Annotated in this window: 50 protein-coding genes and 1 pseudogene (1 of these 51 running past the window's edge); 30 read left to right on the plus strand and 21 right to left on the minus strand. The window is 57.4% G+C overall.

From position 1 onward, the window contains the following. A partial coding sequence (locus GSQ93_RS19520; protein WP_301952072.1) for a transposase DNA-binding-containing protein occupies positions 1–752 on the minus strand: 752 nt, incomplete at its 3' end. 309 nt (positions 753–1061) lie between these two features. On the opposite strand from GSQ93_RS19520, the gene GSQ93_RS19525 reads away from it, so the two are divergent. Further along, complete coding sequence (locus GSQ93_RS19525) at positions 1062–1820, plus strand: hypothetical protein (protein ID WP_216857637.1); 759 nt, start codon at positions 1062–1064, stop codon at positions 1818–1820. Here the strand turns inward: GSQ93_RS19525 and GSQ93_RS19530 are convergent. The 3 genes from GSQ93_RS19530 to GSQ93_RS19540 all read right to left on the minus strand — a co-directional run bounded on the left by GSQ93_RS19530 (position 1789) and on the right by GSQ93_RS19540 (position 8384). Continuing rightward, a complete protein-coding gene (locus GSQ93_RS19530) occupies positions 1789–2130 on the minus strand; it encodes a DUF4148 domain-containing protein (RefSeq protein ID WP_158937302.1) in 342 nt (113 codons plus the stop codon). The two genes, GSQ93_RS19525 and GSQ93_RS19530, sit on opposite strands and share 32 nt — an antisense overlap. A 327-nt stretch (positions 2131–2457) precedes the next feature. Then, a complete protein-coding gene (locus GSQ93_RS19535) occupies positions 2458–7602 on the minus strand; it encodes an AAA family ATPase (protein WP_158937303.1) in 5145 nt (1714 codons plus the stop codon). 116 nt (positions 7603–7718) lie between these two features. Next, positions 7719–8384, minus strand: coding sequence for a response regulator transcription factor (locus GSQ93_RS19540; RefSeq protein WP_158937304.1), 666 nt, complete (start codon positions 8382–8384; stop codon positions 7719–7721). Positions 8385–8928: 544 nt separating this feature from the next. Between GSQ93_RS19540 and GSQ93_RS19545 the strand changes: the two genes are divergently transcribed. After that, positions 8929–9375, plus strand: coding sequence for a hypothetical protein (locus GSQ93_RS19545; protein WP_158937305.1), 447 nt, complete (start codon positions 8929–8931; stop codon positions 9373–9375). Positions 9376–10198: 823 nt separating this feature from the next. Here the strand turns inward: GSQ93_RS19545 and GSQ93_RS19550 are convergent. Next, positions 10199–11185, minus strand: coding sequence for a LysR family transcriptional regulator (locus GSQ93_RS19550; RefSeq protein WP_158937306.1), 987 nt, complete (start codon positions 11183–11185; stop codon positions 10199–10201). Positions 11186–11232: 47 nt separating this feature from the next. Beyond that, positions 11233–11361: a hypothetical protein gene (locus tag GSQ93_RS38535; RefSeq protein WP_301952073.1), complete on the minus strand. Its 129-nt coding sequence runs from the start codon at positions 11359–11361 to the stop codon at positions 11233–11235. Between the two features lie 316 nt (positions 11362–11677). Here GSQ93_RS38535 and GSQ93_RS19555 point away from each other — a divergent pair, with 316 nt between their 5' ends. The 5 genes from GSQ93_RS19555 to GSQ93_RS19575 all read left to right on the plus strand — a co-directional run bounded on the left by GSQ93_RS19555 (position 11678) and on the right by GSQ93_RS19575 (position 16885). Continuing rightward, positions 11678–13552: a serine hydrolase gene (locus tag GSQ93_RS19555; RefSeq protein ID WP_216857638.1), complete on the plus strand. Its 1875-nt coding sequence runs from the start codon at positions 11678–11680 to the stop codon at positions 13550–13552. A gap of 196 nt (positions 13553–13748) precedes the next feature. Beyond that, positions 13749–14441: a transcriptional initiation protein Tat gene (locus GSQ93_RS19560; RefSeq protein WP_158937307.1), complete on the plus strand. Its 693-nt coding sequence runs from the start codon at positions 13749–13751 to the stop codon at positions 14439–14441. A 96-nt stretch (positions 14442–14537) separates the two neighbouring features. Next, positions 14538–15524, plus strand: coding sequence for a zinc-dependent alcohol dehydrogenase family protein (locus GSQ93_RS19565; RefSeq protein WP_158937308.1), 987 nt, complete (start codon positions 14538–14540; stop codon positions 15522–15524). A gap of 79 nt (positions 15525–15603) precedes the next feature. Then, entirely contained in the window at positions 15604–16614 is a 1011-nt protein-coding gene (locus GSQ93_RS19570; protein WP_158937309.1) for a threo-3-hydroxy-L-aspartate ammonia-lyase, read from the plus strand. Beyond that, a complete protein-coding gene (locus GSQ93_RS19575) occupies positions 16565–16885 on the plus strand; it encodes a hypothetical protein (RefSeq protein WP_158937310.1) in 321 nt (106 codons plus the stop codon). Before GSQ93_RS19570 ends, GSQ93_RS19575 begins: the two co-directional genes overlap by 50 nt. A gap of 155 nt (positions 16886–17040) precedes the next feature. On the opposite strand, the gene GSQ93_RS38160 is transcribed toward GSQ93_RS19575, so the two are convergent. The 10 genes from GSQ93_RS38160 to GSQ93_RS19620 form a co-directional block, all read right to left on the minus strand. After that, positions 17041–17460 carry an MBL fold metallo-hydrolase gene (locus tag GSQ93_RS38160; protein WP_254073945.1) on the minus strand — a complete coding sequence of 140 codons (420 nt, stop codon included), beginning with the start codon at positions 17458–17460 and terminating at the stop codon, positions 17041–17043. Then, positions 17418–17732, minus strand: a complete 315-nt coding sequence (locus GSQ93_RS38165) for an MBL fold metallo-hydrolase (RefSeq protein ID WP_254073946.1) — start codon at positions 17730–17732, stop codon at positions 17418–17420. The genes GSQ93_RS38160 and GSQ93_RS38165 overlap by 43 nt, the downstream gene beginning before the upstream one ends. A 13-nt stretch (positions 17733–17745) precedes the next feature. Further along, the gene (cynS, locus tag GSQ93_RS19585; RefSeq protein ID WP_158937311.1) at positions 17746–18195 is read right to left on the minus strand and encodes a cyanase; all 450 of its coding nucleotides are present in this window, start codon (positions 18193–18195) and stop codon (positions 17746–17748) included. A gap of 30 nt (positions 18196–18225) precedes the next feature. After that, positions 18226–19149 (minus strand): ABC transporter ATP-binding protein, encoded by a 924-nt coding sequence (locus GSQ93_RS19590; RefSeq protein ID WP_158937312.1) that lies wholly within the window; start codon positions 19147–19149, stop codon positions 18226–18228. Then, positions 19139–20029 (minus strand): nitrate ABC transporter permease, encoded by an 891-nt coding sequence (gene ntrB, locus GSQ93_RS19595; RefSeq protein ID WP_158937488.1) that lies wholly within the window; start codon positions 20027–20029, stop codon positions 19139–19141. Before ntrB ends, GSQ93_RS19590 begins: the two co-directional genes overlap by 11 nt. A 22-nt stretch (positions 20030–20051) precedes the next feature. Next, a complete protein-coding gene (locus tag GSQ93_RS19600; protein ID WP_158937313.1) occupies positions 20052–21431 on the minus strand; it encodes a CmpA/NrtA family ABC transporter substrate-binding protein in 1380 nt (459 codons plus the stop codon). Between the two features lie 38 nt (positions 21432–21469). Next, on the minus strand, positions 21470–22813 hold the full coding sequence (locus GSQ93_RS19605) for an FAD-dependent oxidoreductase (RefSeq protein ID WP_158937314.1): 1344 nt from the start codon (positions 22811–22813) through the stop codon (positions 21470–21472). Continuing rightward, positions 22810–23949: an acyl-CoA dehydrogenase family protein gene (locus GSQ93_RS19610; protein ID WP_158937315.1), complete on the minus strand. Its 1140-nt coding sequence runs from the start codon at positions 23947–23949 to the stop codon at positions 22810–22812. Before GSQ93_RS19610 ends, GSQ93_RS19605 begins: the two co-directional genes overlap by 4 nt. A gap of 70 nt (positions 23950–24019) precedes the next feature. Continuing rightward, positions 24020–24505 carry an OsmC family protein gene (locus tag GSQ93_RS19615; RefSeq protein ID WP_158937489.1) on the minus strand — a complete coding sequence of 162 codons (486 nt, stop codon included), beginning with the start codon at positions 24503–24505 and terminating at the stop codon, positions 24020–24022. Between the two features lie 288 nt (positions 24506–24793). Continuing rightward, the gene (locus GSQ93_RS19620) at positions 24794–26377 is read right to left on the minus strand and encodes a sigma 54-interacting transcriptional regulator (RefSeq protein WP_254073947.1); all 1584 of its coding nucleotides are present in this window, start codon (positions 26375–26377) and stop codon (positions 24794–24796) included. Positions 26378–26665: 288 nt separating this feature from the next. On the opposite strand from GSQ93_RS19620, the gene GSQ93_RS19625 reads away from it, so the two are divergent. The 3 genes from GSQ93_RS19625 to rclC all read left to right on the plus strand — a co-directional run bounded on the left by GSQ93_RS19625 (position 26666) and on the right by rclC (position 29124). Next, positions 26666–27583 (plus strand): AraC family transcriptional regulator, encoded by a 918-nt coding sequence (locus GSQ93_RS19625; RefSeq protein WP_158937316.1) that lies wholly within the window; start codon positions 26666–26668, stop codon positions 27581–27583. Between the two features lie 378 nt (positions 27584–27961). Continuing rightward, positions 27962–28321 carry a hypothetical protein gene (locus GSQ93_RS38175; RefSeq protein WP_254073948.1) on the plus strand — a complete coding sequence of 120 codons (360 nt, stop codon included), beginning with the start codon at positions 27962–27964 and terminating at the stop codon, positions 28319–28321. A 179-nt stretch (positions 28322–28500) separates the two neighbouring features. Beyond that, complete coding sequence (rclC, locus tag GSQ93_RS19635; RefSeq protein WP_158937317.1) at positions 28501–29124, plus strand: reactive chlorine resistance membrane protein RclC; 624 nt, start codon at positions 28501–28503, stop codon at positions 29122–29124. An 83-nt stretch (positions 29125–29207) separates the two neighbouring features. Here the strand turns inward: rclC and GSQ93_RS19640 are convergent, their stop codons facing one another. Further along, positions 29208–30122, minus strand: coding sequence for a DMT family transporter (locus GSQ93_RS19640; RefSeq protein WP_158937318.1), 915 nt, complete (start codon positions 30120–30122; stop codon positions 29208–29210). A 612-nt stretch (positions 30123–30734) separates the two neighbouring features. On the opposite strand from GSQ93_RS19640, the gene GSQ93_RS19645 reads away from it, so the two are divergent. Further along, entirely contained in the window at positions 30735–31637 is a 903-nt protein-coding gene (locus tag GSQ93_RS19645) for an AraC family transcriptional regulator (protein WP_158937319.1), read from the plus strand. A 443-nt stretch (positions 31638–32080) separates the two neighbouring features. Here GSQ93_RS19645 and GSQ93_RS19650 read toward each other — a convergent pair whose 3' ends face one another. Then, a complete protein-coding gene (locus GSQ93_RS19650) occupies positions 32081–32704 on the minus strand; it encodes a LysE family translocator (RefSeq protein WP_158937320.1) in 624 nt (207 codons plus the stop codon). A 614-nt stretch (positions 32705–33318) separates the two neighbouring features. Here GSQ93_RS19650 and GSQ93_RS19655 point away from each other — a divergent pair. The 10 genes and pseudogenes from GSQ93_RS19655 to GSQ93_RS19700 all read left to right on the plus strand — a co-directional run. After that, positions 33319–33828: a cupin domain-containing protein gene (locus GSQ93_RS19655; protein WP_158937321.1), complete on the plus strand. Its 510-nt coding sequence runs from the start codon at positions 33319–33321 to the stop codon at positions 33826–33828. An 831-nt stretch (positions 33829–34659) separates the two neighbouring features. After that, a complete protein-coding gene (locus tag GSQ93_RS19660; RefSeq protein ID WP_158937322.1) occupies positions 34660–36282 on the plus strand; it encodes a GMC family oxidoreductase in 1623 nt (540 codons plus the stop codon). A gap of 133 nt (positions 36283–36415) precedes the next feature. Beyond that, positions 36416–37069 carry a peroxiredoxin-like family protein gene (locus GSQ93_RS19665; RefSeq protein ID WP_158937323.1) on the plus strand — a complete coding sequence of 218 codons (654 nt, stop codon included), beginning with the start codon at positions 36416–36418 and terminating at the stop codon, positions 37067–37069. Further along, positions 37066–37569 (plus strand): universal stress protein, encoded by a 504-nt coding sequence (locus GSQ93_RS19670; RefSeq protein WP_158937324.1) that lies wholly within the window; start codon positions 37066–37068, stop codon positions 37567–37569. Before GSQ93_RS19665 ends, GSQ93_RS19670 begins: the two co-directional genes overlap by 4 nt. A gap of 324 nt (positions 37570–37893) precedes the next feature. Beyond that, complete coding sequence (locus tag GSQ93_RS19675; protein WP_158937325.1) at positions 37894–38673, plus strand: alpha/beta fold hydrolase; 780 nt, start codon at positions 37894–37896, stop codon at positions 38671–38673. Positions 38674–38764: 91 nt separating this feature from the next. After that, positions 38765–39646, plus strand: a complete 882-nt coding sequence (locus GSQ93_RS19680; protein ID WP_158937326.1) for a LysR family transcriptional regulator — start codon at positions 38765–38767, stop codon at positions 39644–39646. A gap of 205 nt (positions 39647–39851) precedes the next feature. Continuing rightward, positions 39852–40247, plus strand: coding sequence for a transposase (locus tag GSQ93_RS19685; protein WP_158937327.1), 396 nt, complete (start codon positions 39852–39854; stop codon positions 40245–40247). Beyond that, positions 40244–40579, plus strand: a complete 336-nt coding sequence (gene tnpB / locus GSQ93_RS19690) for an IS66 family insertion sequence element accessory protein TnpB (RefSeq protein ID WP_158937328.1) — start codon at positions 40244–40246, stop codon at positions 40577–40579. Before GSQ93_RS19685 ends, tnpB begins: the two co-directional genes overlap by 4 nt. Before the next feature lie 57 nt (positions 40580–40636). Beyond that, positions 40637–42169 carry an IS66 family transposase gene (locus GSQ93_RS19695; protein WP_158937329.1) on the plus strand — a complete coding sequence of 511 codons (1533 nt, stop codon included), beginning with the start codon at positions 40637–40639 and terminating at the stop codon, positions 42167–42169. Then, positions 42170–43325, plus strand: a pseudogene (locus tag GSQ93_RS19700) (IS3 family transposase); the annotation flags it as partial. Positions 43326–43699: 374 nt separating this feature from the next. On the opposite strand, the gene GSQ93_RS19705 reads toward GSQ93_RS19700, so the two are convergent. The 3 genes from GSQ93_RS19705 to GSQ93_RS19715 form a co-directional block, all read right to left on the minus strand. Further along, positions 43700–44446 carry an SDR family NAD(P)-dependent oxidoreductase gene (locus GSQ93_RS19705; RefSeq protein WP_158937330.1) on the minus strand — a complete coding sequence of 249 codons (747 nt, stop codon included), beginning with the start codon at positions 44444–44446 and terminating at the stop codon, positions 43700–43702. Positions 44447–44508: 62 nt separating this feature from the next. Then, positions 44509–45468 (minus strand): IS5 family transposase, encoded by a 960-nt coding sequence (locus tag GSQ93_RS19710; RefSeq protein ID WP_158937331.1) that lies wholly within the window; start codon positions 45466–45468, stop codon positions 44509–44511. 1025 nt (positions 45469–46493) lie between these two features. After that, positions 46494–46907: a Zn-ribbon domain-containing OB-fold protein gene (locus GSQ93_RS19715; RefSeq protein WP_158937332.1), complete on the minus strand. Its 414-nt coding sequence runs from the start codon at positions 46905–46907 to the stop codon at positions 46494–46496. A 749-nt stretch (positions 46908–47656) separates the two neighbouring features. Between GSQ93_RS19715 and GSQ93_RS19720 the strand changes: the two genes are divergently transcribed. From GSQ93_RS19720 to GSQ93_RS19760, 9 genes are all read left to right on the plus strand, one after another. Beyond that, positions 47657–48823, plus strand: coding sequence for a porin (locus tag GSQ93_RS19720; RefSeq protein WP_254073949.1), 1167 nt, complete (start codon positions 47657–47659; stop codon positions 48821–48823). 104 nt (positions 48824–48927) lie between these two features. Continuing rightward, complete coding sequence (locus GSQ93_RS19725; protein WP_158937333.1) at positions 48928–50040, plus strand: alcohol dehydrogenase catalytic domain-containing protein; 1113 nt, start codon at positions 48928–48930, stop codon at positions 50038–50040. Positions 50041–50102: 62 nt separating this feature from the next. Further along, positions 50103–51446, plus strand: coding sequence for an MFS transporter (locus tag GSQ93_RS19730; protein ID WP_158937334.1), 1344 nt, complete (start codon positions 50103–50105; stop codon positions 51444–51446). Between the two features lie 68 nt (positions 51447–51514). Next, a complete protein-coding gene (locus GSQ93_RS19735) occupies positions 51515–52486 on the plus strand; it encodes a LysR family transcriptional regulator (protein ID WP_158937335.1) in 972 nt (323 codons plus the stop codon). Between the two features lie 153 nt (positions 52487–52639). Then, complete coding sequence (locus GSQ93_RS19740) at positions 52640–53092, plus strand: Zn-ribbon domain-containing OB-fold protein (protein WP_158937336.1); 453 nt, start codon at positions 52640–52642, stop codon at positions 53090–53092. Continuing rightward, the gene (locus tag GSQ93_RS19745) at positions 53089–54282 is read left to right on the plus strand and encodes a hypothetical protein (RefSeq protein WP_158937337.1); all 1194 of its coding nucleotides are present in this window, start codon (positions 53089–53091) and stop codon (positions 54280–54282) included. The genes GSQ93_RS19740 and GSQ93_RS19745 overlap by 4 nt, the downstream gene beginning before the upstream one ends. A gap of 78 nt (positions 54283–54360) precedes the next feature. Beyond that, positions 54361–55236, plus strand: coding sequence for an SMP-30/gluconolactonase/LRE family protein (locus GSQ93_RS19750; protein ID WP_158937338.1), 876 nt, complete (start codon positions 54361–54363; stop codon positions 55234–55236). A 69-nt stretch (positions 55237–55305) separates the two neighbouring features. Next, complete coding sequence (locus tag GSQ93_RS19755) at positions 55306–56994, plus strand: acyl-CoA dehydrogenase family protein (RefSeq protein WP_158937339.1); 1689 nt, start codon at positions 55306–55308, stop codon at positions 56992–56994. Next, positions 56987–57671: the 5' portion of a CoA transferase gene (locus GSQ93_RS19760; protein ID WP_158937340.1), read on the plus strand. Its footprint extends 548 nt past the window's final position; the window shows 685 of its 1233 coding nt (coding positions 1–685); its start codon is at positions 56987–56989; its stop codon lies off the right edge, out of view. The genes GSQ93_RS19755 and GSQ93_RS19760 overlap by 8 nt, the downstream gene beginning before the upstream one ends.

Genomic DNA, 57671 nt, shown 5'->3' on the forward strand with positions numbered 1-57671 from the left:
ACTTCACGCGCCTTCTGTCCGCTGCGCCCGGGCAGCACGAAGCTGATGTGGCCGAGCACCTTACTGGCGTGCACCGTCTCCCACAAACTTGCTTCGCCCTTGAGCGCGCGATTGTGTTGCGAGCGCATCAGCCAGTCCGCCGGTTGACCCAGTTCCTGCGCACGCTGCATGAGCGCGGCGATGTCGCCTTCACGATCGGCCACATACACCAGTCGCGCGTCAGGAAGGGCCCGTGCCTGTTCGGCCACGATCTCATAGCTTTCGATCCACCGCGCACTTTCCTTAACGCCGCCACGCCTGCCGTTTGCATCGCGTGGTTCGCGCGCCCACATCCATGCGTTCATCACACCCAGCGGCTCCCGGTCCGGTGTCACCGCATAGGTCGCGTGAAGATACATGCCTACCTGTGCTTCATAACAGAGCGGGCCAGCCCCTTCGATATCCTGACCGTTAAAGTTCAGCTCTGTCGTATCGGCAATGCACAGCACCACCGGCAACTGCCCCATGCGTGCCGTGGTACGGTCCCAATGCGGCTGCATCATGTCGCGCCAGTCGATGTGCTCATTGCCCAGAAAGCGATATGCAGCGATCGTCTCTGACCAGCCTTCGCACGCGCCCGGAATGCTGGCCGTGGGCCGGCTGGCGAACCGTTTGAGCAGTTCCTTCGCGCGCCGGTCTCGCCGTGGATCACCCAAATCCAGCGTCTCAAATTCCTCGTCCACCCATGCTCCTGCGTCGTCTCGGATCTTCATGCTGAAAATCCGAGAGTAAACGCGAAATCCGCACAGTTAACAACCCCCTTGTGGCTACTTTTTTACTCCACCATCGTTGCCGCAAGTGTCGAGTTGTGTATAAAGAGATGGGCTTAAGTGGGCAACGATTCGCATTTGGTGTAGAAAGAACTTGAGACGAATGAACGGGGATCTAAGCCGCTGGAGCATGGGCGTTTGTACAGGTCCTCGTTAATCTGCAACTGACAAGTGCCGTGTTTTATCAGTCACCAGCAGAAGGCTCATCCACTCAAACGTTCCGATGCACACAATCCCATGCGATTAACTCACTTGCTTATTGGCGCGCTTCTGATGTCGTCAGGCTTCGCCTACGCCGAGGACCACGCATCGATTACGCTGCCATTCGAGACCCATGCTGCTTATTTTTCGAGGGAAGTAGCGTCGTCATCTGTGGTCGATCCACAGGTGTTCGTGCTCGACAAGAACGCCCCTGCAGAGCGTCATTGGCAGAACATCGAACATGTTGCCGGTGAGCGTAATGCGAATCCGGACGATGCGCCGGGCAGCGATATTTACAATACGACGGGTTCGCCGCTGGGCATGACCCTGGGGGAATGGTTCCACGCTGGTGGCAACGTGAAATTGGAACCGCGCGTCGACGGACGGGAAGACGTCAAGGTGGCACTGCACGGGCTAAAGCCGGGCGGCCGTTTTAGCCTATTCGAAACCCACTTTGATCAAAAGCCTTTTGGATTTACGCCGCTTGACGGCAGCGGAACCGAGAACTATTTTTCAGCGGATGACCAGGGATTGGCAAGCGTCACACTGACCGCGCCGGAACAGATGACACACGCGAATGCTGTACTCGTTGTGTACCACTCTGATAACGTGACGCACGGGAAGGAGCGAGGGTCGCTTGGCGAGACTGCGCATCATCAATTGATCCGCGCGCTTGCCTTGAGCCAGGTGTGGGCAAGTGCTGCCCAGTGCGGCTGCGCGTGGGTGACTTTGCAGCCTGCCGGAATCTGCCATCCTGGCCGGCTGCATGGTTTCTTCTTCAACTGCCGAAATACGTCGAACAAAAGCTGACACGGCCCACGCAAGAGCTGGCGATTGTGCGGCCTGCGCGCTGCCCTGAGTCGGAGCGGTTTTCGGAACCTCCCACGCTGCCTGTAGCCACAGTTGCAGATTCAGTACTCACTTTCGCTTCGGCTGCCTGAATATCAGCGGGGTAGTTTGTCTCATTGCCGGTCGACGGTGTATAACCGGCCTTTTCCAACTGAATCAGTTCTGCGCGGACCTGGGCGCGTGTGATCATGCTGCCGGATTGTTGTGCGAACCCGCTCAACGGGACGAGAAGGATACTGGCTGCGAGGACAACGGAAGTGAACGACTTCATGGCAACTCCTTAAGCGCGGTCGGCGCGATTGATTGCCGGGGTGAACCGGCGAGGCGGAGCACGACGTCAAAACGGCGAATGCCTGACACCTGGTTTTGCGATCCGTGTGTCGGCGTTTGCGTTTTGCCGTGCTGTAACCATCGTAGAGGGGCCATGAGGCCGATGCTATTCTCCGAACGTCTGGTGGCGCCCGGCTATTCGGTGAGGGACCTGATACCAAGGTCTGGGTAGGTGCCCCAAAGCTTTCGTGCCCGGGCATGTTGACAGGGACGCGTCATGCCAGAGTTCTTGCATGTTTTCAGTCTACGAACAGGCGCCCACTTGCCGTTACGAGTCGCTGCTCGCTTTCACGGGACCCGCGGCCGGGAGGGTGAAACTGAAGACGGTCCCGAACGGCTCGCTTGTTTCGACCGATAGCTGTCCGTGGTGCGCCTCGATGATCGAGTTGCTGATAGAGAGCCCCATGCCCATGCCGGACGCCTTGGTGGTCACGAACGGCTCGAATATTCGATGTGCCACTTCCGCGTCAAGGCCGGGACCGGTGTCCGTCACGCTGACGCGTATGCGCTTGTCGTTCATTGCTGCGCAGGACAACTTCAGCAGACGTTGTCGATCGTTGATCGTCGCCATGGCTTCAGTTGCATTGACCACCAAGTTCAGCACGACCTGCTGTACCTGAACGCGGTCGCCTTTGACAAGCAAATCGGTCTCAGACTGGTTGATCACATCCACGTCGTGGTCTTGTATCTGGCCGCGCAACATGGCAAGGACTTCGAACACAGCCGTGCTGAGATCGAAGACGGCAATGACCGGTTCGGATTGCTTGGCCATCGCTCGCAGGCCCTGGATCACCTTGGACGCGCGGATACTGTCGGCGACCACATTGCTGATCATGTCCTTCGCTTCGGCAATGTTAGGGGCGTCACGGTTAAGCCAGCGCAATGCGGCGCCCGAAGATGTTTGGATCGCCATCAATGGCTGGCTGACTTCATGGACGATTGATGCGACCAGCTCTCCCATGGTGGTGAGCCGCGTCACCCGGGCGAGATTCGCCAACGCATCTCTAAGTGCCTCTTCAGCCTCGGCTCTCGCGCGGTTTTGTTCAATCAGGTCCTCGTAGAGACGCGCATTTTCAAGCGAGATCGCGGCTTGTCCTCCCAGCAGGGTGAGTACGGCGATCTTGTCCGCGGTGAACGCGCCAACAGCCAGGTCGTTCTCCATGTAAAGCACGCCGACCAGTTTTGTCTGTTTGATCAGCGGCGTGCAAACGATGGAACGCGAGCGATTGCGCCTGACGTATTCATCGCGGACAAATGGGCCGCTTTCGAACGCGTTATCAAGGACAATATGCCTGCCTGTGCGCACGACAGCGTGCACCACGGAGACCGCCAAATCCGCCGGCGACATTTCCGACGTGGCCATCCTGACGTCAATGCCCTCCGGCCGGACATGAGCTTCGGCTTCTATTCTCAGCGACGTCCCATGCGAGAGTGCCAGAATGCAGCGCTGGGCCCCGGCGTGCTGCACGACTGTCGTCACTAGCGTTTCGATCAAATTGATCAGGACGATTTCACTTGCAAGCGCGCCGGACGCCTTGATGATTGCCGCAATATCGAGTTGCTGATATGAAAATTCATCAGCATGCCTTAGTGCAGCTGGAGTTTGCGTTTCACGCAGCAGTCCATGGCGGTTGTTCAGGTCGTCGACCTTGGCGCGGGCTCCCCACTGCGCATACGCATTGCGCGCGGCGCGCAGGTGCGTGCGGGCGTTCTGTTCAAGACCGAGATCGGCACAAAATGCCGCCGCCAGTTCGTTGGCGAGCGCTTCAACCTGGAGGAACCGGTTGGATTCGGCGTGTTGAATGGCTTCGTCAAAATACTGCCGCGCGAGCGTGAAGTTGCCATCGAGTTGCGCGATCAGCGCACCCACCAGCGCGTGACGGCCGGCGAAGTTGGCCGGACACGATTCAGCCAGCACTGATAGTTCCGAGAAGTGATCATTCAAGCTCGCGGCGTGAGCAGTTCCCGTTTCGGAGCCGGTGTCCGCGGCGGCGCAGGCGGCTGCGCGGTTCAGTGCGCTGTAGAAGTGAAAGTCGATGACTTCAAGAATGCTCTTCGATGCACGCAGCGACAGCGTGCACATCTGCTCGGCCTCCAGCGCCACGGCAATCTCACCGAAAATACAAGCAGCCTGGAGTCTGTAACTCCATTGCGAGAACGCGACGCTGGTGGTGTTATGCGGCGACACGCTGATCAGGTCGCTGTTGAACGCGCCTGCCGACACGGTACCGTCGTCGTCAAGCTTGATTCCTGTTTCGCGCAACGCATTGACCAGATCGAGTTGCGTGCCCAACACATTCAGGTAGAGCGCAAACTTGGAAGCACGCGCAATGGCGACGCCTTTTTCGGCCTCGCGGTAAACATCTTCGAGCGGCGCACCGGCGAGCATCAGGAGACTTGAAACATTCCTGGCGCTGGATACGTCGAAGACCAGATTGCCGATTTCCGCCGATATTTTATAGGCCCGCTCAGCGTACGGCGCGCCTTCTCCCAGCGGCCGGAACCAGGGAATGACCAAGGTGCCGAAGCGCATGTATATGCGTGATGCATAGCGCGATGGACCGCAGCGGTCGACCAGTTGCACGGCGAGTTTGCCGAACTCGTATCCTTTGCAATAGTCGTGGTAACGCACGCCAAACACGAAATTCAGGAATACGAATCCAAACGCGGAAGAATCGCAGAGACCGTGTTCCACGCTCAAGTTGCCGACGTGGAGCAGGATCATGTCGACCAGGTTGGCATCGATGAAAAGCGCCGGCGGAATTAAGTCTGCCAGCACGTCGATCGCGCTATGCCATAGCGGGTCGCTGATCATGGGGATTGCGCCCAGGTCTGCAATCGAGCGTTCGCCGATACGCTCCAAAAAACGCGCGAAAGACTGGTCCACCTGCGCGTCGGTCGGCTTGAATTCCAACTCAAGTCCCAGTCGATGCAGGAAGTCGAGCCCGGCCTCGATCCCCAGGTCTGGCCGGTTCTGTGCGGTGTGTAGACCCGTTGCCAGACGGGTCATCTCGGCTCTGAGCGGCATGCTGATGTCAAGTGCCGCCAATGCGGCGAGGCGCTGCTTGGCAGGCTCCAGCTTGCCAATGAGGCATTCGCAATCGGCGCGCCAGAATTCGATCCACTGTATTGCGTCGCCGTCCGGTTCGGTACGCAGGAACTCTGCTGCCGCGACGAGGTACGTCAATGCCGAAGCGTAGGCGGTCGCGTTCTTCGCGCGTTTAGCCGCAACGACATTCAGGCTCGCGAATCGCCGTCGTTCAGGTTCGGAGCTCACGGCGTCACTACCCAGATCGATCTGGCTGACGATCTCGTAGATATCCTCGCACGTGTCATCGTCCACGATGCGAGCGACCATGCGCCGCCCGATATCGAGGTGCATGGCGACGCGTTCGGCATGGTCCATGGAACCGTAGGCGGCCTCGCGAAACCGGTCGTGGCGAAATTGGTATGCGTCCCCATTGCGATAGACGAGGTCGGACGCCGACGCTTCGCCAAACGCGGCATCAAGCTGCGTCGGCGAGCAATCCATCGCCTTTGCCAATGCCGGGACTGCGGCTACGCTGCCGAGGCAGGAGAAATGCCGCAGCGCATCTTGCGTGGCAGGATTGAGGCGATCGAAGCGACGCAACATCAGGTCGACCACATTGTCCGTATACGCCTTCGCTCGAATCCGGTCGATGTCGCGCACCTGCAGCGTCGACTGGTGCTCGAATTCGATCAACCCCTCTTGGGCGAGTTCGATCGCAAATTGCGTGACAAAAAACGGATTGCCGCCGGTCTTCGTCTTGACCAGATCGACGACCGGACCCGCCTGTTCAAGCGAACATCCAAGCGTGCTGGCTACGAGCAGCGCGGTGTCGTCTCTGTTGAGCGGGGAGAGTTGAAGACGACTACAGGCCGGGCCTTGCGTGAGTTGCAGCAACGGATGGTCTGAGCGGACTTCGTTGCTGCGATACGCGCCGATCAGCATCAAGTAGGGCGCGTCGGCTAGGTTGTTCAAATATGCGAACGCGCTGATCGTGCCTTCGTCGGCCCAGTGAAGATCATCGAAAAAAAGTATTAGCGGGCACTCTGGCGTGCAGAACGCCTTGATCAGATCTGCTGCGGCTTTGAGGAATTGAGCGCGATCTACGGGAAGCCCTGCATCCTCCGTGGAGAGCTGGTTACCCAGAACGAGTTTCAGGTCAGGGACCATGGTCCACAGCGCTCTGGCCTTGTTTCCAAGCGCGTCGAGCAGACGGCGCTGTGACGCGAAAAATGTTTCTTCATCCTGTCCAAGAATCGGGCGGACCAGTTGCTCGATAATCTGGAGCAGTGCCGTGTAAGGCGTTGCACTGTTGACCTGCTCGCAGGTGCCCACCGCGAAAAGGTGCGGCGACGTAACACGCTGACTGATCCACTGATTCACAAGGGAAGACTTACCTGCGCCCGAATAGCCGCACACCAGGATCATCTCTGCCGGCTTACCCGCGGCGCAGCGCTCAAATGCAGCGTGCAGCACCTTCGTCTCGTCCTCGCGTCCATACAACCGCGGCGAGACCCGCTGACGCCCGGGGAGCGCGGGCATGTCCAGTGGAAACAGCGCAACCCGGTCACCGGCGGGCCGGGCTGCCGAACACCGCTCGAGATCCGCAACAAGACTTGCAGCAGACTGGTATCGCTCCTCCGGATCTTTCGCGAGCAGCTTCATCACGATCATTTCGACCTGCCGCGGAATCCCGCGCACCAGCTCGGACGGCAAAGCAGGGGAGCGCGCGAGATGCGCATGGACGAGAGCCAAACGGTCGCTGCCACTGATGGGCAGCGAGTGCGTCAACATTTCGTAGAACGTACAGCCGAGCGAGTACAGATCCGCGCGCTTGTCGACGGGACAGTTCATCTGGCCGCAGAGCTCCGGGGCCATATATTCCAGCGTGCCGTAGTTCGAATGGTGCAGGGCGCCCTGACGATGTTCCGGGGTGTCGCGAAACGCACAACCAAAACCCGTCAGGCGCACGCTGCTGTCTTCGCGTATTTCGAGGATATTGTCAGGATTGAGGTCGCAGTGAACGATCCCGCGCTCATGCACCGCGTTCAGCGCCTTTCCGATCCCAATCGCAAGCGGAAAGAAGCGGTCCATTGACATGGGTACATCGCATAACTTGCGCAACAAGTCCCCGCCTGGATCATCCAGCATGAGCAACGGCTGACCGTTGTAGTGCAGAAGCGCAGTTGGGCGAAGCACCCACTGCGTTGGCAATTCCGCGCGAAGTTCATATTCGTGATGCAGCCGGCGGGACGCCTCGCTGTCGGTATTTAATTCGTCCAGCTTTACGAACAGAGCGGGTTCCGAATTTGTGCAAGTGCCTCGATACAGCTTGAGTTTCGACGATCTCAGCAATACGAGGGAGTAGTCTGACAGGTCTGTCATGGTGGCCGTGACACGCGTATTGGTTGTTTTGACCGGCGTTGTCTGTGCCCGCGCTTATTGCTAAGCCATGCTGACTATTCCGGCTTACTGCATTGTTCTGTGTTATGACCTAAGCGTTATTGCGTGCGCAGAGGCTCAACTCCCAGGGACTGTGTTTTGCGGATCAGATCGGCCACCGAACGGGCCGCCATCTTTTTCATGGCCTGGCCACGGTGCATCTTCACCGTCACTTCCGAAATGCTCATCTCAGAAGCAATCTGTTTATTAAGAAGACCGGCCAGAACGAAGCCCACTACCTCGCGCTCGCGAGGAGTGAGTGATTCGTAGGACATGCGCAGTGATGAAATCGAGTGCGCTGCTTGCAATCTCTTTCGGTCCTTTGCCAGTGCATGGTCAACCGCATCCAGCAAATCCTGGTCTCGAAATGGTTTTGAAAGGAAGTCCTGGGCGCCGGCCTTCATCGCTTTTACCGTCATGGCAATATCACCGTGACCGGTAATGAATACCACCGGCATGTACAGGTTGCTGCGTGTCATTGAATCCTGAAACTCAAGACCGTTCTCACCGCGCAGACGCACGTCAAGGATCAGGCAGCTGGGACCCGCAGGCTTCGTGCGGGCCAGGAATTCCTGCGATGACGCAAACGTTTCGACTGCGAGATCCACCGACCGCAGCAAGCCGCTGAGCGCCCGCCGCGCCGATTCGTCGTCGTCAATAACATAGACGATTGCAGCAGGTTCATGCGCAGCGGTTTTGCTCGAGCCTGATTGTTGTGTATTCATCTGACCGCTCCTTGGTCCGAGAGGGTGCGCTCGGGCCGACCGTCTCACGCGCGGTTTGCGTGAATCGGTTCAACCCGCAAAAACAGTTTGCGTGATGTCCAAAGGTGAACGGGTCGTGCTCTGGGATTCTTAGCCGCTGCAGCAAGCCCCACTTGGTCATGGTGTCCGCCTCGACATGAATTTGCGAGCGCTCCGCGATCAGCTGATACTTTTAAACTAAGGTGGCTGCTACCAGCACAATTGTACGATATAAAAAGTTCAGTCGGTCTACAAGCTTGCCGCTTGCGTACAGTTGTTATGAGAATCGCTTGCAGCTCCATCACCATCACTTCCCGGGAGCTATACATAGGTGTGGCACCACCATCCTCGCATCGGGTATAGGGCATCTGTTGGTCTAATGGGCGAACCGTTTGTCTCGACGTATCGTTGTCTCGCGGTACACAGTGCGCTCTTCAGCAGGTAGTCGTGAATGTTTGTCGTTTCACGAGACGGTGCATGGAGCGTGTTTTTTTAGTCGTAGCAGCGCTGACCTCGAGTTCACTTCATGAGACCCGGCCCACGTTTTCCGATGCAGCAAGCCACATCCAATTACGACGACCGCTTCACGATCATGGACTACGTCCCGCGCTCAGCCGCCCTTGCCGCCGGTCAGGAGCAAGCAATGTTCACGTTAGCGTTTCTGGCATGTGGTGTATCCCTGCTGACGGCGCCTCTCGAACTCACTTTCTCGCCCGGTTACGCACCCCTCGTGATCGCGCTGCTGAGCAAATGCGTTTTCGTGTTGCTCGGCATTGTCATGATTAATTGCGGCCGTCCGGCGCATTTGCTCTTTGCCTTCTCGTGCTGCATTGGCGTTCTGTTCTCTTGTATTCGCGTATTTGGCGGAGCTGGACTACTTGGCCCTGAGATTGCGGTGCTATGCATTGACACAATGATCAAACTGACGTACGCCATCGCATTCGGTCGTGCGTCCTTCGGCCATTCGTACTAATTTATCAATGCTTAAGGGCAGATACCGGGATGCAAGACGCCCTGCCAGGGGTCAATGTTAACGGGGCATATCTTCTTGACCCGAATAATGAGATGGTAGTAGCAGTCTGCCTAAGGGTAAGCCGGGCTCCGGCTGCTTCCGAGAGATCTTCGCATTGCCTTGAATCCTGTGTAGGCGATTCACCCAACTGCGGTTACACGCACGTCACCGTCACCAGATATCCCCAATCGCTCCGCGACACAAACGTACGTGGGACGTGTCATCCACCAACGGGGCACGGACTTACGCGCCTGCTGCCTGATCATCACCATATCTGAGCTCGACAGTACGGCATGGCGCGGCAGTACTTCGTCCCACGCACCGATTTGAACATGCCCACGCGCGATAACCCGGTGACTCTTGAATCGCGTTATCGCACCGCTGACCGTGCGCTCGGCTTGCAGATGGAAGTGTGCGGCGTATCCCCTGTAAGCAGGCCTCCCGAGACCGCGTTGAGATGTTCAATATCAACCGCGGATATGACGTCGACCGAAGCTAAGAGCGCCGCCGAAAGATGCATGCACCGGTCAACGCGCATCCGGCCCCGGGCCTGCCGTCGTAGACAAGCAGGTTTTGTCAAACATGTTGACGAATCGATGTCTAAATTTACGTGCCAGTCCGGTCGCGTTGCCACTGCAACGCACTTGATGTGCCTCAGGAGGCTGGCAAACATAGCGAAATCTGTGCGCCGGGACACCAATCAAAACATTGGATACCTGGGCTTAATCGTACTGCTAAACAGATTTCCGTTGCACCTGGAAGCAGACCCTGGAGGTCTTAGCCGTCAAGAATCGAGAGCTAGCAGCAGTGAAATGTCGTCCATCTGCGTGGGCCGACTGCATGCAACCTTCATGGGGATAGCTCGGTCGACATTTCGCCGATCACGAAGATCGAAATTCTCGCTAACGTGTGAAATCAGGCTACGAACCCTTTCGGGGACAAACTGACGCGAACGGTAGCTGATCGCGATCGGGACCGACTCTGAGTGCCAAGCGTCAAACAGCGGAAAAAGCTGACCCGCGTCCACGTAAGGCTTCGCTGCATCCGGCGGGAGCAATGCTATTCCTATGCCCTGGATGGCGGCCATGGCTATTGCCTGCGGACTGCTGGAGCGGAACCGCGAGCCGCAAGGAAGGAGCAGGCGTTTGCCGGAACCCTCTGCAAGCAAATCCCATGGACTTCCGCCAACGGACATGCGTTCTTGCGGCAAAAGGTCGTACGGCGAACCAGCGTTTGTATTCGTCGAAAACCGGGTTCCAGCAAACAGTGACATGCTTAACGAACCGATTTTCTTGGCGATGTAGAGGTCTCGCACCTCATGCTCCAAGGAGACGGCAATGTCTGCGCCGCGGCTAAGCGGATCGTCTCCGTCGTCGAAGAAATCGACGTCCACAGTTACGTTGCTGTGGGATTGCATGTATCCCTCCAGAAGCGAGGAGAGCGCGTTGAACCCGAGAAGCTTTTGTATTGCTACCCGCACTGTTCCACTCATGGTGCGCGAGCTCGCATCGCCAATCTCTTTGATTTCCGTAAAGCTCTCGAGGAGTAGAACCGCCCGGTTGTAAACGGTCATGCCTACGTCCGTCACCGAAAGTTTTCGTGTTGTCCTGTGTATCAGCCTGACGCCCAACTCTGTTTCGAGCTCCTGGATCGCACGGGTAACCGCGGCTGGCGCGAGATTATTTGCAAGAGCGGCTCCCGAAAAGCTTTTATGATCGGCTACCGCTTTGAATAGCTCAAGACACTTGATCATCTGCATTTTTTCCGCCATTCAAAAGTTTCGTGGGTATGTAACGACTCGAGGCGTTTCGAAACCACCTAAAGCAGGCAAACTTTCGTCAGGTCCACCGTTCGCCGATATACATTGCGATCGAGCCACGACACATAGGTGTATTCGTCGTAAGCGTTACTGCTGATCAAAATCCAGTTGTGCAAAATCGGGCGCATGATGGACATCCTTTGGTATGCCGAGACTCTGATAATTCGATCGCCCCGATAACCAAAGGTCGTCGAACGCCAAGGCGGGGGAATGCCGGCTCGTCAAACGCTACAACGCTTGGGCGATTACCTTGCATTACCGTTCGTCTTGGTTACTATCGTAGGTCTGCAAGCGCGGCAATCCTATTGCACAAAAGACTCAGGAGACACTCCCTTCGAGTAGTGAGCCCTGTACGAACGTATGCCTGCGCGCGAGACGAGTCCGCGGTAGCTGGGCGTTCTGCCGACGGGTATTGTCCGCTGTAATCAAATCAAAGCCAGACCTTTGTATGGCTCTGTCTCTTCTATTGTCGGTTGCGCAGCAGACATTGGTCGAATAGACGGCCAACTCATTGAAACGTATCTTGATTTCACGGTGCAAATGTCGATATTTAAACCGCCTGCTATCCAAGCAGGGCAAGAAAAGCCACTTGCTGTTTGGTATGAGATCACTCGAAACAGCGTTTCCAAACACCGGTTTATCCATGGATATAAGCCGTCGATCAAAGCGAAATCACGCAAGCGTGCTGCCCTACCTTCTTCTAATAAACCTTTTTTTGGAGTACAAAAAATGAAATCGTCCTATCTCAAGGTTTTAGCAACCGCCATGGCTATTGGTGCCGTGTTTGCGCTCTCGTCATCCTCAGCTAATGCTGCACGAGGCGACGCTCGCCTGGAGTATTACGGGCAAAGCATCGATACGATGATTGCCGATTTCATGCAGGAGAAGCACATTTCCGGCTTGACAATGGCTATCGTCGAAGCGCCATACATTCCACGCGTCGCAGGATATGGCGAGAGCGACATGTCGAAGAAGCTGCTGGCTTCTCAAGGCACCCTTTGGAACATCGGCCCAATCACGCAGGGCTTCACAGCTGCGGCCATCATGCAGCTCGTTGAACAGGGAAAGATGGATTTGCAAACGCCGGTTGGCACCTATGTTCAAGGCCTGCCATCGTCATGGTCGAAGCTAACCATCATGGAGCTATTGCAGCACGCAACCGGCATCGCGGACTATCGACGCTCGCCGGGGTTCAACTCCGCCCAGGAGTATCAGCCGCAGCAACTGATCGACATGGTCAAGGGTGAAAAGCTGGCATTCAAGCCCGGGACCCAGATTGCTCAAAGTGCCACGAACTTCCTTCTTCTCGGTCTGGCGATTGAAGCTGCCAGTGGAATGAGCTATCACGACTTCATCTGGAATGGCCAGATCAAGCCGCTCGGACTCACCCATACGATGTTCATAGAGGACTTTCCTGCGCACGCCAGCATCGATCCAGTCGAAAAAACCGGTATGCGCCATCACCTGTTCGTGACAGACGGCCGTTATATCAATCCGGTTGAACCTGCTGCCGGATATCGCGTGACCAATGGGAAGCTGACGGCAATCCCATCGGCGACGTCGTCCAGCCAGTTTGCTTTTGGATCGTTATGGGCATCCGCCGAAGACGTCAGCACCTGGGACATTGCACTCGCCGGCAACGAAGTCATTAAAGACGCCGCGCACCGCGACCTCGTGTACAAGCCCACCACGCTTGAAAACGGCACCGTGGTACCCGCCATGGCCGGCTGGCAGTTCACCAAGCATAAAGGCTTCATGGATATCAAGGGTAATGCGCCTGGCTATAGCGCGTATCTGAGTCGTTTTACCGATCCAAACGAATTGGTGTGCGTTACCTTGCTCGCCAATACCGAAAACGTTGACCTCACCGATCTTGCGCGTCGCATAGCCGCTGCATACGACGCAACGCTGGGTTCGGGAAACGATCCCGCGCAAACCTCGACCTATGAAAGCGTATTCGATGTGAAGGAGACCGTAGCTCGACTCGAGAAAAACATAAAGGCGGGCAACGGACAAGTCTTCGGTCACTACGATCACCAGGCGAACGCGCAGCAGGCCGGACTTCCGTTGCGGCCCACCGAAGTAATCGTCTTTGGCAATCCTGCGGCTGGAACAAAGCTGATGCAGGAACAACCGGGTATTGCAAGCGAGTTGCCGATTCGTGTGTCTGTGTGGGAAGACGAGCGTGGCCGCACATGGGTCAGTTACAACAACTTTGATCGGCTGGCGGAACGCTACGGCATTCATGACGTACAAACGATCGCAAAGATGAAAAACGCGGTCGCTGAACTTGTCCGCAAATCGAGCAGCGCGTACTAAGACGGTATGTCGAGTCTGGCCGGTACGGCGTCGTGCTGGCCCTCCGAAAATATGATGAACTTAAATAATGAGGTTTGATATGTCGGTTACTGTTCAGGGACCCAAGCGTCGAGACGCGCTTCGAATGATTGGATGGACAGCGCTGTCGATCGGCGCGCTTTTGCCTCATCGGCAGGCCGTCGCGAAGGAAGCCGCAGTGGTCGAGATGCCGTCGTCGCCGGATGGCGCCAATGAGCTCAGCGAACTCGGCAAGCGTCTCGCCGCTTCCCCGCGTCGGCGCAGTTTCGATTCGGTGCCATTCATGCTGACCGATCGAGCCTTTTGGGATTATGAGGCTGCTACCGAAGTGTTGTCGTATCGACCCAAGGCGCGTCAGGTATGGGAAAACACCGACCTTGCTGGCCCGTGGCCGGGACTGATGCGTGAAGCCGTGAATGGCCAAGTGTTCGGAAACGGCAACGCGAATTTCCTGGCGGTTTCCGCGACGCATGGTCTTGCTCATCTTGCGCTGTTCTCACAGGCAATGTGGGACAAATACAACCTAGCTACCCTTGCGGGGCCAAAGTTTGAAAGGAACACCCTGATCGTCGAAAAGCCAAAGGTGTCGATGCGCGACAGCGTGGAGGAGGTAAGCGGCTTCTATGGGCCGGCTAATAACAATATAGTTTCCTTGCAACGGCGTGGCACAGTATTCATAGCTTGTCATGATTCGATCCACGCCATTGCCCGCATGTTGCAAAGCTCCGCCGCAAATGGAAGCAATACGGCTGACAAGATCGCTGCCGATCTGACCAACAATCTGATACCGGACGCCGTGCTGGTACCAAGCGTAGTGTCGTTCTTGGTCGATCTTCAGGTCCGGGGCTATACCTATTCGAAGGGCGGTTGACCGGCCTTCGCGCCTCATAAATAAAGCTTTTGTGGTGACTATTCCACTGTTGCCCACACTTTCTTGAGACCTCGAAGGTCACTTAAAGGATTGATTATGGACATGCAAGCGCTTGTACTCACCCGTCACGACGGTCCCCTTGAACTTACCGCTATCGCGATTCCTGCACCGTCAGCAGGAGAAGTTCGGATTCGCATCGCAGCAAGTGGTTTAAATCCGCTGGATACGAAAATTCGAGCGGGCGCGGCGGCTCATGCTCGACATCCTCTGCCGCTGATACTCGGCATCGACGTCGCCGGCGTCGTCGATGCAGTCGGAACAGGTGTGACCGAATTCGACATCGGTGACGAGGTGTACGGAATGACCGGGGGCGTGGGCGGTATTCCGGGTTCGCTCGCACAATTTGCATCGGTCGACGCCAGTTTGCTAGCGCGAAAGCCAGTCAATCTCTCCATGCGCGAGGCCGCTGCGCTGCCCCTGGCATTCATTACCGCGTGGTGCGGAATGGTCGATCGCGCGAATTTGCAGGCGGGCCAGACGGTGCTCGTTCAGGGAGGCGCCGGAGGCGTGGGACATGTCGCCGTGCAAATAGCCCGCGCGCGAGGCGCAATCGTATTCGCGACTGCGAGTGCCCTCAACCAGGACGTTGTCGCGGGTTTTGGCGCGACGCCGATCGACTATGCGGCGCAAACAGTTGAACAGTATGTGGAGAAGTGCACGGAGGGCGAGGGATTCGATCTGGTTGTAGATACGGTCGGCGGCTCGACGCTCGACGCATCCTTTCGGGCAGTCAAGCATTTCGGACACGTAGTCAGTGCACTTGGATGGGGCACTCATGCGTTAGCGCCGCTTTCCTTTCGTGAGGCAAGCTACTCGGGCGTCTTTAGCCTGCATCCCTTGTTGAGCGGAAAACACCGGGCACATCATGGCGAGATTTTGCGCCAGGCCACGGCGCTGGCCGAAGCAGATAAATTGGTCCCGCGTCTGGACCCTCGCCGCTTCGATCTGGGTTCGGCGTACTTGGCTTATGAGTTGATAGTTGACGGGACCGCTGAAGGAAAGGTAGTAGTCGACGTGATCTGAAGTTTGTCTCACCGCCCGTCATGAAAGTGACTCTCCGGATCGACGTCTTTCGCATCGGCTCAATTCAGGCACGAATACCATGTCCAATCCTCTGCGCGTCGATCCAACTAACGAAAAGCTCGATCTCGCTATCTCTTTCAATGACATCGTGCGCGCACATGATCGCATTGCAGCACATGCGCACCGAACGCCGGTTCTCACCTCTGCGACGGGTGACGAATTCGCCGATGCAACGCTATTCTTTAAGTGCGAAAATTTCCAGCGCACCGGCGCATTCAAATTTCGCGGGGCGTGCAATGCGATTGCTGCCCTGACGGACGATCAGCGCTCCCGGGGCGTCGTTGCATTTTCCGGAGGAAACCACGCGCAGGGCATTGCGCTGTCGGCAAGAGTATTGAGCACAACCGCAATTGTCGTGATGCCTCACGATGCGCCTGAGAGCAAGGTATACGCGACTCGAGCGTATGGTGGCGAGGTCGTGCTTTTTAATCGCCACACGGAAGATCGAGAAGCCATCGGGCGTCGATTGGCGGAAGATCGCGGCTTGACGCTGATACCTTCCTACGATCACCCCGACGTAATGGCAGGGCAGGGAACGGCCGCGAAAGAATTGTTTGAACATACTGGTGCGCTGGATGTTTTGATTGTCCCACTCGGTGGAGGCGGCCTCCTATCGGGCTGTGCCATTGCAGCCAGAGCCATGAGTCCGGCATGCAAGGTTATCGGCGTTGAGCCCGTCTCGGGAAACGACGGGCAGAAGAGTCTGAGGTGCGGGAAAATCGTGCGTATTTCTCTTCCCAATACCATTGCCGACGGTGCGCAGGCTCAACAACTGGGGCGTTTAACATTTCGTGTGATCCGACATCATGTAGACGATATTGTCACTGTCAGCGACGACGATCTCGTCCGGGCAATGGCATTCTTTGCAACGCGCATGAAGATCCTGGTCGAACCGACAGGTTGCCTGGCCGCAGCGGCGGCACTCGGTCGACACCTCGATGTGAAAGGTAAGCGGGTCGGTGTCATGGTGTCAGGCGGCAATGTCGATCTCCAGCGTATTAGTATGCTTACTCGGGATAAGGCCGTTTGACGAAGGGAACGCCCGAAATCATTTTTTATTAGCCTCTCTAATTGCGAACGAAAATGATCGGATTGCACTTGCCGCCGCTTACTCGCAAAAAGCCGACGAGAGAAGTGCGCAGATCGCCTTTTTGGTCAACGATATTTCGCCGGATAGACCATTAATCGAATGGTCCCGTCGCAACGATGTGGAGCTCGTTCGCTTTGTCCAATGCCTGTCGCGCGCCGTATTGAAGGTCATTACCAAGGCGAGCGCAGATCCGGTCTGCGGTTCGGCGTAGCCGATCTCGAAAGATGATCGGCAAACGCGCAAGAAGCCGTCAAAGCGACCCACGTCACCAGTGCATATGGAAGCGCGGTCGTGCATTATTTTTTCCTGGAATCCCGTTCAGTCGGTCCTCGTCTCACGGCCCGATGCGCCGTCCCTACTGTTCGGTCATTGCCCGCAAGCAAGGTTAGCCGGGATGGCGACGTCCATCAGTAGTGGATTTGGTAGGTCAAGCGATTCCATGATGGCAATGTATTGTGCTTCTGTCTTCCCAGCCAGGCGAGGATTGAGTCGGCGCTCCTCTCCTATGCTCGACCGGGTGGATCCTTTGTAGTCGTGCGCCGGGTAGAGCGCGGTTTCGTCGGGCAGCGTAAAGAGCTTGTTGACGATCGAATCCCACGAGCGACTCGCGTTTCCACCTTGAAAATCGGTGCGGCCACTCCCGCGAATCAGCAGCACGTCACCGCTGAAGACGGCTTCCGGTTTGGCCGGGTTCAGCACGAAGCTGAACGATTCATCGGTGTGGCCGGGTGTATAAATCGCTTTTAACGCAATCCCGTCGACTCGCAGCACATCGCCTTCGCGCAATGCTGCGACACGCATAATGCCTTCGACATTTCGCCCATGATCGTAACGCAACCCGTCGCGTCACGCAGATCGCCGAGCGCGGTTATGTGATCGGCGTGCGTGTGGGTATCGATAGCGTGGACAAGCCGCGCGCCGATCATGTCGATAGCCGCTACGTACGTGGCCAGTTCCGATTTCACCGGATCGATGATCACCGCTTCGCCTCCTTCGCGCGAGGCGAGGAGATACGTGAACGTGCTTGAAGCGGAATCGAAGAACTGTCGAAAAATCATGATGACGCGTCGCTCAATAGCTCTTGTAAGGCAAGAATTTTCCGGACAGCACGACCTTCACGCGGTCGCCCTTCGGGTCGACCTCGCGCTGGATATCCATTGAAAAATCGATGGCGCTCATGATGCCGTCGCCGAATTCCTCGTGGATCAATTCCTTGATGGTAGTGCCGTACACGCTGACCATTTCATACCAGCGATAGATCAAAGGGTCGGTAGGTACTGCAGTGGGCAACGACCCTTTATACGGGACAATTTGCAACCACGCCACGGCCTCGTCTGACAGGCCAAAGATCTCGCCCATTATTTCGGCCTGCGCCTTGTTCAGCGTCATTTGGCCGAGACACGCTGCGGTCGTCCATTCCTTGCTCTGCCCGACTTTCGCGGCGATATCGCCCCATTTTAAGTTCTTGGCGACTTTCGCGGAAACGATTATCTGGGTTACGTCGGTACGGCTGGAAATCATGGTGATGCTCCTTGATTGAGAAACGAAGTGTCAGGCAACCGCGCTAATCAGTGCTCCGGAACCGGCGCTAGGCGCGTCGCCATCCTCGACACCCGGACGCACCAAGCGCGGCTGGGTTTGATCGGTATCGGACGGCCGGAATTCGCGCGAACGGCGCACGAGGAAGTCGACCAGATGATTACGTATCCGATAAAACTGCGGATCGTGATGAATGGTCTCGCGCCGGCGATTCGCCGGCAGCGTATTCACCACAATCTCCGCGATCTGCGCGCGCGGCCCGTTGCTCATCAGCATGATCTTGCTGGAGAGCAAAATGGCCTCGTCCACGTCGTGTGTGATCATGAAAACGGTTTGCCGGGTCGCGGCACAGATTCGCAGCAGTTCGTCCTGGATGACGCCGCGCGTGAGCGCATCGAGCGCACCAAAGGGTTCATCGAGTAAAAGCATTTTGGGTTCAACGGCGAACGCGCGCGCAATACCCACGCGCTGCTTCATGCCGCCGGACAATTCCGAGGGTTTTTTCTTCTCCGACCCTTTGAGTCCCACCATATCGATGAACCGCAAGCTGTGCTCCGCGATCTGCGCGCGTGTCCATTTCGGGTGCCGCGAGCGCACGGCGAACGCAATGTTCGCTTCGACCGTAAGCCAGGGTAGCAGCGCGTGTCCCTGAAACACTACGCCGCGGTCCAGGCTCGGTCCGGAGATCTCACGGTTCGCCATGATCACGTGCCCGGTGGACGCTTCTTCAAGGCCCGCAAGCACGTTGAGGATCGTGCTCTTTCCGCACCCTGAGTGCCCGATAACGCAGACGAATTCGCCTTGCTCAATAGTGAAGCTGACGTTCTCGAAAACGGGCGGGGCGTCGTGCCTATAGCGCTTGGAAAGACCCTCGACGCTAATGAACGATGCCGCATTCGTGTGCTGTGCGGACGCGTTGGCCTTATCAATCGACATAGGTCACCTTGCGTTGAAGTTGAGCAAACAGCACGTCGAGGACCATGCCGACCAGGCCGATAAGCAGCACCGAAAACAGCACGTTCGACAGCGAAAGGTTATTCCATTCGTTCCAGAGAAAGTACCCGATGCCGGTTCCACCTACGAGCATCTCGGCGGCAACGATCACAAGCCACGCGATACCCATCGAAATGCGCATGCCTGTCACGATGGTCGGCGCGGCCGCCGGCAGAATGACGGTGAATGCTCGCCGCAACGGTGGCACTTCGAGCGTGCGGGCAACATTGAGCCAGTCGCGCCGGACCGCCGCCACGCCGAATACGGTGTTGATCAGCATGGGCCAGACCGAACAGATGAAGATCACGAAAACAGCGGACGCCGACGAACTCTTGATGGTGTAGAGCGCGATCGGCATCCATGCGAGAGGCGAAATCGGCTTGAGCACCTGGATAAACGGATTGAACGTCATGAATGCAAGTCGCGACATTCCTATGACGAATCCTGATGGCAAGGCGATGAGCAGTGCGAGGGCGTATCCAGATGCGACGCGTGCAAGCGAGTAACCCATCTGAATCCCAAAGCCTTTGTCGTTGGGGCCGTTATCTCGGAAGGGATGCGCGAGTTGTTTTGCGGCCTCGCTGGCGAACTGCGCCGGAGATGGAAACCCTGTCACCTTCGCTGGCGTCGGACCCGCGTTATTTGTCTCGGGAGTCTTCCCCATGAGCATGGCGTACTCGACGGCTTCGGCGCTTGCCCCCGTCTTGCTTCCGGCAGGTGTCGGATCGGGTAACGTCGCGGCTTGCCAGATGCCGATCATCACGATCAGCAACGCGAGCGAGCATAGCGCAGCCCTTTGCCTGAGCGATGAAGGCGTTGACATGGACATGGTCATTCTCCTGCGCTCACGCGCGCTTGATGGCAAAGCTGTTGAGATAGTCACCGGGACGACCTGAGTCGAACGCGCGGCCCATGACCGTGATAGGCCGATCACTGCCAGCGGTCGCCATGGCGGGGACAGGTTCGCCGATCTGGCGCATGGCGTTGCCGGCATCGGTCATGAGGAAGACTTTTTCAGCGAGCGCCTGATAGTCCACGTCGCCGTTGATGTAATCCCATCGTTTCATCTGCGTCATCATCCACACCGCCATGGAGCGCCACGGCAACGGTTCGAAATCGACCCGATCGGGGACGCGCTGCACGTGACCGAGGCCGTCCGCGAAGGTGCCGGTCAGCACTTGGCGCACAACGAGTTCCGGTTGGTTAAGGTAGGCCGGCGTCGAGATCATCTTTGCCAGCGCGGCGCGATTGGCCGCATCGTGGGCGAAGGCCGCCGCCTTCAGGTTTGCGCGATACAGCGCGGCGAACGTGTTCGGGTTCTGCTGGATAAACCCCTCCGGCACGCTGAATGAACAGCACGGATGACCGGCCCAAATGTCTCGCGAGAGAACATGGATGAAGCCGACTTCATCGAACACCGCGCGCTGGTTGAACGGGTCCGGTCCAAGGAATCCGTCGATGTTTCCTGCCCGCAGGTTCGCGATCATCTCGGCTGGCGGCGTCACGCGCAACTGCACGTCCCGATCAGGGTCGATGCCATGCTCCGCTAGGTAGTAGCGCAGCAGGAAGTTGTGCATCGAAAAATCGAAGGGGATGGCGAACTTGAAGCCTTTCCAGTTGTGCGGGTTGCGGTTGTCCTTGTGCTTCAGCGCAAGGACGATCGCCTGACCGTTGACGTTCTGGATCGTGGCCACGCGAGTGGGTGAGGGCTGCGAACCAATCCCCATCGATATGGCGAGCGGCATGGGCGCGAGCATGTGCGACGCGTCCAGTTCGTGGTTCAGCATCCGGTCTCGCACGAGCGCCCAGCCGCCGACTTTGCGCAAGGTGACGTTGAGTCCCTGCTCCTTGTAATAGCCGAGCGGTTCCGCGGCAATGAGCGGAGTCGCGCACGTGATCGGCAAGAATCCTACGTTCAAATCGCGCTTTTCCAGGTTGCCCGTTTTGTCTTGCGCGAACGCTTCCTGTATCGACGCAATCGGCAGCACGCTATACACAGCTGCGATCGCCGCGCGCTTGCCGACCGCCCGGATGAAAGCGCGACGGGCGGTATCGCGGGGGAATAAGGCGCGCACGGCAGCCGCTTCCACGAAGTCGCGCGAGCGTGCATCGGTGTCGATGGCGTTGGCGCCGACATGCTCGGCCTGACTCGAATGCTGTCCGCAAGCGCAGCCGCCTAACGTGGAGTCGCTATCGAAAGGACGGTAACGGTTATCACTTTCCATCTGATTTCCCTGAATGATCCGCGTGGGCAGCGCGACCGTCACGCTGCGAGCTCGAGGCTGCGCTGACCGACTTTCAGCGAAGCGACGACGACGCCGTCGCGATACTGCGCCATGGAAAGTTGTCGCTCATCTTCGTCGACGACCTGCCACTGAAGATCCCGCGACGGCGCACCACGCATCACGATGGGCAGCCAACGCGTCTTCACGCGCAGGACGGGAGCTTGATGGCGATAACCCCGGTGAGCGCGCTTGAGCACGGAGTGCGCGATGGCTTCCGCTTGCCCTGCTATTGGTTCGATAAACCGGCACGGCGCACCTTGCAGGCTGACGCAATCGCCGAGCGCATAGATATCCTGCGCGCTCGTCTGCAAGGTTTTCGGATCGACCACGATGCCGTTTTTAAACCGCAATCCGGCTGAATGCGCAAGCCCGGGTTCGGTGGCGAGACCCGTCGCGCACAGTACGAGATCGGCATGCAAGGTCTCGCCGTTTGCCATCTGTACGATACGTGCTCCATCACGTTTCTGCGTGACACCCGTGACCATACTGCGCGGCCGATAATGCAAGTTGGTCCGTGCCCAGCAGTCGAGCAGGCGCGCCGACGCATGCTCGGGCAAGAGGCCCGTCAGTGGCGCGGCGTTCACGTCGAGCATCGTGACGCAATGACCCGCGCGGGCAAAATCTTCGGCCAGTTCGCAACCGATCAAGCCTGCCCCGATCACGGTAATGCGCTTCGGACCCGATGCAAGCGCGCGCTGCACGCCGCTCCACATCGCAAGGTCGTTGATCCGCCAGCACAGGTCCTTCGGCAGCGCGGTGGGCATTGCAGGGCACGCGCCCTGTGCCAGCACCAAATGAGTGTACGTAAGCGGGCCGGACGTCGTGCGCAACTGGTGCAGCGAGGGCGACAGTCCGACCGCGAAGGTATTGCTCAGCAGGCGCACCTGAAGGCGCGAGGCGGCGGCGGTCGCGGCCTCGGCGATCATCGACTGGGCGGTCTTATTCTGGCTCAATGCAACCGATAATTCCGGCTTGCGATACCGGTCGCCCTTGCAGGCAGTGACCAGCGTGATGGGCACGTCGGCATCAAGGGCGCGCAGTGCTTCGGCGACGGCCCAACCCGCCGTACCGCCGCCCACGATCACGACGCCCTTTTCACGCGACACGACGGCGGTGCTTTCCACATTCGATACCGCCGCCGGCTCATAAGGCGCGAAATCGCTTTTCTGCACGCCGCACAGCGGGCATTCCCAGTCATCGGGGATATCGTTGAAGCGCGTGCCGGGCGTAAGGCCGCTGTCGGGGTCACCCGCTTCTTCGTCGTAGATCACTCCGCACGCGCGGCAAATGTATTGCTTCCAGTCGCAGACGATGGCATTCATGCTGGAAACTCCTCTCGGCTGAGTCGCGCCATTTCAAAACGCAGGTGCTTGAGCGCAGGGGTGACGATCGCCACAAAATGCGATTCGCGGATGCGCCGTTGGGGGGCGGCGCTCATCAAATAGCCGCGCGCGCCCTGATGCAGCAGCGATGCTTGCGCGGCTCGCAACGCCAAATCAGAGCCCCGAGCGCGGACATCGAGGACCTCCATCAGATAGTCCTTGCTGCCATCATATGGAGTCCTTGCTAGGCGTTGCGCCTGCTTGACAGCATCGTCGAGTTCGGCTCGCAGTTCGTCCGGACGATCGCTCAGAAAGCGGTTGACGTGGCCGAGCATCGGCTCGACCTCGAGGCTCGAGTCGATCGCGCCCTGCGTCACGCCGAGCGCCATGCCGACTTGCAGCAAGATGAAAGCCGACCGTATCCGCGCAATAAACGGCCGCGCCGGGTCCGCTATGATCTGCTGTTCGCCAACAAAATAATCAGTGAGCTTCACGCCCCAAGTGCTAGTGCCTTCCATGCCCGAAAACACGGGGCAGGGGCGCAATTCGACGCGCTCGTCGCAATCGAGCATGAACATCACTTCATGCGACACCGAGCCGTCATGGCGTTGCACGCCCGCTATCGCGCCGCAATATTGCCCTGTTGCAATATGACTGACCCAGGGCAGCGTGCCATTGATTTGGTAGCCACCGGGAACGCGGGTTGCGCGCAGCATCATCGGCTCGATGCCGGAGAACGCCTTCATAGGATTTGACAGCGCCGTGCCGCCGAACGCGCGGCCTTCGGCATGCGCCGCGAGCCGTTCGCCGTTCAATGCGGGATTGCCAGATTGCTCGATGTATAACCCGCAGACGTCGTGCGACCACATCAGGAAACCAGTCGCGCCGCACGCACGGCTCGCCCGTTGCATGGCGGCTAAAGACAAGCCGAAGCGCGCGCCGTGACGGTCCAGATGCACACCAAGCGCGCCTGCTCGCCCGAGCGCTTCCAGGATGTCGAGCGGATAATGCCCTTCGTCGATACGCACTGCCGCAGCCTTCAGCGGGCCGTTCGAAATGCGTTCCACTTGTTCGATGACAGCGTCGTCCGTCCAGCGTTCGACGCGCGCGTCGTCGGCAAGCATTGCGCTTTCCATGATGATTTCCTTGGAGTGTCGAAGGGCGTTGCGAGGGTGAAGGTGAAAGCCAACTCGCGGCGCGCGTTGCCTAGTCGGCTAGCGTGACCGTCATGGGGATCGGGTTGCGCAACGTGTTGGCGACAGGCGAGTAGAAGTTGGCCTGCCGCACGATCTCGTCGAGCACATCGCGCGGGGCATCGCCTTCAATCAGCACGTTCGCGCGGATAGCCTGGAAACCCATTTGACCGGGCTGCATTTCCGCCCCGCCCGCGCCCCACGCCGCTGGATTCCCAATGTCCGCTTCCAGGGATACTTCAAGCTTCGACAGCTTCACCTGCTTCCATGTGGCGACGGCCGTGATGCCGACGACGAGACAACCGCCCAGGCCGGACAACGCGATTTCGCCGGGTGCGGGCGCGGTATCGTCACCAAAAAGATGCGGGGGTTCATCGACCACGACGGGTTCGTGACTGCCGACATAGCTTAGTGAGCGGTACTTGCCCTGCATGACGGTGCGGACATTGTTCTTGCCACGCGCGCCCGGATTATTGCGGCCTTTTGCAGCGAAGGTCATGAGGCCATCGCGATCGATTGGGCTGAGGAAGGCGCTAACGGTGGAGGTTGTGGTTGAGGTCAAGGCTGACTCCTGATGTGAGAGTGTTGCTGACCGCGCTTAGGCATTGATTCCATGCGGCCGCAAACTCTCTTATGCAACAGGTATGCCAGTTTGCTTTTAAACTCTGCCAAAGCTTGTTGGTAAAAGCTTTTGGCCGGCTACGGACCTCCGAAAAAAGACGCCAAGCCCCTAACATCGAAGCTGCAAATGTCGACATTGTTAACAATGTCGACATTATGTAAGTCGCTATGATGCAAGCTTTTTCCATCGATAATTAAACTGCCGCGCCGTCATGCCCAGCAGTTGCGCCGCCCGTGATTTGTTGCCGCCGCATTGCTTGAGAGCGTTGTGCAGGACATCGGCGGAGTGCGAATCCACGCTGCCGTAAGGACGCAATGGCAAATGAGGTGCGGCAGGCATCGATGAAGCCGCAAACTGTTCCTTCTCCATAGCGTCACTCTCGCGAGGCAAATACCGCTCGATATCCGCGGCCTCCTGTAACGGCTGCTCCGCGAGCAGCACGATCCGCTCGATCAGGTTGGCCAGTTCACGAATATTCCCGGGCCACGAATAATCCTGCAGCCTCGCGAGTGCGGCCGCCGTCAGGTTGACGTTTCGCTGATTGACCTGGTTCGCATGACTGATGAAATGAAGCGCCAACTCCCGTATGTCTTCGCGGCGCTCGGCAAGCGACGGCAGGTTGATCGGAATGACGTTGAGCCGGTAGTACAGGTCTTGGCGGAAAGTGCCGTCCGCCACGCCGCTCAGCAGGTCACGATGCGTGGCGGCGACAAGCCGAACGTCGACCCGAATTTCCTGTATCCCGCCAAGGCGAGTTAGAGTGCCTTCCTGAAGCGTGCGCAGCAATTTTGTTTGAAGCGTTAGCGGCATTTCGCCAATTTCATCGAGGAAGATCGTGCCGGCATCGGCCCGCTCGAACCATCCCGCACGCGCGGTCGCCGCACCGGTGAACGCACCGCGTTCGTACCCGAATAGCTCGGATTCGAACAGGGTTTCGGGGATGGCCGCACAATTGATCTTGATAAACGCTTTGTCGCGACGCGGACTCGCCAGATGCAACGCGCGCGCGAACAGCTCCTTGCCTGTGCCGGATTCACCCAGCAATAAAACACTCGCCGATGAATCTGAAACGCGCTCCAGCTCGGAAATCGCGCGCAACAACCTCGGCGAGGTTCCTATGATTCCGTAGCGGGCGCTGCCCGACGCCAGGGCTTGAGCGAGGATGGCGTTGCGCTGTTCGAGCGCGTGCGTCTTCTCCATCAGGTTAGCTTCGAGTTGCAGCAATTGGCCGATTAGCGTGGCGAGAATGCGCAGGAGCGTGACATCGTCGGCAAGGGCGCGGGTGCGCGTCCTGATGCGATGACACGCCAGCACGCCGATTGCAAATTGCCCGCCCATGATCGGCAACGCGATAAACGATACCGGTCCCGGCGGCAGCTTCGAGCGTTCGACTGCCCGGCCAAGAAACCCCGGCTCGGCATCGATGTCCTGCACGATGATTAGGTGCCCGTTGCGCAAAACCTGGCCCGTTATGCCTTCGCCCTCGTCATAGCAACCGCACTCGACTTCTTGGGGTGTGAGGCCGTAGGCATGCTTGATTCGGGAGGTTTTGGCGCCTTCGTCGCGCAAGACCACCCGGCCGCGATTCAGGCCGAGCAGCTCTGACATCAGGTGGAGCATTTCACGAAGGACGGGGACGGGGGAAAGGTTTTTGCCGACAAGCGCCATGACCTGTTGCAGCAATAACATCTCCGACTCACGCCAGTTGCTTGAGGTTTCCCCTTCGACTTCGCCAGGTTTGGTGTACATGAGAGGAGGGAAGCCGATGAGCCTGACAGAGTTAGCCGGGGCCTGAATTTCCTATCGTGACTGTATGGTAACGCGGCAGACCGGGACGCGTCTTGTCTTTTGACTTTCCAAGGAATGAGCAACATGGTAACAGCCCGACGCTTCGTCGCTTTACTGAATTCACGGACCGCCAGCTTTGAGACGACGGAGCAGCAATTTGATCCAAATGCGGGGTTTAGCGCAGAGATCGGTGACTTATCATTTGAACTACTTCGTGGCGTGGGGATGTTTCTTTAGTGAGCGTTAGATATGGATGTACTCGATCGGCTAATTGAACTGACCTGTTTGCACGGGGCACTCGAACAGCGCTGTTTGCTTGGCGGCGAATGGGCGCTGGCGCATCCGCGTGCGTCCGAAGGCGAAGCCTTCTACCACGTCGTTCTAAGCGGCGAATGCACGTTACGTGTGCACGGCCATCCGGACACGCTGCTTGTCGCAGGCCACGTTGCGATGTTGCCGCGCGGCGACGCCCATTTGCTCACCATGCTGAAAGGAAAACCGGTCGATGCTGAAATCGGCGACATGAACACTCACTTCAACGGCGCAGTCACGGTGCGAACGAATATATCTTCGGGGCCGCCGGCTCTTGACTTACTGTGTGGCCGGTTCAGCTACACGCCGGATGCGCTATTGATCAGCGTGCTTCCGGATATTGTCAAAATGTCGTTTGAACGCAGTGAGGCCCGCAGTCTCGCGACCCTCGTCGCAATGATGCGCAAAGAAGCGAATGAACCGGGACCCGGTGGGCAGTCAGTTGTGTCATCGCTGTCGACTGCACTCTTCACGCTGTTAGTGCGCGCGCACCTCGCACTGCGGCCATCGACCGACGATGTTTTTGCGTTGCTGGCCCATCCGCGCATTGGAGCATCGGTAGTGGAAATGCTCGAGCGTCCGGCAGAGAATTGGACGATAGCGATGCTTGCCAGTCGTTCGGCAATGTCGCGCGCCACTTACATGCGCGCGTTCGGCGCCTTGACAGGCGACTCGCCCATGTCGCTGCTGACATGCATTCGGATGCAGCTGGGAGCGAAGCTGTTGTCGCGCACGGGCAAGAGCGTTGCAATCATCGCCGACGACGTGGGCTATCGGTCCGAATCAGCGTTTAGCAAGAACTTCAAGGCCGCATATGGGGTTCCGCCGGCTCTATTCAGGCAGACTCGCACTTGAGATAACGGTTGATTTGCGCGGGCCTGTTCATTAGATGTTTCGGGCTCTTCTTTTACACAGCTGACGTTTTCAAGCAACTTTTCATGGGTAATAATGCAAACAGCTGACATTCTAATCGGCGCTCTTTTCGTGCTTCCTGTGTGCGCGTTCGCACAAACTACCCCGCCTGTGACGCTGCCGTTCGAGACACATGCCGCATATTTTTCCAGAGAGGTGGCCCTGCCGATCGTTGTAGATCCGCAGGTTTTCGTTAGCGACAAAAGCGCCCCCGCGGCGCGCCGATGGCAAGGTATTGAGCATGTCGCCCGCGTCCGAAATGCGCAAGTCGACGATCCTTCGGCAAGTAATCTATACACCGCGGACGGATTGCCTTTGAACATGACCCTGAAGGAATGGCTGCAGGCTCGGGGTAGCGTGACCTTAGTACCGCGAGCGGACGGTCGCGAAGACGTGACCGTGGTTTTGCACGGACTAAAGCCCGGTGCGCAATTCAGCTTGTTTGAAAATCATTTCGACCAGAACCCCACTGGATTTACGCCGCTCGATGGGACAGGAAATGCGAACTCCTTTGCGGCCGACTCGCGAGGATCGGCAAGCGCGTCGATGATCGCGCCCGCGGTTATGAATCATGCAAACGCCGTCCTTGTCGTGTACCACTCGGACAACATGCCGCACGGCAGCGAGCGCGGGGCAGTCGGCGTGACAGCGCATCATGAATTGATCGCCCGTCTTCCCTAAGAGCGGGATGTCTGTATTCGGGAAACCAAAGAACAACCGACGTGGTCTGCAAATTTCAGGGATGGATGTCGACTCGCCGGATTGAGACGATCAAACGTCAATCTGAGACCGCAGACACTAGATGAAGCGGTCCCTGTGTTTCACACTCGGTGGCTCCTGCTAACTCTTAAGGCCGCATAGTGTCCACCTTTGATCGAATTCTCATTTCCCTTAGCCGCGCGGACAAATTAGGGGCGAACCTCATCCGGATTTCAATCGCGATCGTCTTCATCTGGATTGGTCTACTCAAATTCGTTCCATTCGAAGCCGACAGCATTACGCCAATGGTCGCGCGGAGCCCGGTCATGTTTTTTTTCTATAAGCATCCTGAGCAGTATAAAGAGCACATGACGAAAGAAGGCCAGCTCGTCCCAGCAGCGCGCGCCTGGCAAGATGAGAACAACACTTATCGATTTTCGCGCGGGCTTGGAAGCGTTGAACTTTTCATTGCTTTAATGGTGCTCCTCAATCCGATTTCGCGAAGGGTAGGTTTGATCGGTGGGCTCTTGTCATTTCTTACACCCTTCGTCACTTTGTCCTTCCTGGTCACCACGCCTGAGGCATGGGTGCCTGCGCTCGGTGACGCACAGCATGGTTTTCCGTATTTGTCAGGAATGGGGCGCCTCATCATCAAGGACACGATGATGCTGGCGGGAGCAGTCGTCGTAATGGCCGATTGCGCGCGTACGTTGCTACAAGAGCGTGCTGCGGGATCCGTCTCCCGATCGGCGCGGCGCCCACAATCGTTGCCGTCGGAAAGCTGAGGTACCTCGGCAAGATCCAGAGAGTCGACGGTGAGCGATTGACCCTTTGTGCGGAAATTGGCGTCATCGCTCATCCTGAGGTTTCACCCCGCTTCGCTTTGACAAGGCCTATGGCCGCCTGCGAGCCTCGGAACCGTGCTGCGGGCGAGCACAACGCCCACAGAGGCTAGCGCAAAGCCGGCAATTTGCACAACGGTTAGTCTTTCGCCGAATAGAAGCCAGGCTTCGATGGCCGCAAGTCCGGGCACTGCAAGCAGCAGCGCGCTCATTTTCGTCACACCGTGGACCCGCACCATCCAGACTAACAGCAGTGTCGCGCTAACCGACAATCCCAAAACCGACCAGAGCAGGCCAAACCACAGCGTGGGCGATTCGGTCCATTCATATGAACCGCCCGCCAGCATGCCGACGACCGCAACCAGTGCGCCTCCAGCGTTCTGTACGCTCGCTGAAACGCGCACGCCGTCTTTCGCAAGCCGGCCGCGTTGGAGTATTGTGCCGACGCTCATGCCGGTCACTCCAAGGATCGCGATAAATGCAGTCCACACAGTGATCTGTTGATGGCCGGTGCCGGCGAGCGCAGGGAATAATACGAGCGCCACACCTGCGATTCCTGCACCCAGCCCGACCACCGTCCATGACGCCGGACGGTCCCCGTTGATCATAAACAAGGCGATCACGGAGACGAGAGGTTGCATGCTCCCAAGTAACGACATGACACCGGCCGGCATTCCGTGCGCGATTGCCCAGTACGCAGCGCTCAGATAGACACCATGCAACATTGCGCCGGCCAGCAAATGCATTTTCAACTGGCTTCTGCGGGGCCACTGTTCACCTCCACGAAAGGCCAGCACGGCCAACAAGGCCGCGCTTGAAGACATCCGAACAAAGAGAAACATTTCGGTCGACACATGGGGTACAACCGCCCGTGCTACGACGAGTCCTGTCGACCAAATAAGCACAAAGAGTGCAGGGGCGATGGTGCTTAGCTTGACCATTTGTGTCTCCTAGTGAAATCTATCGCCCGAAGCTTGAAAGACGCTGCAACTGTCGCGGGATATAGGTCAAGGACACACGCATCCTGCGTCGATGCCCCGACATCCCACGTCGTTCCTGCACAAACCGTCGTCTTGGCGAGTTGCGAACACCGCAACATTAATCGCTTCGCGGCCAGCGACAAATTGAGCATTGGTCGCGGCATCCTATGCTTTAGTAGGTGTCGCCATTCTGAAGAGGTTGCGCTTAAGCGCCGAAACCGATTACCGCATTGCTCGTCGCCCCCCATTTGGGATTCCAATCCGGTAATGCGCGGCTAATACCTTCTAGCATCTGCGACCGACAACCATCGAATCTTTTTTGTCCGTAGCTGACCGCCTCCGGTTCTGTCGAAGCCATACCTTTGTATGCAGAACCCCCGCAATGGTCGTCAAGCAGCAGCCGTTGGTCGAATAGGCCCGTGGAATAACCAGAGGTATCGTGTTTTCACGCCAGGATGCGGTCCGCGGGGGTTGTAACCGACAACCGCGGGGATCACGCTCTGGCTGCGGGCTTTAATGGTCCTCAACTGCGCCGATTGCTTATACGGTCAATTTTCATGGGTGGACCTCAATATGGATGCGCTCGATCGCTTGATTCAATTGGCCCAAGTACAGGGGACCGTGAAACAGCACGGTAGTCTTCTTAGCGAAAAGACGCTCGAGAGCCAACGTCCCCCTCTGGGCGAAGCTATCTATTATGTCGTGCTACACGGTGAATGCCTTTTGCGCATGCGCGGCCGGCCCGACACCGTATTAGTCGAAGGTGAAATCGTGATGCTGCCTCGCGGCGGCGCTCACTCGCTTATAACGCTGCAAAGCGTTAATATCGACAACAACGGATGCGCCATGAGTAGACTCAAGAAACACGAGAATGTCATGCCCGGGCCGCCGCCGTTCGATTTGTTGTGTGGTTTATTTACCTATACGCCGAATTCGCTAGTTATCGAAATGCTTCCCGACATGGTCAAGATGACGTTCGAACGCAACGACATTGCGGGTCTAGCAACCCTTGTAGCGATGATGCGCAAGGAGGCGAGCGTCGACGGGCAGGGGGCGCGATCGGTGGTTTCGGCATTATCCATCACGCTCTTCACCTTTCTAATACGACAGCATCTCAAATCGGAACCGGTCACGAACAATTTTCTCACCCTGTTGACACATCCGCGCTTGGGACCCTCCGTGTTCGCTATGCTCGATCGTCCATCGGACAAGTGGACAATTGAAACGCTGGCCAAGCTGTCGGCTATGTCGCGGGCCACTTACCTTCGCGCCTTCGGTGCATTGACAGGCGACTCGCCGATGTCGCTGCTAACACGTATTCGCATGCAACTGGGAGCCGCTCTTTTGTCACGTACAAAGAAAAGCATTGGACGGATCGCCGACGATGTCGGATACCAATCCGAATCAGCGTTCAGCAAAAACTTCAAAGATGCGTATGGCGTCGGGCCGGGACTCTTCAGGCAAACGTGTAGCTGATGGGACGATCTTACATGGGTGAACCGGCTCGGCACATGGGTATCGCGCCGGCTTGTCAGCTTTGGCACCATGGCGCCTGAATGGTCAACATGCTGTGACGTTGTTTTTGTCACCAGATGTTCGCCGACCAACCGCAGTCCTCTCGATCAAACCTCGAGTTGTTACCGAGCCGTGCTGAAGTTACGTTCAAATGAGGTCCCGCTCGCGCATTCCCGCCTGTACTAACCCCGGCGCGAGCATTCACGCCGCGATAACAGGGCCGGTTTTAGTGCGACTGAATGTGCGCATGACTACGGCACTCAAGTTTCTTTCGGTACTCATCGCCTAATTCAGGTCGATAAGAAATGACGCGGTGGCGACGCTTGCATTCGAGAATTTTTTGCGTAGCACTCGCGACTTCTCTGCAAGCAACCGCTCGACGCATGCGGATGACGGCCCAAATTTCAGACGCGGCTGCTCGCAAGCTTTGCGGCTAGCGCGACGAACACGAGGCCCGAAAAGCGATTAAGCGCTCGCTGTGCGCGTGTCGATCCCAAAAGCATTCTCCCGCCAATGCCGGAAGCAATTGCGATGACTCCAAAAGCAATGAAGCTCGCGCAAATGAACGTCATCCCGAGGACGATAATCTGAAGCGGAATGTGTCCTCGTTGTGCCGAGACGAACTGCGGAAGGAACGCTAGAAAAAATATCACGACCTTCGGGTTTCCAAGATTCATGATTAGGCCACCCCGATACAGACCCGCCGCATCGGCATTCGCGATTTTGCCCGGCGTTGTGCTTACCGGCGCACGCCATGCTCGCCATGCGAGGAAGACCAGATACACGGCACCAGCAATCTTGAGTACCGTAAATGCGACGCTGGACGCCACCAAAAGAGCGCCAAGCCCGACCGCAACGACCAAGGTATGCACAATAAGGCCCGTGCAGAGTCCCAATACGATCACCATGCCAGACCGAGCGCCACGCGTTGCCGACTGCAGTAATACAAAGAGGTTGTCTGGACCCGGAGTCAAACCAAGCACAACTGAAATTCCGAAAAACGGTAATAAAGTTTGGAAAGATGGCATTGCGTCAGCTCCTGATCAATCGACCCTTGTTTTTAGCAGTCGTACAGACGGAGCTTAGCTAGCACGCGTTATCCTGTGAATCCGCAATCGACTCAGAAAGAACGTCATTCGTCTCAGGTCCCTCAGTGTTGAACGTGGTCCGCTTAAGCTGGAAGCAGGTTCCAGTAATGCACCGCTGCGACAGGTCGGGTGCGGAAGCGATGCCCAGTTCCTTACCCACTACCTTTCACCGAAATCCACCACGGCTCGTATCTGAAGAAATTGACGTAGATCGCAGAGTATGGACAGCCTGGTTCGCGAGAGAAGGACGCCGAATCGTTTGTGACACGCCCTAGCGTAAGGTCTGATCTAGAAAAAGCAGGGTGGGCGTGGTGGTCCATTCACGTGTTTACATCTGCGAGATGACCATTGAATTCACCGCTTTCGCACGCGGCGGTTAACTTTTTTTCACGATGCTGATGATCCATTTCGGTTACGCATGTCGCCGGAATTTCGGTCGTAGCCAGTGGATTCCCACGCCAGAGGTAATGTCGTTTAAGGCATTCCCGACAATTTGTCATCAGTGAAACGACAGAAATGTGGTCAGTGCGGCAGCACGTTTCGGGATAAATTCGGTGTTCAAACTCAATGTAAAAGGATCTTCGATGCGTTTCCAAAACATCCCGGCGGTCGACTACGACTTTGGCGGCTCCCACGCCCGCATGTTGGTCTCAGGCAAACAGTCTGCGGGATCGTACTGCATGCTTGAGATTACTTCTCCTGCAGGTCGTGCCACCCCTAACCACAAACACGAGCACGAGGAAGAGACCATCCACGTCCTTGATGGGGAACTCTCTGTGAATATTGAGGGAAAGGTACATACGTTAGGTACGGGCGAGACCTTGCTGCTTCAGCGGGGCACAGCTCATCAACTGATCAACCAGTCGAATCGAAGTGCGCGATACCTCGTCATTTGCGCACCGGCAGGTTTCGACGATTTCGTTGAAACGTGTGCAGAGCCGCTGTTTGCACCGTTCGAACTTCCGGCGCCGAGCGCTGCTGCGAAGGAAAGAATGCGGGCGGCAGCACCAAAATTTGGTATCACTCTGCTTCCGCCCAGCGAAGTGAATGCGTCAGCCCGGTGAAGGCTCTAACGCCAAGCCGGTACCCTGCCGATTGGCTGGCACAGTCGGTCGGGAATACGTTCGATCGACGACACTTCAAACCTGCATCGATCTCGTTGTCTCGTTGTCACGCCAGCAACTGATCACCGTGCGACACGCGCTTCGTCCCGGTCAGAGATCACGGAAATCTGATTTGCACGCTCCGTCGGAGAACCCATGCCCTCAAATCCATTGAACTGCGATATGGGAACTATGCCGGCGCACTCAGACTCCATGCTGTTTTGACCGGATAGCATCGTGAGCGTAGAGGGGCGATGTCGCGCCAAGTCATGTGCTTTCATGAAATCGGCAAACTAAGACCAAATCTCGATTCCCGACTGTTCGATCTGGCGTCGTCAAGAATGTGACGCCACGATTGTTCCCGTGTATGCCGCAACATCGTCGCGATAGCTTCGTGAAACAAACGTGCTGCTTCTGCCATTTTCCACGTCGACCTAGATATTCGGCGCAAAGTTGGCTTAAACGGAATCGAACGCCCCCGCCTTTAAACTTCGCGCGACGAATCTAGTTGCTACTTTACGTCGTCGACCAAACGTCAGCAGTGCAAGCCAGCGACAACGCAAGGTGGACTGAATTAGGGCTCAACGCGTCCGATGCTTGACGTACACACGCCTTAGCTTCGCCCTTGTATCTACTGTTCGAGGTGTGAAGAGAAGTGGCGTCCTTGTTGCCTGAACATGAGACGACCAAGTAGAAGTTTGAGACGCGACCGCATTCACGCTCAACGAAGAGGTCGTTACTCTAATAACACGATTTGCATGCGTCGATCTAAATTTGAATGACGGAGTGGTAATGAAATTGAACGAAGAACTCGCCGACAATGTCCTGCGCAATCAGGCGTTGCTCGCGGCTCAAATCAGAGCGCCTTACGACTTTATCGTGTGCGGTGCGGGCACGTCAGGATGTGTGTTGGCGGCAAGGCTAGCGGAAGATTCGAATTTGCGGGTGCTGCTCCTCGAAGCGGGGGGCGATGACGAGAGCGAGCTTGTGCAGGACCCCAATCGCTGGCCGATGACGCTGGGCAGCGAGATGGACTGGGCTTTTTCGGCACAAGCCAACCCACGGTTGAACGGCCGATCGCTCGCCTACTCGATGGGAAAGGGTCTTGGGGGCGGGTCCAGCATCAATGTGTCGACTTGGTCGCGGGGGCATCAGGCAGACTGGGATTTCTACGCCAAGTTGACGCACGAAGATGCATGGAGTTACGCAGCCGTTCTGGAGCTTTACCGCAATCGCATTGAAAATTGGTCCGGTGAACCGGACCTGGACTATCGCGGCACCGGCGGAACAGTCCACGTTCAGCCGGCACAGGAACCGTTTGCCTTTTCAGAACGGCTGATGGCGGCCGGAGAATCGCTAGGTCTCACGCGCTTTCCGAACGCCAACGGGCGCATGATGGAAGCAGCGGGTGGCTGCGCACTGGTCGATGAAACGGTGCGCGACGGAAGGCGACAGTCGATCTTTCGCTCTTACGTGTATCCGCTGATGGCCCGTCCCAATCTGACCGTCCTTACGGGAGCCCATGTCACTCGCGTCCTCTTCGATGGTCATCATGCAAGTAAGGTCGAATTTGATTACAAGGGTGAGCTGCTGACAGCCGAAGCGGATCGAGAAATCATTTTGTCATTGGGCGCAATTCACACGCCTAAGCTTCTGATGCAATCTGGAATTGGCCCTGCGGACGAGTTGCGGCGCGCCGGCATTAAGGTGCTACAGGCACTCGAAGGAGTCGGACGCAATCTGCACGATCACGTTTCCCTCGCTGCTGTCTGGGCAAGCGAAGGCGAGATGCTGGGTAACTATCCACGCAGCCAGACAGCGGTATTTTGGAAAAGCCGGTCCGAGCTCGACAGCCCCAACTTTTATAGCTATGCCATATCTGGCGCGCATCTCACACCGGAAAATGCACCGGGCATCGTTCCTCCGCAGGACTGCTGGACCCAGGTAATTGGGATGCGGCCACTTAGCCGAGGCAGTATCCATCTGACGGGAACCCATGCGACCGACCCGGTCCGAATCGATGCCAACTACCTTGCCGCGTCGGAGGATCTGACCGACCTGAGCAGTGGACTGCATTTTGCCCGCGAAATGGGCCGTGCGGCTTCGATGGCAGGGTCGAGCAAAAATCAGTTGGCACCGTGGTCCTACGATCCTGCCGATCTAGCTTTGTACATTCGCAATGGTCTAACGACGTTTTGGCATCAGAGCGGCACCGCAAGGATGGGGCTCGACAGTATGTCGGTCGTAGACGCGAAGCTAAGAGTTCACGGCATAGGGGGCTTGCGAGTGGCGGACGCATCCGTTCTGCCTCGGGTGACGAGTGGCAACACCATGGCGCCATGCGTAGTCATCGGCGAACGAGCGGCGGACTTCTTAAAGGAAACCGTTGCGTCATCCGTTGTTCAAGCCATATAGCAGGTCAGTCAGGCTAAATCCACTATGGCGGTGACATTGCAGCATATCGTCCGTGCATTCGGGCCAGCTGTCAGAGCGCTCAGTGAAAGCAATGATAAGCAATCGGAACGAGCGAGCTTTAAAGAGGTATTACATGATCGACATGATTTCGGAACTGCAAAAGATACGTGGGCTGCGTGATCAATACGTGCCTGCAACCCAGACCTGCGTTATGGACCGCGCGATCGAAGATTTGATCTCGTCTGAAATTCGCGAATCTAGTTTGAAAGCCGGAGATCGCATCCCTGACTTCATTCTGCCTGACAGTCGCGGAAATTTGGTTAATGTGCGAGCATTACTGGACAATGGTCCCGTCGTTCTTAGCTTCTTTCGCGGGAGTTGGTGCCCATATTGCAACATCGAATTGCGGGCGTTACAGCAGGCGAGTCCTCAAATCGCAGAACTAGGTGCAACAATCGTGGCAGTGTCTCCAGAGTATCCCGATATGCGAGTTACTCCAGACGACGCTATTCCATTGACGTTTCCATTGCTCTTTGACTTCGGAAACAAGGTCGCAAGGCTTTTCGGAATAGTCTACGAGATGCCTGAAGATCTTTTGGATGTATATCGACAAAGAGGCCACGACCTCGAAATAGTAAATGGATCATTGGGCTCGAACACATTGGCGTTGCCAGCGACCTTTGTCATCGACCAGAGCAGAACTATCCGTCTGGCCTTCGTCGACGAGGACTATTCAAGGCGCCTCGCGATTGACGACATTTTGGTCGCACTCGGCAAACGCTCATGAGCGCCGGGGCAACGCATCCACGGCACAAGCCGCCGGAACGGATTGAGTCATGTTATTCCCCTTTTTGCGTTCTCCTTGTTTTCGATGCGACCGACGAAGGCCAGGTGGCACTCGAGCGCTGCTCGGAACTTTCGGTTGCACTGTCGGCACACGTTAATGTCATGTCCGTCGTTGATACGGCTAGCTCAAATGCGGCCTGCGGGGGTCATCTTTCAGATCTTGGTCACACCTACCTGGAAGAGGTTGCCCGACGCGCGCTGAAAACGGCGATCGATCATTTAACAAACAAGGGCATCACCGCGAACGGCAAAGTTGCCTTCGGGCGCACAGTGGACACAATTACCCGTTATGCCGAAGCCTTAGCTCCAGACATCGTAATCGTGGGTCATCGTCCGCGAAATGCAGCTCCGCGCTGGTGGCGCGATCGACCTGTACACGCGGATCTCGCAGAGCGCCTGCATGGATCCACCATCGTCACGGTCACCCTGCCGTCTGGATGACGCCGTATTGCAAATCGTTGCGCCTTGGGCTGAAACGGACGTGTGCCGAAAACCAGCTTTCATCTAGATATCGCGTGTTGCGTTTATACACGTTAGTTCTTCGTGGGGCCGTCGTCTCTGTACTACGGCTATCAAATATCCTTGAATTTTCGTTGCCTATTGATATCGTCGTCACAAACTGGCGCGGCGTGCATATCTCACGACTGAAACAGATGCACGCTAATAAAACTTTGTCCGACGTGTGCTTCTTTCCGCGACGACAACTCAGGCGAACCTTGAGATGTACGCCAAGTTCTGCAACCGGCATATTAAATTGGAGTCGTCATGGTACTGGAAAGTGAGAATCAAGATTCATGCACTAAAGAGCCCTCAACTTTCGTTCTCGTGCACGGCGCTTGGCATGGCGGCTGGTGTTATCGCTATACTGCACAGGCGCTCCGCGAATCCGGTCATACCGTCTATACCCCAACGTTCACAGGCCTTGGGGAGCGGGCACATCTAAATACCTATGCTGTCACACTCGAAACGCACATCCGTGATGTGTGTGGTGTTTTGGATGCGGAAGAGCTTTCCAACGTTATCCTTGTGGGCCACTCCTATGGCGGCATGGTTATTACTGGCGTGGCTGATCGCATGAGCGATCGCATCAAAACGTTAGTGTACTTGGATGCCTTCGTGCCCGAGCATGCACAATCGTTCAACGACTGCATTCAGCTGACGCTGTCCGAAGAGAACGCTGCCGCGTATCTATCCGCTTTTCAAGCAAACGCAATGGTCGACAACTGTGGGCTGACGCTGCCGGTCCCAGCGGCCGCCTTCAATGTCGAGATGGGTAGTCGCGCTTGGATAGACCGCCGTTGCACACCTCAGGCATTCGCTACATTCGAAAATCAACTTCTCCTCACCGGCCGCGGAGCGGCAATCAAATCTCGCCTGTTTATCCTTGCCGAAGGTTGGGATCCCAGCCCTTTTCCGTATTATGCGAAGCGGTTCATTGGAAAACCAGATTGGCGTGTCTCCAAGCTCCCGTGCGGCCATGATGCGATGGTTGACATGCCGCTTGAGCTTGCCGCTCTTCTCATGGACGTTATTGCTGACGCTTGACTTGGGGAAGAAAACGTCGGGCTTTCCATTTTGCCTCGTCTGATAATAACATTGAGCCGCTTGAGCAAAAGTGGCGGAGAAGGACCAATGAATGAAGAACCTTAGTCAATTGCTTCATTTTACGTCTGTGGTTAAGCACGGAAGCTTCGCACTAGCAGCACGTGAACTGAGCCTCGCACCATCATCTGTGGCTAAGAGCGTGGGGCGGCTAGAACAGAGCCTTGATACACGGCTCTTTCATCGAACGACCCGCTCGGTCCACTTGACTGCCGAGGGACAGCAGTTATATGCGAAATGCTCGAGGTTGCTTGACGAGATCGAAGCGCTGGAACTGCGCGATTTAGGAACCAAGGTAGAGCCCACAGGCGCATTGCGCATTGGCGCTCCAATCGCCTATGGTACGCGCGTCATACTTCCGATTCTGACAGACCTTCAGCGAACCCATCCAGCCCTCGATATCGACTTGCGCCTGTCTGACGAGAGAGTCGACTTGCTTGCGGACGGACTGGACGCCGTGATCCGGTTTGGCAAACTTGATGATTCGAGCATGATTAGCCGTCAAATCGATTCGCAAGAGCTCGTCCTATGCGCAAGTCCTGCATACCTTGCTTTACATGCACCGATCCGACGGGTCGCGGACTTAAATTGTCACTTGTTGGTGACGTTCCGATTGCCAACAACAGGCCGCGATCGGCCGGTTGAATTAATTGAAGGCGGCAAAAAAGTCACGCTTTCCCCATCTTCGCGGTTTCATATCAATCATGGCGATGCACTTGCCGAAGCCGCATTGCTCGGAGCTGGCTTGGCGCAGACGCCCGAATTCATGGTGCGCCAGCACTTAGAACGTGGTGCTCTTGTTGAACTGCTTCCGCAATGCCGGCCTACCTCGCTATCTGTCAGTCTAGTACTACCTGGCGCCCGCACACGTCCTTCTCGGGTTCAGGCGCTGATCGATGCGCTTACCCGCGATTGAAACACCATTCTGTGTCTGACATAGAAGGCAGGGGGTGCGGACAAAATGTTGGACTACCTGGATGTAGTCCATGCTCGTACAAAGACCGCGTTCAAGCGGTTCGGCTCTATCTGAAGTTGGGAAAACGGTAAGCACCCGGCAATCTCATCTGGTTTTCTATTCTTTGGCGTAAGAGCATACGTTTCCACGATCAGGAAGCGGACACGTGCACACTATTTCCCAAGACATTCCGACCGGGCGCACACGGCGCACCTACAGCACCTCGTTTAAGTCAGAGCTTATCGAACAATGTCGCCAGGTCGGCGTCTCATGTTCAGCCGTGGCGATTTCGCATGGTCTGAACCCCAATGTGCTGCGGCGTTGGATTAAAGATGCCGCCGATTCCAGCGACGCTGCGCCGCCTGCACCCAAATCGGTTGTTGTCGACGTAAAGCCTGCCTTCGTCGCGTTGCCAATGACCGTGCCGATAGCTCAAGCGCCCGACGCGGCGCAAGCGAACGTGCGAATCGACATTCAGCGCAACGGCACAACCGTGTCGGTGCTGTGGCCGCACTTTTGTTTGAGCGACAGCGCAGCTTGGATTCGGGAGGTGCTGCGATGATCCGCATCGACGCCATTTGGCTTGCGACTGAACCTCTCGATATGCGTGCCGGCGCCGATACCATTCTTACGCGCGTGGTGAAGGTATTTGGGTCCGCACGGCCTCACCATGCGTATCTGTTTGCCAATCAGCGCTCGACGCGCATGAAGGTCCTGGTGTACGACGGATTTGGCGTCTGGCTTGCTGCACGGCGCTTGAACAAAGGTCATTTCGTTTGGGCCAATGGCCATAGTGAGGTCGCTGAGACATTGAATCCTGAGCAATTGCGCGCACTCGTGATCGGGCTGCCCTGGCAGACGTTGGCGCACGACCACGTAATCGCGGTGGTATAGCAAATGACGTAAACTGTTTCGATTCCCCCAGCCTGCAGGTACTGGCAAACTTGGGGCATGAATTCACCCACTGATCTCGATGCCCTGAACCCCGATCAACTGCGCGCACTCGCGCGGCAGTTGATGACCCAGGTCGACGAGAAGACGCGTGAATCGCACTACCGCCAAACGCGCATTGACCAGCTCACCCATGAGCTCTCGGTCATCAAACGCCTGCAATTCGGCAGACGTAGCGAACAGTTCACCGCCGAGCAGTTAAGCTTGCTCGACGAAGCGATTGATGAGGATTTGGCAGCGCTTGAGGCCGAGCTGGATGAACTGCGCTCGGACGCGCCGCAGGAGAAACCTCGCAAGCGGGCCAAACGCTTGCCGTTGCCGCCCCAGTTGCCCCGCACCGACATCCATCACGAGCCGACGGAGTTAACCTGCCCCTGTGGCTGCCAGCGCGTGCGTATTGGCGAGGATGTCAGCGAGAAGCTCGACTACGCTCCGGGCGTGTTCACTGTTGAGCGCCACATCCGTGGGAAGTGGGCATGTAAAGCGTGCGAGACGTTGATCCAGGCGCCGGTGCCACCGCATGTGATCGACAAAGGGATTCCGACGAATGGCTTGCTCGCGCAGGTGTTGGTTGCCAAATACGGCGACCACCTTCCTCTGTACCGGCAGGAACGCATCTTCGCCCGGGCTGGCCTAGCAATTCCACAATCGACGCTCGGCGGCTGGGTGGGCGTATGCGGTGTACGTTTGCAGCCCTTGGTCGACGCACTTCGCGAGGAACTGCTGCGCCACAGCGTCTTACATGCAGACGAAACGCCGGTGCGGATGTTGAGCCCCGGCAAAGGGAAGACGCATAGCGCCTATTTATGGGCCTACACGTCGACTCAGTTCGCAAAGGTGCGCGCGGTCGTGTACGAGTTCGCCGACGGCAGATCTGGCGAACATGCCCGCGCCTTCCTGGGCAACTGGCGTGGCAAGCTAGTCGTCGACGATTACAGCGGCTATAAAGCAGGATTCAAACTGGGCATCACGGAAATTGGCTGCATGGCGCACGCGCGGAGAAAATTCTTCGATCTGCATGCGAGCAAGAAGAGCCAGATCGCCGAGCAGGCATTGAAATTCTTCGTGGCGCTCTACGACGTGGAGCGCGAAGCCGCCGACTTAGACGCTGAGCAACGACGAGCGATTCGTGAGGAGCGAGGCCGGCCAATTGCGCAGGCGTTGCACGTCTGGATGCTCGCACAGCGCAAACTTGTCTCAGAGGGCTCGCCGATCGCCAAAGCACTGGACTACAACCTCAAGCGTTGGCAGGCGCTCACGCGCTATCTCGACGATCCTCACGTGCCCATCGATAACAATCGAATCGAGAATCTGATTAGACCTTGGGCAATTGGACGGGCGAATTGGTTATTCGCAGGTTCTCTGCGCGCAGGTCAACGAGCTGCGGCCATTATGAGTCTGGTGCGTTCCGCACAGCTCAACGGGCACGACCCATACGCATACTTAAAAGACGTCCTCACGCGGCTGCCAACACAGCAGGCCGATAAGATCGCCGAATTGCTTCCGCATAACTGGGTACCAACTGTCCCCTGATTGAGCTCACCCCTGACTTTGCCGGGCGCTTACGGAAAACGCATCAAGGTGACGATCAGGCAGTTGGGTTAGCCGACAAACATTTCCCGGAAGGCTTGGCATCGTGAATACGAACATTGTCATGAACTACGAGCTAGCTATGTTCGTGCTACGCCGAGGTATTCGGCCGAACAAAAGCAGGCTGCCGTCGATCATTGTCTGAGCCATGACCGTTGTGCCGCGGCAACCCTGAGGGCTTAGCGCACGCGTGGTTGCTCAGTAAACACGCGTGAGCGGGCCGTTGCTGTAAAGCGGGAAGAGCCAGCTACTCGGTCGAGAGGTTTCAGCATCCATGAAACGCAAGAAGAAGCCAGCACCGGAACATGAGCGTGTGGAACTGGAACGACAGGTCGAATCGCTTCGACTCGACATCAAAAAGTTGCAGCTCGAGCACGACATCCTCAAGAAGGCGATCGAACTGGCAAAAAAAAATGGGCATCGACCCGCCGCTCTTGGACAACCGGGAGAAGATGATGCTGGTTGATGCCCTGAAACAAAGCTATCCATTGCCAGAGCAGTTATCCGTCCTGAGGCTTGCCCGCAGTTCCTACTTCTATCACCGTGCACGTCTTCTCATCGCTGACAGGGATGCTGGCGCGCGTCGCGTCATCGCAGACATTTTCGAATGCAATCACCGCTGCTACGGCTATCGTCGAGCCCGCGCGGCATTGAGCAGACAGCAGGTGTTCATCTCGGAGAAGGTCGTGCGATGTTTGATGCGACACGAGGGTCTGGCCGCTGCCACGACCCGGCGACGTCGCTACGACTCCTATCGTAGAGAATTGAGCCCCACGCCGGAAAATCCGATCAATCGTGATTTCCATGCAACCGCCCGAATCAAAAATTGCTCACCAACATCACCGAATTCCAGCTCCGAGCCGGCAAGGTGCATCTGTCGCCGGTAATCGACTGCTTCGACGGTTTCGCTGTGAGCGGATCAATCCGCGCGCGACCAGATGCTAATCTCGTCGATACCATGATGGTCTGGCTGTCGAGTCGGTGGCTGATAACGATAAGCGGCCAGTAGTCCACTCCTCTCGCGGTGCGCACTCGTTGCCCGGAATGGCTATCCCGAATGCGCGATGCCCGGCTCGTTCGCTCGATGTCACGCAAAGGATGATCGCCCCATAACGCAGCACGTGGAGGCATCTTTGCGTCTTCGCGTCTGCAGATGACTGAGAACGGAACTGTCCCCAACAGATCCAGACCAAGACCGAGTTGCGTCATCGACCCTACCCAAGGCTCTCGACAATACGCATAGCTTACTCGGCAGACGGAACTTGCAGACCACCCCATACCCTATCGCTCTGCTATTACGCCGACAAGCCCAATGCGACTTTTTTAACGAAGCGAAAAGCCGATACGGCAGAAATGCGTGACACAAAGTATGGTCCGAAGGGGTTCCGCCGGTGAGTGCCCCTCGAAACTCCATATTGCGCGAAGAAAATTTGGCACTTCGCGCAACCGAGAATGGCCGGCAAAACTCGATTTCTAGATCTGTGCAGTGCCACCGTCGACAAAAAGTTCGATGCCGTTGATAAAACTCGCTTCTTGAGATGCTAGGAATAGCGCCGCGTTAGCGACGTCCTCTGGTTCGCCAACACGTCCTGAAGGCACGCCATTGATCACTCCTTGCATCACCGCTTCCAGATTCTCCGCAGGCAACATCGAGAAAAGCCCCGGTGTGCGCGTCGGGCCAGGGCTGACCACATTGACCCTAATGCGACGCGGGCGCAGATCCAAGATCCAGCTCCTTGCAAGGCTGCGAACCGCTGCCTTAGTGGCGCTGTAAATCCCCAACATCGGTGTGCCGACGATCGACACCATCGAACCGGTTAGTATTATCGATCCCCCATCGGTCATAAGAGGCAATGCTTTTTGCACCGTAAAGACGGTGCCTTTGACGTTAGTTGAGAGCATTTGATCGACATGGCCTTCCGTTACGGCGTCGATCGGCGCATAAGATCCGCAGGCTGCGTTGGCGCAGAGAATGTCGATGTGTCCCGTTTCGTCTTTCACAAGTCCATACAGACGGTCGAGATCCGCCATAACGCTTACATCGCCACAAACTCCGGTTATACCTTTCCCTATACCCTGAACGGCTGCGTCTAATTCCGTCTGACGTCGAGACATGATAAAAACGGTTGCGCCTTCGGCAACAAACCGCTTCGCAATCGCATACCCAATGCCTGCACTACCACCGGTAACGACTGCTACCTTTCCTACAAGCTTTTTCATGTTTGGGTGGCGTTGTTGCAAAAATAGATGGTGCAGGCGAGCGTTCACCCGCGATCCTAAATTCATGAGATACGCACGGACTGCGGGCGTGCAAGTGTGACCATATGGTTGATGATGCCAACACGGATGGCGACCTCCGTCGCTTGCGAACGTATGCATCGCGCCGAAAGACAATTCCCTGTGAGCGTTTTATAGCGGTACATCGTATTTTCGATCAGCGAACGTCGGTGGTAGCCGCTGCGCTTCTTCCATTCGTCTCGGCCGTCTCGCGCAATACCGTTGATGGATTCATTTCGCCAGCTTGCTCCGGGTATGCTTTCCGACCAAGGTTTCGCGCCCTCGCGCGGCGGAATCGACGGCGTAGCGCCGCGCTCGGTGATCGCCTTGTGGCACTGCTTTGTATCGTATGCACCGTCACCGCCTATCGTATCGATGGGTTCATCGACAGGAATCTGCGCCAACAAACCGGGCAATGCACTTGCGTCGTCGACATCCTGATGCGTCATCAGCGCCGCGCGTATCTGACCCGTCTTTACGTCCAGTCCCAGATGGACCTTACGCCACGTGCGCCGCTTCGAGTAGCCGTGCTTGCGCACCTTCCATTCGCCTTCGCCGTAGAGCTTCACGCCCGTGCTATCGACAACCAGATGAACCGGTTCCCCGCTCGACATCTCGGGCAATCTCACCTGCAGGTGCTGTGCGCGGCGGCTCAGCGTCGTATAGTTGGGCACAATCAGGTTCGCAAACGCAAGTTCACGAAGGCTTTGCACAAAGCCCTGAAAGGCTCGAAGCGTCAAATGATAAACGTGCTTAAGCGTAAGCACGGCCTGAATCATGGCGTCCGAGTAGACCTGCGGCCTACCGCGTCTGACAGGCCCCGCTTCGCTCCCACTCCTGAATGCGCTTTCGTCAATCCACATGGTCAAGCTGCCTCGGGCGATCAGCCCGGCGTTGTACTCCGACCAGTTCCTGACTCGATAAACGCCTTTCGGCTCGAGGCTCTTGCGTTTGTCCTTGCGCATCTTCCCGCCAAATATCGAGAATCTACGCAGTTCCTCATTGAGTTAACAGAGGCAGTGCCAAGACCGTTGCGCGTAAACGTCATCTCTGCACCGATCTCTTTATTGCAACAACGCCTGTTTGGGTGTGTTTCGATGTCTTTTGTGCTAGCTGCCGATGGGCGACGGATGCGAGTGCGTCTAGTTACTACCCAGCAGGACGAAGGTCCATTCTATTTGCTCGCGCTTGCCGTTGGCAATCCTGGTGCGTCTCGTTATCCTGCCCGATCGTCTCAATGGTATTTGATCGCTATGTGGGTTCTTGCCAATTTTGGGCGGCACTTTAGGATCACTTTCTTAGATACCGCTACTGCACATGACGAAACTAATTCGTCGAGATCAGTCAGCGGATTCCATGTCAAGAGCGCATTAAGTCATCGATGCCTGGCACACGGGTTAATGGCACAAACAGCCAGACGGGTTGCCGAGTCCGATTAGGATTGATGTCATTAGTCCCGGAGGTTTCGCATTTTTTGTATTGGAAAAGCCAAGCCCAAGTTTTTTCTGAACCGATATCAGCGATCGTACGAGATCGACCGCGTCGCTACGGGACGATATTGATTATCGTCCGACGCGAGCCTGAGGCCGGCTGCGCAAATGGGACCGCGTCGCAAACGGAAAGTTAGTTCGGGTCTGAAGCTCACGTCGGGTCTACAAGCAATTTGACATAAACTAAATGTTCAATTTTTCGTATGCGAATAGTGATCAAACTCGACAGACTGACCGACGCGGAATGGGCCCATCACCGTCAATTTTTCGGCCGTCTGGCGTGGCGTAATTGTTAAATCGCCAAGTCTAAAAAGACATGCCCTCGTCATCAGGGCCTCGCGGTTCTTACTGACGTCGGCTGCTCAACGATGAGGTTGACTGATTTTCGTACCGCTTCCGACCGACCGAAGGGCAGAGAGAGGGGCCCTTATAGAGAGCTTTTTTACGCGAAACATTGACAGTTTCCTCGTCATACGTCGATGTTGTTGACCGAAGATGTGTTAAAGCAACATTGGTTCGAAGAGAACAAGCCCGGCTGTTTCCTGGTACGGTCTTAGCACCGCTTGGACCTTGGTACCAATTACTGGTGGCGAATCCGGCTCGTCGACGAGATTGCTATACACGAGGGGTCCGTCTTGAAGACGGACTAATATGACCGTATAGGGAACAGCATCGGTCAATTCCTTGAAATAAGCCCGATGGAATCGACATGCGCTAGCAATGACCCCTTGGCCGGTCAGGTAAAGCGGGTCGGATTTCTGAGACAGGCAAGCCGAGCAATGTAGCGCGGGAAACAATCTGACCTTGCCGCATTCGCGGCACTTCTCGCCGACGAGCTGGCCACTGCGAACCTTCGACCAGAATCCCAAATCTTGATCCGACACGGTGATCGCAGGTCGTTGATCATCTTGCATGAGTCTCTCCTTTTTGTGCCCAGTTGAGCCTTGTATTGGGTGTCGAGTGTTTCTTGCTTTGCGATTTCCAGCTCCGCAAATGCGTCCGAACCGGTCAATCAAGTAGAAATGATAGGTTCGCGGCCGATGCGGCTCAATCCGCAAGTGCGACATACATTGCATAACCGAATTTAAGGTTGAGCGATACGAATGAAGATAGCAAAAGCGACCACGTATCCGTTGCGCATTGAAACCACTCACTAGAGCCTAGACTTCTGCGCGGTCGTCGCGCGGCCCAGGATCAGCACCTGAATGCGGGGGTATGCATAGCAGCAGGGAGATCGCGGTTTTCCCTGATATCCGTCTTACTGCGGACGTTACAGCAAATGCGCGAAATCTCGCAACAAAGCGCTACAACCGCGCTGCTCCTAGGTTTCACGGCGGGGCCGTTAGGCTAAGAATGCTGCTTACCGGCATCATACTTTTGGTTATAACTCGTATGTGCTTCGCGCGGATTGTGTGGCCCAAACTCGGTGCCTATGATGATCCAAAGGGGCGCGTCCATGGAGGCGGAGCGTTTGACCCCGGGAAACGCCGACGCGTCGAACTCTCGATACGGTGCCCGAAAAAACCGCAGGCCCTAGCAAGGTTCAGCAAATCTAACCATTGATTTAGGACAACAAATTAATTAGTAGATACCAATTTAGCTTTTTGATACGTGGCAACCCTGTAGCGAAAACATAAAAACGATTGTCAAGGAGACAGAATCTGTGAAAAAGCTAACGTTGCTTCTCGCGTTAATGGGGGCATGTCCTTGCCTTGCTCTCGCACAGGGCAGTGTGACACTCTATGGTGTTGCCGACGAAGGCATCAATTTCAACAGTAACGCGGGGGGGCATCACCAATACTATCTGGCCTCGAGCGTACTGTCAGGAAGCCGATTTGGTTTTCGCGGCGTTGAGGACTTGGGAGACGGCTTCAAAACGGTCTTTACACTGGAGAACGGCTACGACATCAATAGCGGCAAAGCAAGCCAAGGAGGGCTCTTGTTCGGCCGTCAGTCATTCGTAGGTGTGACGAGCGATCGCTACGGTTCTATTACACTAGGTCGTCAGTATGATTCGTCCATCGATTACGTCGGCCCGCTGTCAGCATCGAATCAATGGGCGGGATATATCGTCGCCAATCCTGGCGATATGGAGAACTTCACCGCCGCCAATCACATTAATAACGCGGTGAAGTTTGCGAGTCTTGACTACGGCGGTCTGAAGTTTGGCGGCTTGTACGCACTTGGCGGCATCTCGGGAAACTTCTCCCAGAACCAGATCTATTCTATGGGTGCTTCTTACGGACGCGGGCCGTTCCACATGGGCGTTGCGTACATGAATATCCGCAATCCTAACGCGTCGTATTGGGCTACCAGCGCCACGAACGGCACCGCTGCGACCAACAACTTCTATTCGCCGGCCGACAGTGGCTACGCGTCGGCGCGAACGCAGCAACTCGCGGAAGTGGCAGCCTCTTATTCGGTCGGCAATGCAACCCTGCTAAGCACTTATTCGAATACCCAGTTCAAAGACATGAACGGCGTCGCCGGGCCTTTGAATCCCGCGGCAGTACGGGGAACCGCGACGTTCAACAGCATCGACGGTACGTTGAAGTACCAGTTCACGCCAAGTTTTCTGCTGGCGGCAAAGTTTAGTCATACGCACGGCAGCTCGGTTGGCAGCGCGGGCGGCGCGACCTACAACCAGTTCGATTTTGGTACGCTCTATTCGCTTTCGAAACGAACGGACTTGTATGCCACGGCGGTGTATCAACGAGCTTCGGGGCGCCAGTCGAACGGCGCTCCTGCGGTTGCGGCGATCAATGTGCTTACGCCGTCGTCAACCGACCACCAAGCGGCCATTCGCTTTGCGATCCGGCATTTTTTCTAGGCGGCTTAGATGCGCACGCTTGCGAACGATACCTTAAGAGATAATTGAACCAATATGACTTGTCTGAACGTTTCTCGAACACGGAAGGCGGCGCGGAGCGTTGCATGCGCGACATTATCGAACAGAGCCATGCTCAGAGCAATCCCGGCGAGCGCGCAGGAATTATCGGGGGGGCGATCATGAAAGCCATCGTCCAGGAGCAGGTTGGCGGTCCGGAAGTGTTGGAGCTTCGCGAGGTCCCGGAGCCGGAAGTGCGGCCCACGGACGTGCTGATTCGTATCGCGGCTTGCGGCGTGTGTTATCACGACGTTGTCGTGCGAAATGGCATTTTTCGGCGTCTAGTGCACAGGCCCCTTGTGCCTGGCCATGAAGTATCGGGCGTGATCGAGAAGGTGGGCTCGTCCGTTCGTCACCTGCGCGTTGGCGACCGTGTCTGCACACTTCAGCGCCGCTCGGTTTGCGGCTATTGCAGGGAGTGCCGGGATGGGTTCGAAGTGAATTGCACGAACAGGGAGTTCATGGGCGACGCGGGTTTGAACGGCGGCTACGCTGAGCAGGTTGCGGTGAGTGAAAATTGTGTCGCGGTCGTGCCCGACTCTATCCCGCTGGACCAGGCCGCGATCGTGGCGTGCGCGATCGGCACCGCGCTGAATGCAATTCGAGACGTGGCCAAACTGCGGCTTGGCGAAAACATCCTGATTACAGGCGCAAGCGGTGGCCAGGGCGCCCACGGGGTGCAGATCGCGCGGGCGAGCGGCGCGCATGTCATCGCTGTGGTGTCGACGCAAGCCAAGGCGGCCGCGGTGCGCGAACTGGGCGCTCATGAAGTGATTGTTTCGCCACATGGAGAAGACTTCTCTCCAAGCGTGCGAGCGGTCACCGGCGACCGCGGCGTTGACGTTGTTATCGACAATGTAGGCGCCGCGATTTTTGATCCGGTGCGCCGCAGCATGGCGAAGCACGGTCGCTGGATCATGGTCGGGGCACTGTCGGGAGAAACTGCGCCCTTCAATACCGCGCAAATGTTTCTGCACGACATTTCGCTGCTTAGCGCCGTCAGTTGTTCCCGACGTCAACTTGAGGATGCACTGACGCTGGTTGAGCGCGGACTCGTCCGTCCGCTGGTGAGCGCCACGCTGCCACTTTCTCTGGCAGGTCGCGCTCACGCGGATCTCGAGCGCTCCGGCGTCATGGGACGCATCATTCTGAAACCCTGACGAACGAATGGCATGAGGAGCCGCGCACACAGCGCTTTTCACACACAATATACGAGACATTCATGCAATCCAATTCTTTACCGGGCGCCGAAAATCCGCTTGCGGATATCGCATACGGCAAGATCACCCGGCGCGTGGCGCCTGTGCTTTTCATGTGCGCGTTGATGAATTACATGGACCGCCTCAATGTAGGCTACGCGCAGCTTCAAATGAAGGAGATGCTGCACTTCAGCGATGCGATCTATGGACTCGGCGCGGCCATATTCTTCATCGGTTACTTTGTGTTCGAAGTCCCGAGCAACCTGCTATTACCGAAGGTCGGCGCGCGAAGTACGCTGTTTCGGATAATGTTCCTGTGGGGACTCGCTTCGACCAGCACCATGTTCGTCAGGACGCCCACGCAGTACTACGTCGTGCGTTTCCTGCTGGGGGTATTCGAAGCCGGGTTTTACCCAGGAGTGCTCCTTTACCTAACGTACTGGTTCCCACCAGCCCGGCAAGCGCGGATGGTTTCATTCGTCTTCGTCGCGGGCGTTGTTGCCGGCGTAGTGGCAGGAGGCGTGTCGGGATGGATTTTGCAGAACATGAACGGCGTGAACGGCTGGCAAGGATGGCAGTGGATGTTTCTGCTCGAAGGTATCCCGAGTTGCGTCCTCGCAATCGTTACCTATGTGTGCCTGAGCGAACGGCCCGCGAACGCGTCCTGGTTGAGCGAACAGGAAAAGGAGCTTGTGTCGCGCGATATCGCCGCCGCAGTCGCGCTGCGGAGCGCGGCGCGCTCGCACCCCGCGCGTCAGCCGTTCTTCGACCCGATGGTCTACTTGTTGTCGTTTGCGCTGTTTGCCGTGCTTTGCGGTCTCTACGCGCTGATCTTCTGGCTTCCTACCGTGATTCACGGCTTGGGCGTCTCGAACATGCAGCATATCGGACTGTATTCGATGATCCCGAGCGCGGTCGGCGCCGTCGCGATGATTCTTTACGGCAAGCATTCCGATCTCCACGTGGAGCGCAGATGGCACTTCGCCCTGGCCGCTGTCGCTGCTGCATTCGGTCTCTGCGTTTCGACGATGACGAGCCACAGCCTGGGGCTTTCGCTGGCGCTGTTCGCGTTGGCGAACGCGGGGATCAGTGGTGCATTGCCGGTGTTTTGGGCGATGTCCTACAGCCAGTTGTCAGCACGCGAAAGCGTGGCGGGAATTGCGATCATCACCAGTCTATCCAATCTGGCCGGCGTTTTCAGCCCGTACGCGCTGGGACTTATCAAGACCGCGACCGGTAGCCTCGCGAACGGGCTTTACGTGATCTCGGGGCTGCTCATTGTGGCAGTTCTGTTTGTGTTGCTGGGCGTGCCCGCGATCCCGAGTTCAAGGGATGCCACGGACGGAGCAAAGTTACCGAGCGCATGAGACGCGCGCCGATTGTCGGCTGTCATCAAACTAATATAAAGATATCGTCGCTGATATACGGATCCGGCATGACAGATTTGCTTCCGGCGACCGACACAGAGATGCTCGATCCCGACTTGCTCGCGACTTTTTGCCTGGTCGCTGAAACCAAGAACTTTTCACGTGCCGCGTTGCGCATGGGTATTGCGCAACCGGTTGTCACGCGCAAGGTGAAACGGCTGGAGGAGGTGCTGGGAACCCCGCTTTTCACCCGCACCAACCGGGGCTGTGAATTGACGCAGTCCGGAGAGTTGCTGGCGTCCCGGGCAATGGGAATCCTGCATCAGCTCGAGCAGTTGAAGCAGGAAGTAAGGCACTCGGGCCAGGTCGTGGCCGGGACGATAACGCTCGGCATGACGCACGTCGCCGGCACGCTGCTGGCGCCTCACCTTCTTCCCGCGGTAGCAGCGCAATGGCCCAATCTTCGGGTAAGTCTGGTGGAGGGCGTGAGCCACGTCCTGAGCCGGCTCGCGCGCGACCGCGAACTGTCGCTCGCTATTCTTTATGACCCTCCGGTGGACGCCGATCTGATTCTCACGCCCTTGCTGATGGACCGGCTTTATCTCGTCGGCGCTCCGGGCCCGGCATGGCAGGAATTGAAGCGGCCGGGCGTAAGAAGCATCGCAACGTTGCCGCTCGTGCTGCCCAGCGCTGGGCAGACCGTGCGCGTCCTGCTGCAGGACGCATTCTCCGAAATCGGCGCGCCGCTCGTCCCGGCATATGAGGCCAACAGCATTACGCTCCTGAAGGCGATGGTGGCGCAAGGGCTGGGCTATACCGTCCTGACACTCGGCGCCGTGGCGGATGAGGTGGCGTCGGGCAAGCTGATGGCCGTTCCGCTGGCCCAGCAGGGCATGTCGATCGCGCTCACTCTGGCGTCTACGCGAGAACACAGTCGCTTACGCACCGTGCAGTTGATGTCAGAGTTGATTGCCACTGAAATCAGGCGGCTTGCCAAGTCTGGCGCATGGCCTGGAAGTCCTCATGTGATGCGTGGGTGACAACGGTCGCACGGGCGTTCGCGCCGGCTTGAACGGGTATCTCCTGAACGTATGGCAGTCATGTTTTTCCGCCGCTAGCGAAATTGCAAGGTAATCCTTATAGTTGTTTTGACTGGGGAGAACGTTTCACCCCCCAACCAAGGAGACAAAATTATGAGCTATCTTCCCACGGGCATGCCTGTTCCCGAGCCTGGGCCGGAAGACGCGCCTTTCTGGCAGGCGTGTCAGGATCAACAGCTGAAGATCAGGTTTTGCGACAACTGCTCGCGCCACTTCCATCCCCCGTTGCCCAGTTGTCCTCGCTGCGGCTCGATGCACGTCAGCTGGAGGGAACTCAGCGGGAACGGCACGATCTTCACCTATTCCGTTGGCTATCATGCCGTTCACCCGGCCCTCAAGGGACATCCCCCGTACAACGTGTCCGTAGTACTGCTGGACGATGCCGATGACGTCAGGCTTGTCACCAATATCGTAGACGTGCCCCCGGATGAATTATCCATTGGCATGCCGGTTACCGTATGTTGGGAAGACGCCGGCAACGGAACACTGTTGCCGCGCTTCAGGCGGACGACTTCGGACGTCGGCGGGTCAGGGAGCGCCGCATGACATTTCCAATGACCGACTGGCCACGCAAGCTACAGCCCTGCATTGTTGGCGTGGGGGAGACCGCTTATGCGAAGCGCGGTGGTCTTGACGACCGGACAGAGCTGTCGCTGTGTCTCGAAGCCATCAACGCGGCGGCCACCAATGCCGGCATTAGCGCGAGCGAGATCGAAGGCTTTGCATCGTTTGGATTCGAACGGCACGAACCCGCTGTCGTGCAGGCCGCGCTCGCAGCGCCGTTGCTGCGCTACGCGTCGATTGTGTGGGGCGGCGGCGGCGGCGGATGTTCGGGCGCCGTCATGCTCGCGGCCATGGCGGTTGCTACCGGGCAGTGCCGCTATGCCGTGGTGTATCGATCGATTTGTCAGGGGCAATACGAGCGCTATGGTCAGTATCGCGCCCGGCCGTTGTGGGGTGGATTCGTCGCACCCTATGGCCTGATGTCACCGGGCATGATGGTGGCGCTCACCTACCGGCGGTTCATGATGGAATGCGGGACGTCGTCCGAGCATCTAGCTGACATTGCGATGACCCTGCGTGCCAACGCCCAGGCTAACCCACGGGCGGTCATGCGCGGCCGGCCGCTCAACCGGGAAGAGTACTTTGCATCGAGGATGGTCGCCGATCCGTTCCGGCTCTACGACTGCTGCCTTGAAACCGACGGGGCCTGCGCGGTCATTGTCACCACGGCGGACCTGGCCGACCGTCTGCAGGTTCCCGCCGTGCCTATCCTGGGGGCGGCGCAAGCCAGCGGCCCGAGGTGGACACTGGGCCCCATGGGTTCGCATAACATGCCCATCGAAGACTATGCCACGACCAACTCCAAGGAAGTCGCCAAGGCGATCTACGCGCAGTCCGGTCTTGCGCCTGGCGATATCGATGTTGCTCAGATTTACGATGCATTCACCGGCCTGATCCCGATGGGGCTGACTGACTACGGCCTTTGTGAACGCAGCGAAGTGGCTTCGTTCATCGAGTCCGGCGCGTTGAAGCAAGGTGGCCGACTGCCGATTAACACGGCGGGGGGATTGCACTCGGAGGCCTATCTGCATGGGCTGAATCTGGTGATAGAAGCAACGCGCCAGGCACGAGGCGACGCAATTCTGCAGGTTCCCGGTGTCCGGCACAGCCTTGTCACGAGTGGCGGGGGCACGGGGCACAAGAGCGCCCTGATTCTTGGTCAGCCTAACTAATCAACGAAATGCGGCCGCGTCAGGCGATTCCAAGCCGCGCTCGGCGTCGCTTCGCACCCGAACGAAAGGACATCAATCATGGCTGAGGCCGTTCTGAGCGTCGATGCAGAGGTTGCCTTCAAGATGCGCATGGATCTGGGAGAGGGCCCGCTCTGGGACGCCTCGGTACAAGCGCTTTACTGGACCGATCTTGTCAACAGGAAGCTATATAAGGGCGATCCAATCTCCGGAAGATCGGTCGAAAGAGACCTGCCTTACCGGGCATCACGCGTCACGCCCTGCCGCAACGGACAGATGCTGTTCTCCTTTACGCGAGGGCCCGCCATAGGTTCCTACGACGGCGATGTCTTCGCGCCGCTGGCCACCGATTTCGAGATACCGAAGGAGGTGCGGGTCAACGATGGCGCGTGCGACGCGAGCGGCCGCTTCTGGACCGCGACCTATGACCCGACGCTGAGCGCGGCGATCGGCTGCATCTACTGCGTTGAGAACGGACGCGTCTCGACCAAGGCGACCGACATCACGCTGGCGAACGGCATCCGCTTCAGCCCTGACAACAAGACGATGTATTTCGTCGAGTCGCTGCCCGGCCGTCTGTGGGCCTACGAATTCGATCTGGCCGAAGCCCGCCTGGGCGGCCGTACGCTCCTCGTGGACTACGAAGGCACGGGCGTGAAGCCGGACGGCTGCACGATCGATACCGACGGCTGCGTCTGGGTCGCCGAAGTCAACCGTAGCCGGATTGCACGGTACACGCCGGCGGGAAAGCTGGATCAGGCGGTTCGCGTGCCGGCGCTCAAACCAACGTCGGTGTGCTTCGGCGGCGTAGCCAACGACGTCCTCTTCATCACGACGCGCTGTACCGGCGATGAAGACAACCCCCTCGCAGGTTCCGTGTTTGCCGCACGCGTACCGGCGACGGGCCTGACCGAACACCCCTACGGAAACGCTTGAGAAATGGAAACGTCGTCCCTCGCCGGCTCCGGGCTTCGGCCCGGCCGTGAAATACAACCCGCAGTTGCCATGAACACAATACCGACGTTGTCGTTTGACGAGATCAATGGTCTCGCCCATTCCGTCTCTTCCGACCTCCGTCATCTGTTCGACCAGGCGGCGCAGGCCGTGACAAGCGTGTGCGCCGCAGATGGAAGACTAGACCCGGCACGACTCGATGCGCATCAATACGTCTGTTATGAACTCGCGCTAGCCGCCGCCGAATTATTGGCTGCCGAGAATGCGCTGTTGGACGTGGCCAATTGTTCGCCGCTCGATCGCGCGCTGGCATTTGCTTTCTTATCGGATACGGCTAGTGTGGTGCTGCAAAAACTCGAGGTGATCTTTTTTGAGCTCGACGTCAACAGCGCTGCGCTACAGGCGCTGGCGGCAAATGCGACGCTCGCGTCGCTGCGGCGCGCGTCGGCCAGCAATGCTGCATTGACGATGATCGGCCGAGCCGTTGCCGAAGCCGATGGCGACTGCGGCGCGGTTACGCTCGACGACTCGACTGAAATGGCGCAGGCCGCGTTTCGCCGGTTTGCGGCGGAGGTGGTTGCACCCCAGGCCGAGAAGATCCACAGGCACGACCTGACCGTACCCGAAGCACTGCTTCAACCACTGCGCGAAATGGGCGTCTTCGGCTTGTCAATACCAGAGACCTACGGCGGCAGCGCGCAAGGCGAGGGCGCGGGAGACGCGCTGATGATGATCGCTATAACAGAAGCGCTGTCCGCTGCATCGCTCGCGGCAGCAGGCAGTCTCATTACGCGGCCTGAAATCCTGGCGCGCGCGCTGTTGAGCGGAGGGACCGAACGCCAGAAAGCGCATTGGCTGCCGAAAATAGCAGTGGGCGAACCGCTGTGCGCGATAGCGATCACCGAGCCGGATTTCGGCTCGGACGTGGCTAGCCTGAGCCTGAGAGCCACGCCCACGAGCGGCGGCTGGCTGTTAAACGGTGCCAAGACGTGGTGCACGTTTGCCGGCAAGGCCGGGCTGCTGATGGTCGTGGCGCGCACGAGTGCCGAGCGCGCGGCGGCGCATCGCGGACTGAGCATCATGCTGGTGGAGAAGCCTTCGTCGGACGGACACGAATTCGACTTCGTCCAGGAGGGCGGCGGCCGGATTCAGGGCCGCGCGATCCCGACTATTGGCTATCGCGGGATGCATTCGTTTGATCTCGCGTTCGAGGAGTTCTTCGTGCCCGACAGCCATGTGATTGGGGAGGAGGGCGGGGTAGGAAAGGGCTTCTATCTGACGATGGCCGGCATGGTCGGCGGTCGCATGCAGACCGCCGCGCGCGCAGTAGGCGTGATGCACGCGGCGTTGGGCGCAGCTGCGCGCTACGCCGGCGACCGCCGTGTATTCGGCCACGCGTTGATCGACTACCCGCTTACGCAGGTGAAAATCGCGCGCATGGCGGCGCGCTTTGCAGCGTGCCGGCGCCTGACTTATGCGGTCGGTCGGAGACTGGAGTCCGGAGCGGGTCGAATGGAGGCGAGTCTTGTGAAGCTGCTCACATGCCGCTCGGCCGAGATAGTGACGCGGGATGCAATGCAGATACACGGCGGGATGGGTTACGCAGAGGAAAGCGCGGTCAGCCGATATTTCGTCGATGCGCGGGTCCTGTCGATCTTCGAAGGAGCCGAGGAGACGCTGGCGCTGAAGGTTATCGCGAGAAACTTGCTGGAACAGAAACTTGGGCTGCTCCATGACTGAGCGCAGGGGGATCCTGGCGGGCTTGCGCATGGTCGAGGCTTCCGCGTTTGTCGCAGCGCCTTTGGGCGGCATGACGCTCGCGCAGATGGGTGCCGATGTCATTCGCATCGACCCGCTTGGAGGCGGCCTCGACTACCGGCGATGGCCGGTCACGGATGACAACGTAAGTCTCTTCTGGTGCGGGTTGAACAAGGGCAAGCGCTCAGTGACGATCGACTTGTCAGGACCTGAGGGGCGTGAACTGGCATCGGCGCTGATCGCGGCACCCGGTGACGCTGGGGGAATCTTGCTGACCAACTTTCCGCCACGAGGTTGCTTCGACTACGACGCGTTGCGCGCGATGCGTCCCGATCTCATCCAGCTAACAATCTCCGGCGATCGCGAAGGGGGTTCCGCAGTCGACTACACGGTGAATCCACGCGTCGGCATGCCGTCTTTAACTGGGGATGCTAGTGCCGAGCGCGTCGTGAATCATGTGCTCCCCGCGTGGGATCTCGTTACCGGTCACATGGCAGCGGTCGGCGTGCTCGCGGCCGAGCGGCATCGGCGAATGACAGGCGAAGGGCAACACATACGGCTTGCGCTGGAAGACATGGCGTTAGCTGTCATGGGGCATCTCGGTTTTATCGCCGAGGCGCAACTGGGCACCAAGCGCGCGCGCACCGGCAATGACCTCT

It is taken from the genome of Burkholderia sp. S171 (assembly GCF_009766085.1).
GTDB lineage: Bacteria > Pseudomonadota > Gammaproteobacteria > Burkholderiales > Burkholderiaceae > Caballeronia.

Excerpts from the sequence above, each read along its gene's own strand:
- GSQ93_RS19715 (WP_158937332.1), bottom strand. The coding sequence starts at position 46,907 with ATGCAAGATGATCAACGACCTGCGATCACCGTGTCGGATCAAGATTTG.
- GSQ93_RS19570 (WP_158937309.1), top strand. The coding sequence starts at position 15,604 with ATGTCCAATCCTCTGCGCGTCGATCCAACTAACGAAAAGCTCGATCTC.
- GSQ93_RS38535 (WP_301952073.1), bottom strand. The coding sequence starts at position 11,361 with ATGCGCCCGATTTTGCACAACTGGATTTTGATCAGCAGTAACGCTTAC.
- GSQ93_RS19725 (WP_158937333.1), top strand. The coding sequence starts at position 48,928 with ATGCGCGACATTATCGAACAGAGCCATGCTCAGAGCAATCCCGGCGAG.
- GSQ93_RS19680 (WP_158937326.1), top strand. The coding sequence starts at position 38,765 with ATGAAGAACCTTAGTCAATTGCTTCATTTTACGTCTGTGGTTAAGCAC.
- GSQ93_RS19530 (WP_158937302.1), bottom strand. The coding sequence starts at position 2,130 with ATGAAGTCGTTCACTTCCGTTGTCCTCGCAGCCAGTATCCTTCTCGTC.
- GSQ93_RS19650 (WP_158937320.1), bottom strand. The coding sequence starts at position 32,704 with ATGCCATCTTTCCAAACTTTATTACCGTTTTTCGGAATTTCAGTTGTG.
- GSQ93_RS19645 (WP_158937319.1), top strand. The coding sequence starts at position 30,735 with ATGGATGCGCTCGATCGCTTGATTCAATTGGCCCAAGTACAGGGGACC.
- ntrB (WP_158937488.1), bottom strand. The coding sequence starts at position 20,029 with ATGTCAACGCCTTCATCGCTCAGGCAAAGGGCTGCGCTATGCTCGCTC.
- GSQ93_RS19705 (WP_158937330.1), bottom strand. The coding sequence starts at position 44,446 with ATGAAAAAGCTTGTAGGAAAGGTAGCAGTCGTTACCGGTGGTAGTGCA.
- GSQ93_RS19755 (WP_158937339.1), top strand. The coding sequence starts at position 55,306 with ATGAACACAATACCGACGTTGTCGTTTGACGAGATCAATGGTCTCGCC.
- GSQ93_RS19750 (WP_158937338.1), top strand. The coding sequence starts at position 54,361 with ATGGCTGAGGCCGTTCTGAGCGTCGATGCAGAGGTTGCCTTCAAGATG.
- GSQ93_RS19670 (WP_158937324.1), top strand. The coding sequence starts at position 37,066 with ATGAGCGCCGGGGCAACGCATCCACGGCACAAGCCGCCGGAACGGATT.
- GSQ93_RS19535 (WP_158937303.1), bottom strand. The coding sequence starts at position 7,602 with ATGACAGACCTGTCAGACTACTCCCTCGTATTGCTGAGATCGTCGAAA.
- GSQ93_RS19740 (WP_158937336.1), top strand. The coding sequence starts at position 52,640 with ATGAGCTATCTTCCCACGGGCATGCCTGTTCCCGAGCCTGGGCCGGAA.
- GSQ93_RS38175 (WP_254073948.1), top strand. The coding sequence starts at position 27,962 with ATGACCCTGAAGGAATGGCTGCAGGCTCGGGGTAGCGTGACCTTAGTA.
- GSQ93_RS19550 (WP_158937306.1), bottom strand. The coding sequence starts at position 11,185 with ATGGCGGAAAAAATGCAGATGATCAAGTGTCTTGAGCTATTCAAAGCG.
- GSQ93_RS19625 (WP_158937316.1), top strand. The coding sequence starts at position 26,666 with ATGGATGTACTCGATCGGCTAATTGAACTGACCTGTTTGCACGGGGCA.
- GSQ93_RS19665 (WP_158937323.1), top strand. The coding sequence starts at position 36,416 with ATGATCGACATGATTTCGGAACTGCAAAAGATACGTGGGCTGCGTGAT.
- GSQ93_RS19545 (WP_158937305.1), top strand. The coding sequence starts at position 8,929 with ATGAGACCCGGCCCACGTTTTCCGATGCAGCAAGCCACATCCAATTAC.
- GSQ93_RS19540 (WP_158937304.1), bottom strand. The coding sequence starts at position 8,384 with ATGAATACACAACAATCAGGCTCGAGCAAAACCGCTGCGCATGAACCT.
- GSQ93_RS19610 (WP_158937315.1), bottom strand. The coding sequence starts at position 23,949 with ATGGAAAGCGCAATGCTTGCCGACGACGCGCGCGTCGAACGCTGGACG.
- GSQ93_RS19615 (WP_158937489.1), bottom strand. The coding sequence starts at position 24,505 with ATGACCTTCGCTGCAAAAGGCCGCAATAATCCGGGCGCGCGTGGCAAG.
- GSQ93_RS19620 (WP_254073947.1), bottom strand. The coding sequence starts at position 26,377 with ATGTACACCAAACCTGGCGAAGTCGAAGGGGAAACCTCAAGCAACTGG.
- GSQ93_RS19565 (WP_158937308.1), top strand. The coding sequence starts at position 14,538 with ATGGACATGCAAGCGCTTGTACTCACCCGTCACGACGGTCCCCTTGAA.
- GSQ93_RS19675 (WP_158937325.1), top strand. The coding sequence starts at position 37,894 with ATGGTACTGGAAAGTGAGAATCAAGATTCATGCACTAAAGAGCCCTCA.
- GSQ93_RS19710 (WP_158937331.1), bottom strand. The coding sequence starts at position 45,468 with ATGCGCAAGGACAAACGCAAGAGCCTCGAGCCGAAAGGCGTTTATCGA.
- GSQ93_RS19695 (WP_158937329.1), top strand. The coding sequence starts at position 40,637 with ATGAATTCACCCACTGATCTCGATGCCCTGAACCCCGATCAACTGCGC.
- GSQ93_RS19640 (WP_158937318.1), bottom strand. The coding sequence starts at position 30,122 with ATGGTCAAGCTAAGCACCATCGCCCCTGCACTCTTTGTGCTTATTTGG.
- GSQ93_RS19600 (WP_158937313.1), bottom strand. The coding sequence starts at position 21,431 with ATGGAAAGTGATAACCGTTACCGTCCTTTCGATAGCGACTCCACGTTA.
- GSQ93_RS38165 (WP_254073946.1), bottom strand. The coding sequence starts at position 17,732 with ATGATTTTTCGACAGTTCTTCGATTCCGCTTCAAGCACGTTCACGTAT.
- tnpB (WP_158937328.1), top strand. The coding sequence starts at position 40,244 with ATGATCCGCATCGACGCCATTTGGCTTGCGACTGAACCTCTCGATATG.
- GSQ93_RS19660 (WP_158937322.1), top strand. The coding sequence starts at position 34,660 with ATGAAATTGAACGAAGAACTCGCCGACAATGTCCTGCGCAATCAGGCG.
- GSQ93_RS19590 (WP_158937312.1), bottom strand. The coding sequence starts at position 19,149 with ATGTCGATTGATAAGGCCAACGCGTCCGCACAGCACACGAATGCGGCA.
- cynS (WP_158937311.1), bottom strand. The coding sequence starts at position 18,195 with ATGATTTCCAGCCGTACCGACGTAACCCAGATAATCGTTTCCGCGAAA.
- GSQ93_RS19730 (WP_158937334.1), top strand. The coding sequence starts at position 50,103 with ATGCAATCCAATTCTTTACCGGGCGCCGAAAATCCGCTTGCGGATATC.
- GSQ93_RS19575 (WP_158937310.1), top strand. The coding sequence starts at position 16,565 with ATGTCGATCTCCAGCGTATTAGTATGCTTACTCGGGATAAGGCCGTTT.
- GSQ93_RS19745 (WP_158937337.1), top strand. The coding sequence starts at position 53,089 with ATGACATTTCCAATGACCGACTGGCCACGCAAGCTACAGCCCTGCATT.
- GSQ93_RS19605 (WP_158937314.1), bottom strand. The coding sequence starts at position 22,813 with ATGAATGCCATCGTCTGCGACTGGAAGCAATACATTTGCCGCGCGTGC.
- GSQ93_RS19735 (WP_158937335.1), top strand. The coding sequence starts at position 51,515 with ATGACAGATTTGCTTCCGGCGACCGACACAGAGATGCTCGATCCCGAC.